The sequence below is a fragment of the Pseudomonas sp. genome, from assembly GCF_050739935.1.
Taxonomy (GTDB): Bacteria; Pseudomonadota; Gammaproteobacteria; order Pseudomonadales; family Pseudomonadaceae; genus Aquipseudomonas.
Window position 1 is genome coordinate 1 of record NZ_JBOICF010000036.1, and the last position, 57,671, is coordinate 57,671.

A 57,671-nucleotide genomic window follows, 5' to 3' on the forward strand; every position below is an offset into this window, starting at 1 on the left:
TTTGGCGTCAACTTCTTTCACAGTGCCTTTAACGATTGCGCCTTTGTCGTTCTCTTGAACGTACTCGGAGAACGGATCGCTTTCCAGTTGCTTGATACCCAGGGAGATGCGCTCGCGCTCTGGGTCAACCGACAGGATAACGGTGTCCAGCTCGTCGCCCTTCTTGAAACGACGAACAGCTTCTTCGCCAACTTCGTTCCAGGAGATGTCGGACAGGTGAACCAGACCGTCGATGCCGCCGTCCAGACCAATGAAGATACCGAAATCGGTGATCGACTTGATGGTGCCGGAGATTTTATCGCCCTTGTTGAACTGGCCAGAGAAATCTTCCCATGGGTTAGATTTGCACTGCTTGATGCCCAAGGAGATACGACGACGCTCTTCGTCGATGTCCAGAACCATAACTTCCACTTCGTCGCCGACTTGTACGACTTTCGAAGGGTGGATGTTCTTGTTGGTCCAGTCCATTTCGGAAACGTGTACCAGGCCTTCCACGCCTTCTTCCAGCTCTGCGAAGCAGCCGTAGTCGGTCAGGTTGGTAACGCGCGCGGTCACGCGAGTGCCTTCTGGGTAACGTGCCTTGATAGCAACCCATGGGTCTTCGCCCAGTTGCTTCAGGCCCAGGGATACACGATTGCGCTCGCGATCGTACTTCAGGACTTTTACATCGATCTCATCGCCAACGTTGACGATTTCCGAAGGATGCTTGATGCGCTTCCAGGCCATGTCGGTGATGTGCAGCAGGCCATCGACGCCACCCAGATCGACGAATGCGCCGTAATCGGTGAGGTTCTTGACGATACCTTTGACTTGCTGACCTTCCTGCAGGGATTCCAGCAGAGCTTCGCGCTCGGCGCTGTTCTCGGCTTCCAGGACGCTGCGACGGGAAACGACAACGTTGTTGCGCTTCTGGTCCAGCTTGATGACCTTGAATTCCAGCTCTTTGCCTTCCAGGTGCGTGGTGTCGCGCACTGGACGGACGTCAACCAGAGAACCTGGCAGGAACGCACGGATGCCGTTAACGTCGACAGTGAAGCCGCCTTTAACCTTACCGTTGATAACGCCCTTGACCACTTCTTCAGCTGCGAAAGCCGCTTCCAGAACGATCCAGCACTCAGCACGCTTGGCTTTTTCGCGGGACAGTTTGGTTTCGCCAAAGCCGTCTTCGACCGCGTCCAGCGCAACGTGAACTTCGTCGCCGATCTTGATGGTCAGCTCGCCAGCATCGTTGTGGAACTGTTCCAGCGGGATGAGGCCTTCAGACTTCAGACCAGCGTGTACGGTTACCCAACCAGCCTGATAATCGATATCGACGATGATAGCGGTGATGATCGAACCGGCCTGAAGGTTAAGGGTCTTTAGGCTTTCTTCGAAAAGTTCAGCAAAGCTTTCGCTCATTTTAATTCCTGTTGATAAGGGCGAAGAATACGCCCATCTGCCACGCTCCAGACAACGTGGGTTTCGTTCATATGAAAGAAAGCCTGCGGGACTATGACTGGTCTCCCACATGGCTTTCTGATCATCCGGCGAGATCGCGAAGTGCGACTTCACTCAGGATGCGTTCCAACACCTGCTCTATGGACAATTCGGTGGAATCCAGCTGGATGGCGTCATGCGCCGGTTTGAGCGGGGCTACCGCTCGCTGGGTGTCGCGCTCGTCGCGGACACGTATCTCATCTAGCAGACTCGACAGACTAACATCGTCCCCTTTCGCCTTCAACTGCAAATATCGGCGTCGGGCACGCTCCTCGGCACTGGCCGTCAGAAAAACCTTCAGCGGCGCGGCCGGAAACACTACGGTCCCCATGTCGCGGCCGTCTGCGACCAGCCCCGGAAACTCTTGAAACGCGCGTTGGCGCTGCAGCAATGCTTCACGCACCGCCGGCAAGGAAGCCACTTGCGAAGCACCACTGCCGATCTGCTCATTGCGAATCGCCAGCGTCACGTCTTCGCCTTCGAGAACGATGCGCTGACCGTGATCGCCGGTCGCAGCCTCGAATTGCACGTCCAGATGCGCAGCCAGAAGCTTGAGCGCTTCTTCATTGGTCAGGTCGACGCCATGATTGCGGGCAGCGAATGCCAGCAGACGATACAGCGCGCCAGAATCCAGCAGGCACCAACCCAGACGCTTGGCCAGCAAACCAGCTACTGTCCCTTTCCCGGAACCGCTTGGTCCGTCGATCGTAATGACCGGAGCTTGAGCTTTCACGATTGCCCCTCTTGCGCTACACGAATACCCACCTGGCTACACAGCGCCAGGAAATTTGGGAAAGAAGTCGCCACATTGGCGCAGTCCCGGATACGAATCGGGGCCGACGCACGCAACGACGCGATACTGAAAGCCATGGCAATGCGATGATCGCCATGGCCATCGACTTCGCCACCACCGATGCTGCCGCCCTCAATAATGAGACCATCGGCGGTCGGCTCAACCTTGATACCCAGGGCGGCCAGACCATCGGCCATGACCTGAATGCGATCGGATTCCTTTACACGTAATTCCTGTGCCCCGCGCAACACCGTACGCCCTTCGGCACACGCCGCTGCCACGAACAGTACCGGGAACTCGTCGATGGCCAACGGCACCAGCGCTTCGGGAATCTCGATACCCTTGAGTCTTGCATATCGAACGCGCAACTCGGCGACCGGTTCGCCACCTACTTCGCGCAGATTCTGCACGGAAATGTCTGCACCCATCAGTCGCAGGATGTCGATGACACCGGTGCGTGTCGGATTGACGCCGACATGTTCGAGCAGCAGTTCGGAACCGTCTGCGATCGACGCCGCCACTAGAAAGAAAGCCGCCGACGAGATGTCCGCCGGCACTTCGATGCGGCTGGCGGTGAGCTTCGCACCCGCTTCAACTGCAGCCGTCGCGTCGTTGCTCGATACCGGATAACCAAAGCCGCGCAACATGCGCTCGGTGTGATCGCGTGTCGGTGCAGGTTCGGTGACGGTCGTACGGCCTTCGGCATACAGGCCAGCCAGCAACAGACAGGATTTGACCTGGGCACTGGCCACCGGCATCACGTAGCGGATGCCACGAAGCGGGTTGCTACCGCGAATGGTCAGTGGTGGGCGACCTTCGGCCGCGGTCTCGATCACAGCGCCCATTTGTCGCAGAGGCTCGGCTACGCGCCCCATCGGGCGTTTGGACAAAGAAGCATCGCCCGTGAGCACACTGTCGAAAGTCTGCCCGGCCAGCAGACCGGAAAGCAGACGCATCGAGGTGCCTGAATTACCCAGGTAGATCGGACCCGGCGCGGGTTTGAGGCCGTGAAGGCCGACGCCGTGAATGGTCAGGCGACCATGATGCGGCCCTTCGATGACCACCCCCATGTCGCGGAATGCTTGCAGAGTCGCCAGCGCGTCCTCGCCTTCGAGGAAGCCTTCGACCTCCGTCGTGCCCTCGGCCAGCGAGCCGAGCATGATCGAGCGATGAGAAATGGATTTGTCACCCGGCACGCGAATCTGACCGCGCACGCTGCCACCTGGCTGAGCGACAAACGTCAGATCATCGGCAGCGACTTTATCAAAGTAGGCGCGCCGCGCGAGGATTTTGCCGAAATGCTCGCGGGCCACTCGGGCGCGGGTAAACACACCGAGGAGCTGATGGCCGTCGCCGGCATTTACCGCATCGCGCAACGCGTCGAGATCATGGCGGAAGGTATCCAGCGTACGCAGTACCGCTTCACGGTTGGCCAGAAAGATGTCATGCCACATCACCGGATCGCTGCCGGCAATGCGGGTGAAGTCGCGAAAGCCGCCCGCCGCGTAGCGGAAGATGTCCAGATTTTCGTTGCGCTTGGCCAGCGAATCCACCAAGCCGAAGGCCAGCAGGTGCGGCAAATGACTGGTCGCCGCCAGCACTTCGTCATGGCGCTCGACCTGCATGTGCTCGACGTCGGCACCAAGCTCGGACCACATCCGGTCAACCAGCGCCAGCGCCGTCGAATCGGTTTCGGGCAATGGCGTGAGAATAACTTTGTGACGGCGGAACAGCTGCGCGTTGGACGCCTCTACGCCACTCTGCTCGGAACCGGCGATCGGGTGGCCCGGCACGAAACGCGCCGGCATCGCACCAAATGCGTCACGTGCAGCGCGCACGACATTGCCCTTGGCGCTGCCCACATCGGTCAGCACGGCATCACCGAGGTCGAGCTTTGCCAGCACGCCCAGCAGTTTTTCCATGGCCAGGATCGGCACGGCCAATTGAATGACATCGGCACCGATGCAGGCGGTAGCGAGATTGTCTTCACAACGATCGACGACACCCAACTCGACGGCCAGCTTGCGCGACTGCGGGTCAAGATCAACGCCGACCACCTCACGACACAGGCCGCTTTCTTTCAGACCTTTGGCGAACGAGCCTCCGATCAACCCGAGACCGACCACCACCAGGCGGCCGATCATAGGCGCAGCGGATTGCACTGGCGTGACATCAGCGATGACATCAACCACGCGCCAGAACCCTGTTCAAGGCTTCAAGGAAGCGGCCGTTCTCAGCAGGCAGACCAATGCTCACGCGCAGGTGGTTGGGCATGCCGTAACCCGCGACCGGACGCACGATCACGCCCTCGCGCAGCAGACCTTCGTAAACCGATGCAGCTTCACGACCCACATCGACGGCGATGAAATTGGCCTTGGAAGGAATCCAGTCCAGCCCCAACTGACGCAACCCGTCTTCAAGCTGCTGCATACCCGCCTCGTTCAACTGCCGGCTTTGGGCGACGAACTCGGCATCGTTCAGCGCAGCACAGGCGGCGACCAGGGCCAGGCTGTTGACGTTGAACGGCTGACGTACGCGGTTCAGCACATCGGCCACGACCGGCGAAGACAGCGCATAGCCCACACGCAGCGACGCCAGACCATAAGCCTTGGAGAAGGTGCGCGAGACGAGCAGATTTGGATACTCCGCCAGGAAGTTCAGGCCGTCCGGCAGATCGGCGCCTTCGGCGTACTCGATGTAGGCCTCGTCGAGGACCACCAACACGTATTCCGGCACTTCGGCGAGGAACGCAGCCAATGCCTGCGGGCCGAACCAGGTGCCGGTCGGGTTGTTCGGGTTGGCGATGAAGACGACGCGGGTATCGCTGTCGATAGCGGCGAGCATTGCCGGCAGGTCATGTCCCCAATCTTTGGCTTTGGCCACGCGAGCATTGGCGCCCACGGCCTGAGTGACGATCGGATAAATCGCGAAAGCGTGCTCGCTAAATACCGCGTTCAGGCCAGGAGCCAGATAGGCGCGGGCGACGATTTCAAGAATGTCGTTGGAGCCGTTACCCAGCGTTACCTGATTCGATTTGACGCCACAACGCGTGGACAGCAGTTGCTTCAGATCGAAGCCGTTGCCATCGGGGTAGCGGGTCAGCTCGGCCAGCGCATCACGAATCGCCGCGAGCGCCTTTGGACTTCCGCCCATCGGGTTCTCGTTGCTGGCCAGCTTGATGATGCGAGCCGGATCGATATCCAGCTCACGCGCCAGCTCGTCCACCGGTTTGCCGGGAACGTAAGGCGATAGTTTTTGCACGCCGGCCTGTGCCAGCGCGAGGAAGTCGCCGCTCATGTACCGCTTTACCTCTTATAGAACAATCCTGGAGATTCCGGTCCTGTAGCAGTCCCGCTTGCCAGCGGTGGCGATTTCGAATGCCCCGACGCTGGCAAGCCATGCAGTCACAACTGCAATCAAGGCTGTTTAAAGAACCGCCTTCGGATAGGAGCCCAGGACCTTCAATGCCACGGCTTCCTGGCTGATTCGCTCCAGCACTGCCTTGATCAGCGGATCCCGGTGATGGCCGACGAAATCAATAAAGAACACGTAGGTCCACTTACCGCTGCGTGAAGGTCGGGTCTCGATGCGGGTCAAGTCGATTCCGTTCTCGTGGAAAGGCACCAGCAATTCGTGCAAGGCACCAGGCTTGTTGCTCATCGACACGATAATCGAGGTCTTGTCGTCCCCCGTCGGCGGCACTTCCTGATTACCGATCATCAGGAAGCGGGTCGAATTATCCGGACGGTCTTCAATCTTCTCGGCGATGCGCGACAGGCCATACAGGCCTGCAGCCATGTCACCCGCGATAGCGGCGGAGCTCCACTCGCCCTTGACCCGTTTGGCCGCTTCGGCATTGCTGGAAACCGCCACGCGCTCGACATTGGGGTAATGGGCGTCCAGCCATTTGCGGCACTGGGCCAGCGACTGGGCGTGAGAGTAAATGCGGCTGATGCTGTCGGTCTTGGTATTTTCTCCCACCAGCAAATGGTGGTGGATACGCAGCTCGACCTCGCCACAGATGACCATGTCGTGTTCGAGGAAGCTGTCCAGGGTATGGTTGACCGCGCCTTCGGTGGAGTTCTCCACCGGGACCACGCCGAAATTGACCGCTCCGGCGGCCACTTCGCGGAACACTTCATCGATGGCGGCCATAGGTTTGCTGATCACGGCGTGGCCGAAATGCTTCAGCGCCGCTGCCTGGGTGAAGGTGCCTTCAGGACCGAGATAGGCGACTTTGAGCGGCTGCTCCAGCGCCAGGCACGAAGACATGATTTCGCGGAACAGACGCGCCATCTCTTCGTTGCTCAGCGGGCCACGATTACGCTCCATGACGCGCTTGAGCACGGCAGCTTCGCGCTCGGGGCGGTAGAACACCGGTTCTTCGCCTTCCGCCAGACTGGCCATTTTCACGCGCGCCACTTCCTGCGCGCAGCGTGCACGTTCGCTGATCAGCTCCAGAACCTTCTCGTCCAGGCTGTCGATGCGCACGCGCAGCGCCTTGAGTTCCTGTTCAGACATTAGCCGTGTTCCTTCTCGAATTCGGCCATGTAGGCCACCAGCGCATCGACTGCGTCCAGGCCCAGGGCATTGTAGATCGAGGCGCGCATGCCCCCGACCGAACGGTGGCCTTTGAGGTTGAGCAAGGCGCGGGCGTCGGCACCGGCCAGGAAAGCCTTGTCCAGACGCTCGTCAGCCAGACGGAACGGCACGTTCATCCACGAGCGGGCATTGTGGCTGATCGGGTTGGTGTAGAACTCGCTGTTGTCGATGAAGTCGTAAAGCCGCTCCTTCTTGGCGCTGTTGCGTTGCTCCATGGCTGCGACGCCACCCTGCTCCTTGAGCCACTCGAAGACCAAGCCCGACAGGTACCACGAATACGTGGCCGGGGTGTTGTACATCGAGCCGTTGTCGGCAGAGATCTTGTAGTCGAGCATGGTCGGGCAACTGCTGCGCGCGCGACCTAGCAGGTCTTCGCGAACGATCACTACCACCAGACCGCTTGGGCCGATGTTCTTCTGCGCGCCGGCGTAAATCAGACCGAATTGCGAGACGTCGATCGGACGCGACAGGATGTCGGAGGACATGTCGACCACCAGTGGAACGTCACCAGTCTCAGGCACCCAGTCGAACTGTAAACCACCAATGGTTTCGTTGGAGGCGTAGTGCACATAGGCCGCGTTCCTGGTCAGGTTCCATTCGTTCTGGCCCGGGATCGCCAGATAATCGAAAGGCTTGGCGCTGGCAGCGACGTTGACGTTACCGAAGCGACGGGCCTCCTCGATGGCCTTTTTCGACCAGATACCGGTTTCGATGTAGTCAGCCGTGCCGTTTTCCGGCAGCAGGTTCAACGGGATCTCAGCGAATTGCTGACTGGCCCCGCCTTGCAGAAAGAGGATTCTGTAGTTGGAAGGAACGGATAGAAGCTCGCGCAGATCCTGCTCGGCCTTTTCGGCGATGGCCGTGTAGTCATCGCTGCGATGACTCATTTCCATCACTGACAAGCCCTTGCCGTGCCAGTCAAGCATTTCAGCCTGGGCGCGCAGCAGAACAGCTTCAGGAAGCGCAGCAGGACCCGCGCAGAAGTTAAAGGCTCGCTTGCTCATATCCACTCTCGTCATGTCACTTGTTTGATTTGGAACGGGTGAAGCGTTGGGAGCTGCCGAAGGTTGCAGTCGAGAGGTGTCATGGAGACCGATTCGCGACCTTGGACAGCGTCCGAAAGGGGGCATGGGTAGCCCCCTTATCACCCTCAGTCCTGCGCTTCTTCTTCGTCAGATGCCGCATCTGCCTGCAAATCGCTGGCCGATTCGCCGGAGTCAGAGAGGTTTGCAACCTCGCCGTCCAGTTCTTCGCCATCGAACGCTTCGCCTTCCAGCTCTTCACCTTCAACTTCGGAAGGCTCCTGGACACGTTCCAGACCGACCAGTTTCTCGTCCTTCGCCAGCTTGATCAGGGTCACGCCCTGAGTGTTGCGGCCCAGGCTGGAAACTTCGCCGACGCGGGTACGAACCAGGGTGCCCTGGTCGGAAATCAGCATGATTTCCTCGCCGTCCTGCACCTGAACCGCGCCGACCAACCGGCCGTTACGCTCGTTGCTGACCATGGCGATCACGCCCTGACCGCCACGTTTGTATTCAGGGAATTCGGTGATCGCGGTGCGCTTGCCATAGCCACGCTCCGAAGCGGTGAGAATCTGGCTGCCTTCTTCGGGAATAAGCATGGAAATCAGCTTCTGTCCTTCCGCCAGACGCATGCCACGCACACCACGCGCAGTACGGCCCATGGCACGGACATCGGATTCCTTGAAGCGGGTGACCTTGCCGCCGTCGGAGAACAGCATGATTTCCTGTTCGCCATCGGTGATGGCCGCGGAAATCAGGATGTCACCTTCGTCCAGCTCCAGAGCGATGAGGCCGACGCTGCGTTGACGGCTGAACGCCACCAGCGGGGTCTTCTTGACGGTACCGTTGGCGGTGGACATGAAGATGAACGGCGCCTTCTTCCTGTCTGCAGCCTTGATCCGCGCCTTGCGCTCTTCTTCGGTTTCGTTGCTGTTCTCAAGGTCCTCGACATCGGACTCCACGCCTTCGGCCTCTTCTTCGTCAGCCCGCTTGCGCATGGCTTCCAGATCGACAGGCAGCATGGTGGTGATGTATTCGCCTTCGCTCAGCGGCAACAGGTTGACCAACGGACGACCACGAGCGGCGCGGGACGCTTCCGGAATCTCGTAGGTCTTGAGCCAGTACACCTTGCCCTTGCTGGAGAACATCAGCAGCGTGGTATGGCTGTTGGCGACCAGCAGATGAGCGATGTAGTCCTCATCCTTGACGCCGGTAGCCGACTTGCCTTTACCACCGCGACGCTGCGCCTGATACACGGCCAGCGGTTGAGTCTTGGCATAACCACCGTGGGAGATGGTCACGACGCGCTCTTCTTCCGGGATCATGTCGCCCAGAGTCAGATCCAGGCGCGCATCGAGAATTTCGGTACGGCGCACATCGCCGTACTCGGCACGAATCAGTTCCAGCTCTTCGCGGATGACTTCCATCAGGCGCGTGGAGCTATTGAGGATGCGGATCAGCTCGCCGATCTGAGTCAGGATTTCCTGATACTCGGTCAGCAGTTTTTCGTGCTCCAGACCGGTCAGACGGTGCAGACGCAGCTCAAGAATCGCCTGAGCCTGTTCCGGCGACAGGAAGTACTTGCCGTCACGCAGACCGTATTGCGGATCGAGGTTCTCCGGGCGGGACGACTCGGCGCCTGCGCGCTCGACCATTTCCACCACCGCACTCGACTCCCACGGCGTATTGATCAGTCCTTCCTTCGCTTCCGCCGGAGTTGGCGAAGCCTTGATCAGTTCGATGACCGGGTCGATATTCGACAGGGCTACGGCCTGACCTTCGAGGATGTGACCACGCTCGCGCGCCTTGCGCAGTTCGAACACAGTACGGCGGGTAACGACTTCGCGACGGTGACGGATGAAGGCTTCCAGCAGGTCCTTGAGGTTGAGGATCCGTGGGCGGCCGTCGATCAGCGCAACGATGTTGATGCCAAAAACGCTCTGCAGCTGGGTCTGGGCGTAGAGGTTGTTGAGGATCACCTCAGGCACTTCGCCACGACGCAGCTCAATGACCACGCGCATACCGTCTTTGTCGGACTCGTCGCGCAGTTCGGTGATGCCTTCGAGCTTCTTCTCTTTTACCAGCTCGGCGATCTTTTCGATCAGACGCGCCTTGTTCAGCTGGTAAGGCAGCTCGGTGATGACGATCTGCTGGCGACCGCCGACCTTGTCGATATCTTCGACGATGGAGCGGGCACGCATGTAGATGCGACCACGACCGGTCTTGTAGGCCTCGACGATGCCGGCACGGCCATTGATGATGCCCGCTGTCGGGAAATCAGGGCCGGGAATGTATTGCATCAACTCGTCGACGGTCAGGTCGCCGTTGTCGATCAGCGCCAGGCAACCATCGATGACTTCACCAAGGTTATGCGGCGGAATGTTGGTCGCCATGCCCACGGCGATACCGCTGGAACCGTTGACCAGCAGGTTGGGAATACGGGTCGGCATGACTGCCGGAATCTGCTCGGTGCCGTCATAGTTGGGCACCCAGTCGACGGTTTCCTTGTGCAGGTCGGCCAGCAGCTCGTGCGCCAGCTTGGTCATGCGCACTTCGGTGTATCGCATGGCGGCGGCGTTGTCGCCGTCCACGGAACCGAAGTTACCCTGGCCGTCTACCAGCAGATAGCGCAGGGAAAAGGGTTGAGCCATACGCACGATGGTGTCGTAAACAGCTGTGTCGCCATGCGGGTGGTACTTACCGATGACGTCACCGACCACACGAGCGGATTTCTTGTACGGCTTGTTCCAGTCGTTACCCAGTTCGCTCATTGCGTACAGTACACGCCGGTGCACGGGCTTCAAGCCGTCGCGCGCATCGGGCAGAGCTCGTCCGACGATGACGCTCATCGCGTAGTCGAGGTAGGACTGCTTCAGCTCGTCTTCGATATTGACCGGGAGGATTTCTTTGGCCAGTTCGCCCATGAGAAGCCTGATTCCTTTTTCTGGTGAAACCTCGCACATCCATCCGGGATGAACGAAGCTCGCCGCCACCGGCGATTGCCTGGTGGCGACTTACGACAAATCAGCGATTTAAGCCATGGATTTGCGCAGTAAAGAGGGCCGCATTGCGCCCTCTTGGAAACCGCCGGATGTTAGCACAATAGCCGTCAGGCACGAAGCATTTGAGCGCGCTGAAAACGAGCCATTTCGCCATTAGCGGCCTGAGAAGCGCCTACAGGGCCCCGCAGCGCTCACCCCGCCGGATAGTAGCGCCTGCGGCGTACTGATCAATGCAGGCGTTTACGGCACATCAGTTGGGCCATTTTTGCAGTGTCGGGGCGTTCGACGATGCCTTTTTCGGTCACGATGGCATCGATCAGGTCGGCCGGTGTCACATCGAATACCGGATTGAAGGCATTGACGTCTACGCCAAGCCTGCGTCCCGCCACTTCCAGCAGTTCGTTGGCATCACGCTCTTCGATCGGGATGTCTTCACCGTTGGCCAGGTTCATGTCGATGGTCGAACTTGGCGCGACCACCATGAAACGTACGCCGTGATGCATGGCCGCAACAGCGAGTTGGTAGGTGCCGATCTTGTTCGCCACGTCACCGTTGGCGGTGATGCGGTCGGCGCCAACCACGACCCAGGTGATGCCTTTGGTTTTCATCAGGTATGCCGCTGCCGAGTCCGCGGTCACTGTCACCGGGATGCCCTCGTTGCTCAATTCCCAGGCCGTCAGCCGCGAACCCTGCAGCCAGGGGCGGGTTTCGTCAGCGTAAACGCGCTCGATCATGCCTTCTATATAGGCTGCGCGGATCACCCCAAGCGCCGTGCCGAATCCGCCCGTGGCGAGGGCGCCAGCATTGCAGTGGGTCAGCACGGTTTGCAAGTTGCCCTGATGCTTGCGGATTAGCTCCACGCCCAATTGCGCCATGGTCAGGTTGGCTTCGCGATCGCTGAGGTGGATCGCGGCCGCCTCGGCTTCCATGGCGGCGCGAGGGTCTTCGCTGTCCTTGAGCCGATATAGACGCTCGCGCATGCGGTTCAGCGCCCAGAACAGATTCACCGCCGTGGGCCGCGCATTGACCAGCAGGTCGAAATCCTCTTCAAGGGCCATTTGCCAATCGCCGCCCTCGGCGTAACGCTCGAAAACCGCGAGCACCAGACCGTACGCCGCAGCGATGCCAATGGCGGGCGCACCGCGCACGACCATCGTTCGAATGGCCTGGGCCACGCCCTCAGCGCTGCGATAGGGCCGCCAGGTTTCCTCGAACGGGAGCACCCGCTGATCCAGCAGATATAGCGTGCCGTCCCGCCAATCGATGGCCTTCACCTTCTCCGCAGCCAGTAATCGATCGCGCATCGCACACCCCACATGATGAAAATTTGAAGATCAGGGCGCTCAGTACGTTCGAATCATTGCAATGATCGAACCTTAGCCTTCGCGAGCAAGCTCGCTCCCACAATTTGTCTCGGATGCCAGAAATCAAATGGCCAGCAGCTGAAAAAGCCGCCGATTATAGCGAGCCGCCCGTCAAGGCGCTCGGGTATACTTCGCCCTCGCCGTTATACGTCAAATGGATGCCCGCCCATGCCCGATTCCGCCGCCCCGCTCGACCTCCTGCTCCTGCCTGAATGGCTGGTACCGGTCGAACCCGCCGGCGTCGTGCTGCAACAACACGGTATCGGGATTCGTGACGGGCTGATCGCCTATATCGGGCCCAGGGCAGAAGCCTTGCGGCAAAACGCCAGCGAAGTCCGCGAACTGCCCGGAATGCTGCTCAGCCCAGGCCTCATCAACGCCCATGGGCACGCGGCGATGACCTTGTTCCGGGGCTTGGCCGATGACCTGCCGTTGATGACGTGGCTGCAGGACCACATCTGGCCTGCCGAGAGTAAATGGGTCGATGAGGATTTCGTCCGCGACGGCACCGATATCGCCATCGCCGAGCAGCTCAAGGGTGGCATCACCTGCTTCTCTGACATGTATTTCTTCCCGAAAGTCGCCTGCGAGCGCGTCCACAACAGCGGCATTCGCGCACAGATCACCGTGCCCGTGCTCGACTTCCCGATACCCGGCGCATGCAACGCTGACGAATCCCTGCACATTGGCGTCGAGCTGTTCAATGATCTGGCCCATCACGACCGGATCAGAATCGCCATGGGCCCACACGCACCCTATACCGTCAGCGATGAAAACCTGGAAAAGATCCGGGTCATCGCCGATGAGCTGGATGCCGCAATTCACATGCACGTTCATGAAACCGCTTTTGAAGTGAATGAAGCGGTGCAGCAGCGTCAAGAACGTCCGCTCGCGCGGTTGCATCGGCTGGGACTGCTCGGCCCGCGCTTTCAGGCCGTGCACATGACCCAGATCAGCGATGACGATCTGGAGATGCTGGTGGAAACCAACTCCAGCGTGATTCACTGCCCCGAATCGAATCTGAAACTGGCCAGCGGTTTCTGTCCCGTCGAACGGCTGTGGCAGGCCGGGGTCAATGTCGCTATCGGCACCGACGGCGCCGCCAGCAACAACGATCTGGACCTGCTGAGCGAAACCCGCACCGCTGCGTTGCTGGCCAAGGCTGTCGCAGGCTCGGCCACCGCGCTGGACGCCCATCGTGCGCTGCGCATGGCGACGCTCAATGGCGCCCGCGCCCTGGGCATCGAGGATCTCACCGGCTCGCTGGAGATCGGCAAGGCGGCGGACATGGTCGCTTTCGACATGTCTGGGCTTGCGCAGCAGCCGATTTACGATCCGGTTTCGCAACTCATATATGCCAGCGGCCGTGACTGCGTACACCACGTCTGGGTCGCTGGAAAACAGTTGCTTCAGGACAAACGCCTGACGCGAATGGACGAACAGACGTTGATCAGGACTGCCAAAGCCTGGGGCAATCGCATCGCCGCCAAAGGCTGAGCGTTCAACGACAGGATTTTGCACGATCATGGCCCGATGCCGTGATCTGACACCGAATTTCAAGTTTTAGAGGGATCACAGATGAGCAACGTCGACCACGCCGAAATCGCCAAATTCGAGGCCCTGGCCCATCGCTGGTGGGATCGCAACAGCGAGTTCAAGCCGCTGCACGACATCAACCCGCTGCGGGTGAACTGGATCGACGAGCGAGTGGGTCTGGCTGGCAAGAAGGTGCTCGACGTCGGGTGTGGCGGCGGCATTCTCAGCGAAGCGATGGCTTTGCGCGGCGCCACCGTGACCGGAATCGACATGGGTGAAGCGCCGCTGGCCGTGGCTCAACTTCATCAGTTGGAGTCAGGCGTCAACGTTGAATATCGGCAGATCACCGCTGAAGCGCTGGCCGAAGAAATGCCCGAGCAGTTCGACGTGGTGACCTGCCTGGAAATGCTGGAGCACGTGCCCGACCCGTCGTCGGTGATCCGCGCCTGCTACAAGATGGTCAGGCCGGGGGGCCAGGTGTTTTTCTCCACCATCAACCGTAATCCAAAGGCTTATCTGTTCGCGATCATCGGCGCCGAATACATCATGAACCTGCTGCCGCGCGGGACCCATGACTTCAAGAAGTTCATCCGCCCTTCCGAGCTGGGCGCCTGGAGCCGCAGCGCGGGTCTTGAGGTCAAGGACATCATTGGCCTGACCTACAATCCGCTGACCAAGCATTACAAGCTGGCCTCCGACGTCGACGTCAACTACATGATCCAGACGCTGAAGGGGGCCTGATTCATGCGCCTGAGAGCGGTTCTATTCGACATGGACGGCACTCTGCTCGACACCGCGCCGGACTTTATCGCCATCTGTCAGGCCATGCTTGTCGAGCGTGGCTTTGCGCCAATCGACGACAAGCTGATTCGCGATGAAATCTCCGGCGGCGCCAAGGCCATGGTCTCAGCGGCATTTGCGATGTCCCCAAGCGAGCCGGAATTCGAGGCCTTGCGCCTGGAGTTTCTGGAGCGCTACCAGAAGGACTGCGCGGTTCACAGCAAGCTGTTCGAGGGCATGGAACAGTTGCTGGCCGACATTGAAAAGTCGAAGTTGATCTGGGGCGTAGTCACCAATAAGCCGGTGCGTTTCGCTCAGCCGATCATGGAGCAGCTGGGGCTGGCCGAGCGCTCCGCCGTGTTGATCTGCCCGGATCATGTGACCAAAAGCAAGCCCGATCCCGAGCCATTGCTGCTGGCCTGCAAGATGCTCGACCTGGACCCGGCCAGCGTGTTGTTCGTCGGCGACGATCTGCGGGATATCGAGTCCGGCCGCGATGCAGGCACCAGGACCGCCGCCGTGCGCTATGGCTATATCCATCCCCACGACAACCCCGATCATTGGGGCGCGGATGTGGTCGTGGATCAGCCGCTGGATTTGCGCAGGGTGCTCGATAACGCTCTTTGCGGCTGCTGACGGCCCTGAGGCTGGATACAACCTGTGGTAGCGAATTGATTCGCGATGCGCTGGGTCAGTCGGTGAATATGTACCGTCTGTACCGGCCCCTCGCGAATAAATTCGCTCCCACAGGATCTGATTTCAGCGCACGGTTCGTGCAGGCCCACGCCTGATAAACACAGGATTCACAAGGATTAGAGAGGCCTCCCATGTTCAACTACTCCGCCCGCCCCGAACTGCTTAAAGGGCGCGTCATTCTGGTCACCGGCGCAGGTCGCGGCATCGGTGCCGCCGCTGCCCGAACCTATGCTGCGCACGGCGCGACCGTGCTGCTCTTGGGCAAGACCGAGTCGAACCTGACCGCCATCTACGACGAAATCGAAGCCGCCGGTCATCCGCAGCCGGTGATAATCCCCTTCAATCTGGAAACCGCCCTGCCCCATCAATATGACGAGCTGGCGGCAATGATCGAGGGTGAATTCGGACATCTCGACGGTCTGCTGCACAACGCCTCGATCATAGGTCCGCGGACGCCGATCGAGCAGTTGTCCGGCGAGCATTTCATGCGAGTGATGCACATCAACGTCAACGCGACGTTCATGCTCACGGCCACGCTGCTGCCGCTGTTAAAGCTGTCCCAGGACGCCTCGGTGGTGTTCACCTCCAGTAGCGTCGGACGCAAGGGCCGCGCTTATTGGGGCGCTTATGGAGTTTCCAAATTCGCCACCGAGGGGCTGATGCAGACCCTGGCCGATGAACTGGAAAACGTCGCGTCAGTGCGCGCCAACAGCATCAACCCCGGCGGCACCCGAACCGACATGCGCGCCCAGGCTTACCCGGCGGAAAACCCACTGAACAACCCGACGCCTGAAGAAATCATGCCGGTCTACCTGTACCTCATGGGCCCGGACAGTGCGGGTATCAATGGGCAGGCGTTCGACGCGCAGACGAAGTCATCGATTAGTTGAATCGCTCAGGCTTGTGCCCGGAGGAGAAGGGAAATTCTTGCCTGCCATTGGTCGGGGGCGCCTCGATGCGGCTGCCGGGCGTATCACCCCGACAGCCTTGTGCATCACGCCGACTGCACCCGTATGCGATCAAACGCCTAGGCCGTAACCGCCTAGAAATGGCGGGCTGATCGACTCAGGCGCGAACCGCATACCGGCGTTCGCGCACGGGCGCTTTCGCTTCCTGCGTTCGCTCCAGGACCATGCACCGTTCCAAGAACAAGTACATGTATTCGTAGCTCTTGCAGATTGCCATCCTCAGGTCTGCCTGCAACTGCTCGCTGGGGTTGTTGCCCGCCAGCGTGCAGATAATCTCCAGGGCTTCCCAAGGGTGGGAGTCATCATATTGCGCATGCATCTTGAGCCATTTCATGGCGCGTTTGCGCGTCTCCGGCGGGAACAAATCTGCGTATGTCTCTTGCGAACATACGACAGCAGACCATTCGCCGGTCGCGCCTTCAATGGCGTAGTTAGTGGCTGCGATGGCGACAACCAGAGGCTCCGACGAACAGCTGTGCCAGCACCAGTGATTGAGTGCGTGCAACTCTGACGGAACCCGCTGCGCTTGCAGGTCTTCCAGCGTGACCCCATGGGCCGCGCTCCAGTTTACCCAGTAATCGGCATGATTGAGTTCAACCCGGATATTGCGCATCAACCAGCGACGCGCCATGTCTTCGCCCGGATGCCGGGCGAAACGGGTTTTGGTCAGGTTATGCGCCATATAGACTGCAAACTGTTCAACAACAGGCCATCCACCAATCAAATACTGGCGCATGGTCTTGGAACTGAGCTGACCATCTCGCATACGTTGATAAAGTTCATGCCCTACCACGCGTGCCTTGGCTTCACTGCAATCGTTGATCAATTGCTGTGCCCAAGCGGGGTAACTGCCGGCATCCATCAGCGGACCGGTTCTAATGAACATATCGATCACTGTGTAGCTCCTTATGTTGTATTGCATCGGGTCGTTCAGCGAAAAGTCCCGGGTGCGCTGAACAACATTGGGGTCTGCCTCGCGGGCCGTGCGTGCAGAGATTCACAGGTGAATAATTGCGGTCGCTCAATAACATACCCCTGAGCGTAGTCCACACCGATTTCCAATAACGCCTGCTCTATCTGGGGGCTTTCGACGAACTCAGCGATCGTCTGTTTGCCCATTACGTGCCCGATATGGTTGATCACTTCCACCATCGCCCGATTGATCGGGTCGTCGAGCATGTCTTTTACGAAACTGCCATCGATCTTCAAGAAATCCACAGGTAAATGTTTCAAGTAAGCGAATGACGACATGCCTGCACAGAAGTCATCCAAAGAAAAACGGCATCCTAGACTTTTGAGTTCATTAATGAACCGAATAGCACTACCCAAATTGGCGATCGCACTGGTTTCGGTGATTTCGAAACAGATAAGTTCAGGTGGAATTGCATAGATCTGGAACTGCTGTCGCAGATATTCGAGAAAGGCATCGTCGCCGATACTAGTGCCGGACAGGTTGATTGCACACACCGCCATCGGGCCTTTGCGGTGATTGTCGTTCAGACAATTGGCGATGACCTTGAAGACGCTCTGCACTACCCAGCGATCCAGCGTCGTCATCATCCCGTAGCGCTCGGCAGCGGGAATGAAGCTGTCCGGCAGAATCATGCGACCGGACTCATCGCGTAATCGCAGCAGAATCTCCACATGGCCGTTGCCCCCGGCCGCATCACGGCTGAGGGGTGCGATTTCCTGTGAGTAGAGGCAAAAACGATCGTCTTCCAGCGCCATGTGCAGGCGTTGAATCCAGGCCATTTCACCGAAGCGGGTGGACAGTTCCGAGTCATCGTCGTGATAGACCTGTACCCGGTTGCGGCCCTTTTCCTTGGCCATGTAGCAGGCCATGTCCGCAGAGCGCAGCGAGGCTTCGAGCGTCGTCGGCGTGTCGGAAACGTGCACCAGGCCGATGCTGACGGTGGTCACGAATGGCCTGCCCTTCCACACGAAGTGCAGACTTTCCACGGTCTGACGCAGCCCTTCGGCAATCCTTTCCGCTGATTCCGGCGAGCAATGTTCCAACAAAATACCGAACTCGTCACCGCCCAGCCGCGCCAGCGTATTACCCTCGCGAATGCCCTGTTGCAGTAAGGCGCAAATGTGCCTGAGCAGCTCGTCGCCGGCCGCGTGACCGCTGGTGTCGTTGACCAGCTTGAACTGGTCCAGATCCAGGAACATGACCGAGTGCTGACCTGCCTGATGCGCCAGCCCGCTCAAGGCCAACTCCAATCGATATTCGAACTCGCGACGGTTGGCCAGTCCCGTCAAGGCATCGTGGGTCGCCTGCCATGACAGGTTGGCGATGTACTGGCGTTCCTGAGTCATGTCATGCAGCACCAATACCGCGCCGCTGATCTTGCCCTCAGTACGGATCGGCGAGCCCACCAACGCCACCGATACGGTGCTGCCGTCCAGGCGTTGAATCAGCTTGGAGTTCTCGCTGCCGCCACCCAGCTTGCCGCTGAGAATGTGCTCGATCAGGGTCGAGCTGTCCTTCTGATCGTTCTCATCGAGCAGGTTGAACAGCGCCGCCAGCGGCAAACCGGCCGCCTGCCCGGTCTTCCAGTGAGTCATTTGTTCGGCCGCGGGGTTCATGTACGCGATCAAGCCGTCAACATCGGTGGTGATCACCCCGTCACCAATGGATTCCAGAGTAATCTGCGCCCGCTCCTTCTCCGTTTGCAGGGCGAGAGCGAAAGCGTGGCGTTGCTCCAACAATTTGTGTGTGCGCAACAGCGCAAGAAGAATGAGACATATCGCGGTGGCCAAATTGACCACCACCAGAATCCGCAGGATCACCCGCGAGCCTTCTCCCAGCGCATCGCTGAACGCCTTGGCGGCGGGCGTGACGCCTTCGTTGATGGCGTTGATTCGCTGTCGCCAGGTCAGCACATCAGCGTTGGTGGCGCTGCCATCGACTATGCGCCCGTGCATTTCCCGGGCAACTTCGTCCAGTTGCACCAAGTAGTCGTCACCGATCTTCCACAGATCGATGGCCCTCTCCAGGTAGCTGAAATGGCGAAAATTCAGATAAAGCCAGATGATGGCCTGGGCATCGTCGGGATGGTTACCACCCTGCAGAATGCCTGCATTGGCGCGCGCGATATCCGGTTCGGGTTGATCCATCGCCAGCCGCAGATCATGTCCGCCCTGAGGAATCGCGATGGCCTGCTGGTACTTCAGGTAGTTGATCTCGTCGCGGCTGTTGGCGTAGAGATTCAAATAGTAAATGGCGTCTTTCTGCCCCTTGGACCAGAGGCTTTCCCCGCCCACATAGCTGCGCACCGCCGACATCATGGAAAGACTGACGCAGCCGAGCAATGCCTGTAACAGCACTACAGCGATAAATGGCCAAACGATGCCCAGAAGTCGGGGCTTCTCGAGGATCCGCTTTTGCTTCATGGTGTCCCTTTCATCAGCACTGCCAGATACTCACTTCCCCGATTCAGGCGACCTTCCTGAAAACGTGGGACTCGGCTAATTTCCACGACGCAACGGAACGCTTGCTCACGGCCTTCGTATGCAGCTCAAGATTTATCGCGTGAAAGCAGAGACGTAAATATGACGCTTTTCACACTTTCATTGAACACGACGCTCAAGCATAGCCTAAGAATTGACGTGTTCCACTGGCGATACGCCATTTGGGACGGTATATGCAAAAAACCGACAAGCTGTATCAGAACTGTTGCAGGTGACCATACAGGCGCGCGTAAAGGCCGCCATCGGCGATGAGCTGATGATGATCGCCATCTTCGGCAATGCTGCCGCCGTCGAAGACCAGCACGCGGTCGGCCTGTTTCACCGCTGACAGGCGGTGGGCGATGATCAGAGTGGTTCGGCCGCTGAGAAAGCGATTCAGAGCTTGATGCAGGTTGTACTCGGTGGCAGCGTCCAGTGCCGAAGTGGCCTCATCCAGAATTACCACCTTGGGCTCGGCCAGGACCATTCGCGCGATCGCCAGCCGCTGACGTTGACCGCCTGACAAACGCACACCGGAGCGTCCGACGACGCTGTCCAGCCCTTGTGGCAAGGCGCGAATCGTAGCGTCCAGTTGAGCGATCTGCAGCGCCTGCCAGCAGGCTTCGTCGGTTCGCTCGCGGCCCATGGAAAGGTTGGCGCGGACGCTGTCATTGAACAATGCGGGATGTTGCAAAACCACAGCAACGTTTTCGCGCACAGTCTCAAGACCGATCTCTTCAAGGCTCGCGCCGCCGAAGCGAATGTTTCCGGCCCTCGCGCTGTAAAGGCCCAGCAGCAGTTGAACCAGCGTGCTTTTGCCACCACCGCTGGCGCCGACGATCGCTACTTTTTCGCCCGGTTGAATGGACAGATCAAGGTGATCGAGGACCGGTTCTTCGTTGTAGCCGAAGCACAGCCCGCGCACATCAATGCCTACGGTTTTGCGGCCGATGAACGGGTTGACGCCTCCTGCGTATTGCGGCTCGTCGGCACGGGCCAGCAACTCATTGATCCGGGTCAACGCCCCGCCTGCGGCGTAAAAGGCATATTGCAGGTTCAGCAGTTGCTCCACCGGACCGATCATGAACCACAGATAGCTGAACACCGCGAGCATGTGGCCGATGGACAGGTCGGAAAACAACACCGTGAGCATCGCTGCCGCGCGGAAGATGTCGATACCGAACTGGAACAGCAACCCGCTGGCACGGCTCGAAGCGTCGCTTTTCCATTGCGACGATACGGCATAGTCACGCACTTCCCTGGCCCGCCCGCCGAGCAGACCGAGGAAGTAGCCTTGGCGATTACCGGCGCGAATCTCCTGAATCGCATCCAGGGTTTCGGTCAGCGCCTGGGTAAATCGCGAGGTGCTGTCGTTTTCCAGCTTCTTGAGATGTTTGACGCGTTTGCCCAGCTTGACCGTGGCGTAGATCACCAGGGGGTTGAACATCAGGATCAGCAGCGCCAGTTGCCAATGCATCCACACCAGGATTGCCGCCGTGCCGGTCAGCGTCAGCATCGCGACCAGAAACTTGCTCAGGGTTTCGCCGACGAACTTGTCCAGCGTGTCCAGATCGGTCACCAGATGCGCCGTGACGGTGCCGCTGCCCAGGCTTTCATATTCCCCAAGGGAGATTCGCTTGAGACGCTCGATCAGGCGAATGCGGATGCGATAGACGATGTCCTTCGCCAGCCCGGCGAACAGCCGCGCCTGGATCACGTTGAACAGCAAGCCCCCCAGACGCAGGCACAACGTGGCAACCACCATCAGCCCGATATAACCCACCGGCTTTTGCAGGTTTTCAGACAGAAAGTTATTCATGAACAGCAGCGCCGCATTGCCCTTGCCCAGCAACACTTCATCAACCAGCAACGGCAGCAGCAAAGGAATCGGAACCGAGCACAGCACCGCCAGCACCGCTACGGCATTGGCGATCCACAGGGATTTCTTGTGATGCAGCGCGAGCTTGCGAATCTGCGCCCAGTCGAGACGATCGACTTGCGCGAGCAGGTCATCGGCAGGGGCTCCGCCCGAAGCTTGTCTATTGACGGACTCACGCACTGGCGGCGCGCTCCAGCCAACGGCTGAGCAACGGTGCCAGTTCATCCAGCGGTTGATAGCCATTGGTCAGCAAGGCCAACTGGCCATTACGCTCGGCCAGCAGCGTGGGAAAGCCGGCAATGCCAAGATCCTGCACCCAGGAAAAATCCGACGCCGTGGCGGCGTGCTGCTCGGCGCTGTCGAACGCTTCGGCGAACTCGATGCGTGGCAGCCCGGCGGTTTCAGCCAACTCCGTCAGCACCGACGCGTTGGTGGTGTCGCGACCGTGCAGGTAGAACGCCTCCTGGATTCCCTTCACCAGTTTCCAGGCGATGTCCGGGGCCAGACTGCGCGCAGCGACGATGGCGCGGCACGCAGGCTCGGTGTCGTAGACAAAACCGTCAGGCAGGGCGTCTTCGAACTTGAATGACTGACCGGTGGTGTCCTGCACCGCGTGCCAGTGTTCGAGGATATAGCGTTTGGTGGTCGGCTCAAGCGCCGCGCCGCTGCCGGTACGCAAGCCGCCCACCACCAGATGCAGTGGCAGACCCGCCGCCCTTGCCTGCTCGACCAGCGCCTCGGCCACGGGCGCAAAGCCCCAGCACCATGAACACATCGGGTCCATCACATAGAGCAGGCGTGCGTTCATGGTTCAAGCCTCAAAGGTCTGGGGTTATTCAGCCTGGTTCGCGTCGGATTGGCCATCGAGCAAACGATAGTTGCGACCAATCGGATGGGGTTGATTACGCGCCTTGGCCAGTTCGATCTGCTTCTGCCGGTCGATGGCGCTGCGGCGGGTCTTCTCGCTCAGCGAATCCCAGCAGTGCGGGCAGCTGACGCCCGGCGAATAATGCTCGCTGGCACGATCTTCAACGCTGATCGGGGTGCGGCACGCATGACATTGATCGTAGTCGCCTTCGCTCAGGTCATGGCGCACGGTCACGCGATTGTCGAACACGAAGCAGTCGCCGCGCCACTGACTTTCGTCCTGAGGCACTTCTTCCAGGTATTTGAGGATGCCGCCCTTGAGGTGATAGACCTCTTCGAAGCCTTCGCCAAGCATGTAGCTCGAGGCTTTTTCGCAGCGAATGCCGCCGGTACAGAACATCGCGACCTTCTTGTGTTTCGCCGGATCGAAGTTGGCCTTGATGTACTCGGGAAACTCGCGAAAGCTCGTGGTCTTGGGATCGATGGCGCCTTCGAAAGTGCCGATGGAGACTTCGTAATCGTTACGGGTATCGATCAGCAGCACTTCGGGATCGGTGATCAGAGCGTTCCAGTCCTGTGGCTCGACATAGGTGCCGACGGCCTTGTTCGGGTCCACGCCTTCGACGCCAAGGGTCACAATCTCTTTCTTGAGCTTGACCTTGGTGCGGTAGAACGGCTGTTCGTCGCAGTACGACTCCTTGTGATCGATGTCGTCCATGCGCGGATCGTTCTTGAGCCAGGCCATCAGCCCGTCGATGCCTTCGCGGCTGCCGGAAACCGTACCGTTGATGCCCTCTTCGGCGATCAGCAGCGTGCCCTTGATGCCGTTGTCGACCATCGCCTTGAGCAATGGCTCGCGCATCTGGACGTAGTCAGAAAGGGTGACGAATTTGTACAGCGCCGCGACGACGATAGGTGCGGTTTGGCTCATGTTGCGTCTCCAGGTGGTGACCCTCGCAAAGGGCCTACCGGATGAATGATTCAGGTGAACGCGTGCCGACCCGGCAACGCGGCGCGGATTCTAGCAAAAATCGGCGACTGGCAGACAGGGTGGTTGATGAGTGGGGGATTGATGCAGGTCAATAGAGGTGCGTCAGGCGTGGATCAGACCTGAGGAAGCGAATTCATTCGCGAAAAATAGATCGGGCGACAGAAATGCAGCGGCTGGCACACCGTTTCGCGAATGAATTCGCTCCCAGAAGGGACCGCATTCATTCGCAGAAACGGGGCAGATCCAGATCAGCAATCTGAATCAATCATGCCCCCCGGCGCAGGTCGGCGAAGCAGGCGCAGCGCCCAGTTTCGACCATTCTTCCGGGGTGTAAGTGTGCAGTGCCAGGGCATGAAACTCACCCATCAGACCACCGAGCAGGCTATAGACCTTCTGATGGCGCTTGACGGCGTTGAGGCCAGCGAACTGTTCGCTGACCACCACGGCCTTATAGTGGGTATCGGTGCCGCGACTGTGCATGTGGCTTTCGTTGAGCACCTGCAGGTGCTCGGGCTGAAAGACCGCCAACGCGGATTCGATTCGCTGTTGCATGCTCATGTCAGGCTTCGCTCATGGCTTCTGGGACTTACGGTTTCTTGGCGGGCGCAGCCGGGGCACCTTTGGCGCCAGCCGGAACGAGCTCGTTGGTCATGGACTCAAGCAGCTTGGTGACTACAGGCACTGCTGGTTGCAGCTTCTCCTGAGTCATCTGGAACGATTGCTGACTGATCTGCGGCATCTTCGCCTGGACCTTCTTGCCCAGCGGAGATTGATAGAACGCCACCAGATCCTTTAGCTCCTGTTCGCTGAAGTTATCGGTGTACAGCTTGACCATGTCAGGCTGCAGCTTGTCCCAGCCAATGGCTTTGTCCAGCGTGGCGTTGGCCTGAGCCTGGTATTTTTCCAGCACCGCTTTTTTGGAATCAGGCGCTTTGGTTTCAGCAAAACGCTGGGCGAACATTTGCTGCGCTTGCACGTAAATCGGCGCGCCCAACTGATCGGCGTGAGCCAGTTTGAGGAACGCTACAGCACTGGCTTCATGGCTGGCGGTGGCGGCGAGAGCCTGGCCGCTGGCGCATACCAGAGCGACCGCAGCACAGATGGCACGAAGACGGGTCATCGAGTTTCCTTATCTAGCAGGCGAGGCTGAACCCCAAGGCCGGCCATTCTGCGCCCCTTTTTGCCCTGCGCTCAACCCCCGGTGCTACGAGCGGTTCAATCGCCACCGCAAGACAATGAGATGCCATGAAGGTTTCACTTCATTCGTATTTTTGTCGCACACTGATGACGCATCTTCTTGCCGCGCAGCCATTACCGGGAACCGAACTCGCTTGCCGGGTACTAAACTGCGCTATTCGACCCTAAGGAGTGAGTCCAGTGAGCCGTACAGAAACCGATAGCATAGGTCCGATCGAAGTCCCCGAAGACGCTTACTGGGGGGCGCAGACCCAGCGTTCGCTGATCAACTTCGCCATTGGTCAGGAGCGCATGCCTTTGCCTGTGCTGCATGCGCTGGCCCTGATCAAGAAGGCCGCCGCGAGAGTCAATGACCGTAACGGGGACCTGCCTGCCGACATTGCCCGGCTCATCGAACAGTCCGCCGACGAAGTGTTGAGCGGCAAGCTGGACGACCAGTTCCCGCTGGTGGTCTGGCAAACGGGCAGCGGCACGCAGAGCAACATGAACGTCAACGAAGTGATCGCCGGGCGCGGTAACGAACTGGCGGGCAAGGGACGTGGCGGTAAATCTCCGGTGCATCCCAACGATCACGTCAATCGCTCGCAAAGCTCCAACGACTGCTTCCCCACCGCGATGCACATCGCAGCCGCGCAGGCGGTCAAGGAACAGCTGCTGCCTGCGATTGCCGAGCTGTCGGCGGGCATTGCCGAGCAGTCGTCGCGCCACATGAAGCTGGTGAAGACCGGTCGTACGCACATGATGGACGCCACGCCGATCACTTTCGGTCAGGAGCTGTCGGCATTCGTCGCGCAACTGGATTACGCCGAAAAAAGCATTCGCGCAGCGCTCCCTGCCGTCTGCGAACTGGCCCAGGGCGGCACGGCGGTCGGCACCGGTCTGAACTCACCCCATGGTTTCGCCGAAGCGGTGGCCGCCGAACTGGCTGCCCTGTCCGGTCTGCCATTCGTGACCGCACCTAACAAGTTCGCCGCGCTGGCTGGGCATGAGCCGCTGACGGCGTTGTCGGGTGCGTTGAAAACCCTGGCGGTGACGCTGATGAAGATTGCCAACGACCTGCGCCTGCTGGGCTCCGGGCCACGGGCAGGGCTTGCCGAAGTCAAGCTGCCAGCCAATGAGCCAGGCAGCTCGATCATGCCCGGCAAGGTCAATCCGACTCAATGCGAGGCGTTGTCGATGCTGGCCTGTCAGGTCATGGGCAACGACACCACCATTACCTTCGCCGCGAGTCAGGGCCATCTGCAGCTGAACGTGTTCAAACCGGTGATCATTCACAACCTGCTGCAGTCGATTCGTCTGCTGGGCGATGGTTGCCGCAACTTCAACGAGCACTGCATCGCGGGCATGGAACCGGACGCCGGGAAAATGGCCGAGCACCTGGAGCGCGGACTGATGCTGGTCACCGCTCTGAACCCGCACATCGGCTATGACAAGTCGGCGCAGATCGCCAAAAAGGCCTACAGCGAAGGCCTGACCCTGCGCGAAGCGGCCTTGCAACTCGGGTTTTTGACCGATGCCGAGTTCGACGCCTGGGTACGTCCCGAGAAGATGCTAGAGGCTGGCAGTAATGGCTGAGCCGATCAGCGGCGCCACCCCACTGGAAGGGTATGGCAAACGTATCCTGATGGTCATCGGTTCGCCGAAGACCATCAGCCTCTGCCACGCGCTGGGCGAAGCCTATGCCCAGGGCGCACGCAGTCAGGGTCATGTGGTGCGGGTGCTGAAACTGGAGGAACTGGAATTCGACCCGGTGCTGCGCGGCGGTTATGAATCGAGCCAGACGCTGGAGCATGACCTGCTGGAAGCTCAGCGGGAAATTCATTGGGCTCAGCATCTGGTGTTTGTGTATCCGGTCTGGTGGGGTGGCTTGCCGAGCCTGCTGAGCGGTTTCTTCGACCGGGTGTTCATGCCCGGTTTCGCGTTCAAGGCCCACGGTCGGCATCACCCTTCCAACGAACTGCTCAAGGGCAGGACAGCGGAATTGCTGGTGACGCTGGACACCCCTTCGCGCTATTTCCGTTGGGTGTTCAAGGCGCCGGCCCATCGACAGATGAAGAGGACGATTCTGGAGTTTTGCGGCATCAAGACTACGCGCCTGACCGAGTTTTCCCCGGTCCGCACCTCGACTGAGGAACAACGTCAGCAGTGGATTCATCAGGCCGAAGCGTTGGGAAAGAAGTGATTGGGTAGCTGCTTTCTGGCTGCTGGAGTGTGGTCTGTGACAGCCCGGGTGCAGGCGCAAACGCAGCGTCACCCAGCGCATTGGGCACAAACACCCCGCTACCTTGTAGAAGCCGGCTTGCTGGCAAACCGGGTGTGTTAGCCGGCACTTGTGTTGCAGATGCATCCCGTTCGCCAGCAAGCCGACTCCTACAGGTGCGTCAGCTCGATTACCGGTCGCTCGCCGGTTGGAGTAAAGTATCGAACGTCCAGTCGACTTTTCCGTCTCACGCTGTGGAAGTCACCTGGCTGTCGTTTCAGGTTTAGCCGTCCTGACACATTTCCCCGACACTCCCGAAACCGGAGAAGCCCATGTTAGGCAAGCGTGAGCAAGACCCCCAGCACTCCGTACACTTTCGCAGCGGCCGCGTCTCCCGCGTCAATGGTCTGTATTTTTTCAGCACACGTGAAAACACCCTCGAAGGCCCCTTTTTCTCCAAGGAAGACGCCGAGCGGGAAACCAACGCCTATATTCGCCGCATGCAGGCGAGCAAGGCTTCATCGGATGAGCCACCGGCGTCGCTGAACGGCTGACCCTCAGGCCTGAACCGCATGTCAGGCCTGAACCCCATCAGTGGTTGCGGCGAAACGTTTCATCACCCATCGCAGCAATCTGGCCCTCGATCAACGCATCAAAAGGACGCAGCAAAGCCTCGAACGTGCGATCCGGCTCAAGGGTGTGCAAGGCATGGGCGATGGCTTCCAGTGTGGACAACGCCTCAGGCCCTGGGGCCTTGCGCAGTCGATATCGGGAAACTGGCGCGTTTTCCAGTGTGACCCTGGGCAATGCCGCCAGCAGCGGATTGAGATGCAGCAATTTGCGCGCCTTGCGCCAGGTGCCGTCCGGAACGACCAACAGCGTCGGCCCCGAATCAGCCCGTTGCTCGGTGAGCGCGGTCGCCCCCTCCCCCGGAAACAATAGGCTGGCCCGGTAACCCGGCACCGTGAGCAATTGCGCCAGATCCTCGAACACCTCGCCGACCACCAACTGCGCATTGCTCAGGCCCAACGCGGCCAGGCGAGCGGTATTCAACGCGTGATTGACCTCGCTGGGGTGCTGCAGAATGAGCACCCTGGTACGGCTGTCGAGCTTGGGAATCAGCGCACACAAGCAGTGATCCTGCGGGCGATGGCAGCGCTCGCAACGGGCACGTGTCATGGTCGTGACCTCCTAGAGCGGGTTGAGCTGGGCTTTGAGTAGATCGCGGAAGGTCTGGATCAAAGGTTCGCGACTGCGCCCGCGACGCAGGATCATCGAAAATGGCGCCTGGTAACCGAACGTGGCCGGCAACAGCACTCGCAGGTGCCCCGAATCGACCCACGACTGCGCATAGTGCTCGGGCAGATAACCGATGTAGGCACCTGACAGCACCAGAATCAACTGCGCCTCCATGCTTTCCACGGTCGCCGCACTGTGCTTGAAACCATGCCGCGCCAGCTCCGCCTGACTCCAGTAGCCACGACCGACCATGCGTTGCTGGGTGATCACCGGCTCAGGAATGCGCCGTTCGGCGAACAATGGATGGCGATTACTGCAATACAGCCAGTGTTGCTCGCGATAAAGCGGCTGATACAGCAGCCCGTTCATGCGTGTGGAAAACGAGCCGATTGCCAGGTCCAGGCGGTTGTCCAGCACCCCGAGTTGCAGCTCGTACGGACTCATCACCGAAAGATGCAAATGCACCGCCGGATGTTCTTCGCTGTAGGCGCCGATCACTTCGGCGAACGGCAGCGCACGGTCGCTCACAGTCGAGTCCAGCACGCCGAGGTTCAACGTGCCACGCAATTCGCCCTTGAGCGCAGCGGCGTACAGTTCAAAGCCTTCCAGTTCACCGAGCAGGCGCAGGGTTTCCTGATGAAAGAGCTCGCCTTTGCTGGTCAGACTGAAGCCGCCACGGCCGCGATGGCACAACACGATGCCCAGCGCCGACTCCAGCTGACTCATGTAAGTGCTGATTGCTGAGGTCGACAGGTTCAGCTCTTGCTGCGCGCTGGCAAAGCCCTGGTGGCGGACCACGCAGACGAAGATGCGCAGCAGTTTCAGATCGGGTAATGCGTTGGCCATGAAGATACCGGAAGAATCAATGTGCGCGAATCAAACGACTGCCTCTGCAGCAGCATGGCTCGCTGGCGGAGGCAATCTCTCGAATGCCACCGCGGGCAAGCCGTGCTGCTACAGAGATGAACGACGCTGCAGAGGTGCAATCGGCGGCAGCTTACCTTGATTTGTCTGATAGTTCAGAAATCTCTGAACTAAGTATTTTGCCTCAGCGATTGTTCGCAGCCCGCGCGGTTCGCAGAATCCGCCCAACAACTACTGATAACTCACCGATGAGGCAATCCCGTGGACAAGATTTTCCACCAACCACTGGGCGGCAACGAAATGCCGCGCTTCGCCGGCATCGCTACCATGATGCGTCTGCCACACCTGCAATCGGCCGCTGGCCTGGATGCTGCCTTCATTGGCGTGCCTCTGGATATCGGCACTTCGCTGCGGGCCGGCACCCGTTTCGGACCTCGTGAAATCCGCGCCGAATCGGTGATGATTCGTCCCTACAACATGGCCACCGGCGCTGCGCCGTTCGACTCGCTGTCGGTTGCCGATATCGGCGATGTTGCTATCAACACCTTCAACCTGCTGGACGCGGTGCGCATCATCGAAGAGGCCTACGACGGCTTTCTGGAGCACGGCATCATCCCGCTGACCCTGGGTGGCGACCACACCATCACCCTGCCGATCCTGCGGGCTATCCACAAGAAGCACGGCAAGGTCGGTCTGGTTCACATCGACGCCCACGCTGACGTCAACGATCACATGTTCGGCGAAAAGATTGCCCACGGCACCACGTTCCGCCGCGCGGTGGAAGAAGGGCTGCTGGATTGCGATCGCGTCGTGCAGATTGGGTTGCGGGCTCAGGGTTACACCGCCGAGGACTTCAATTGGAGCCGTAAGCAGGGCTTTCGCGTGGTGCAGGCCGAAGAGTGCTGGCACAAGTCGCTGGCGCCATTGATGGTTGAAGTGCGGGAGAAAGTCGGGGGCGGCCCGGTTTACCTGAGCTTCGACATCGACGGCATCGACCCGGCCTGGGCGCCTGGGACCGGCACCCCTGAAATCGGCGGTCTGACCACCATTCAAGCCATCGAGATCATTCGCGGCTGCCAGGGCCTGGACCTGATCGGCTGCGATTTGGTAGAGGTTTCGCCGCCGTACGACACCACCGGCAATACCTCGCTGCTGGGCGCCAACTTGCTGTACGAAATGCTCTGTGTGCTGCCGGGTGTGACTCACCGCTAGGGAGGTTGAGGTTCGCCGCAGGCACTTCGGGCGATCTGAATGCTTGCGACGAACTCAACTCTGTGGGAGCGAATTCATTCGCGAGGCGACCAGGCGACGAGGATGCATCGTCTGTAATGCCCCATCGCTAATGAATTCGCTCCCACAGATCCAGTGCTTACCCCGATCCGCATTTTCAACTGAATAAAAAATTCACCCGCTGACTGCCTGCGTCGTTTCAGCCGGATGATTCGCAACTCACTATAAAAACAATGACTGGAGACACTCCATGGCTTTAGATATTTTCGTCGTGCTGATCTACGCGGCCGGCATGCTGGTGTTGGGCTGGTATGGCATGCGCAAGGCCAAGACCCACGAGGATTACCTCGTTGCCGGACGCAATCTCGGCCCGAGCCTGTACATGGGCACCATGGCCGCCACTGTCCTGGGCGGGGCCTCTACCGTCGGCACCGTGCGCCTGGGTTATGTCCACGGCATTTCCGGCTTCTGGCTTTGCGCCGCGCTGGGCGCCGGGATCATCGCTCTGAACCTGTTCCTCGCCAAGCCACTGCTCAAGCTGCGCATCTTCACCGTCACCCAGATCCTCGAAAAACGCTACAACCCGATGGCCCGCCAAGCCAGTGCGGTGATCATGCTCGCCTACGCGCTGATGATCGGCGTGACCTCGATTCTGGCCATCGGCACCGTCATGCAGGTGCTGTTCGATCTGCCATTCTGGGTCTCGGTACTCCTGGGCGGCGGCGTGGTCGTGGTGTATTCGACCATCGGCGGCATGTGGTCGCTGACCCTGACCGACATTGTTCAGTTCGTGATCAAGACCGTCGGCCTGATGTTCATCCTGCTGCCGATCTGCCTGTACCGCGTCGGCGGCTGGGACCAACTGGTGGCGAAGCTGCCAGCATCGAGCTTCAGCTGGACCACCATCGGCTGGGACACCATCATCACCTACTTCCTGATCTACTTCTTCGGCATCCTCATCGGCCAGGACATCTGGCAGCGCGTGTTCACCGCACGCACAGCCAAAGTCGCGCAGTACGCAGGCTCCATCGCTGGCGTCTACTGCATCATCTATGGTCTGGCCTGCGCCTTGATCGGCATGGCGGCCCACGTGTTGCTGCCGGACCTGGCCAACGTCAACACCGCTTTCGCCGCCATTGTCAAAGCCTCCTTGCCTGACGGGATTCGCGGCCTGGTGATCGCCGCTGCCCTGGCCGCCATGATGTCGACCGCCAGCGCCGGGCTGCTCGCCGCGTCCACTACCCTCACCGAAGACCTGCTGCCAACACTGCGCGGTGGCAAGCAATCTAGCCTGGGTATCAACCGCCTGTTCACTGCCCTGACCGGCATTGTCGTACTGGCCATTGCGCTGGTGGTGAACGACGTGATCAGCGCCCTGACCCTGGCCTACAACCTGCTGGTGGGCGGGATGCTGATTCCGCTGATCGGCGCGATCTACTGGAAACGCGCCACCACCGCCGGCGCCATTACCAGCATGAGCCTGGGTTTCGTCACCGCGCTGGTGTTCATGTTCAAGGATGGCCTGGACGCCAACACACCGATCTACTACAGCCTGGCGATCGGTCTGGTGAGTTTCGTAGTGGTCAGCTTGGTTTCGCCACGTCCCGCTGCAGTGGCTAGTGTGGCCTGATTTAACCTTGCCCCAACCGTAGAAACGCAGAAACACATCACAGGGCGCCTCCGGGCGTCCTGTTTATGCGCGGTTACAAAATTTCATCTGTGACGGAGCAGTTCATAGCTCAAAACATGAACTAGCCTTGATCGGGACAGCACCGTAGCGAAGTGCCTAAATGGGTGATTTCAGGGAGTGAAGCAGTCTCAGGCTGTCAGGTGGCAACCCTCTGTGAGAAGTCGGGGTGAGCTTCGAACACATCAAACCAGAGGCTTTCCATGGACCGCCGTGAAATTCAGCAGCACATTTTCGACACGCTTGGGAAAATCCTCGTCGACAAATCGGTCATTCAAGAACAAGACGACGTGAAAGTGAGCGAACTGTTTATGGACGAAGAGGATTTCGCTGACTTTTTTGCCGATTTGCAAAGCGGCTTTAACATTGCGCTACCGAATGACGTTAAATCCGACCTGTCTCATTTGCCCGAAAAACCCTACTACAACCAATTGACCTTGCAGGGACTCGTCGACCTGATCCTGGTGCAGATGAAGAACAGGAAATCCCCCTGAACGCAGATGCGTTAGATTTCCATAGAGAAGACGTCTGCGAGGAAGTCGCACCCGTTTGACTGTGGCGAAAGCCACGACGTCGGGTGCGTTTTCAGTCGGGCGGGCTATCGGGCGATAGCACCGTTGTTCTAACGATTTGAATACGAACTCGGCTCAGCGCCGTGGGCGGCGACGTTCGTCATCGTCGGTGCGGACGGGAATGGGCTGCAGTTTTGGCCGCTCGATCAAACCTAGCGCAACACCCACGTCGTGAAGCCACTCTTGCAATTTGCTGTTCATATAACGCCCCCTTCAGGGAAATGCCGGCAGCCAACTTCTGGTCTGCTTAACGCAAATAATAGTGCTAAGTCGCACTTTACGCCTGCTACGAAGTGTCGCGGCAGGAATTTTCCCATTCTTTACGTTCAGACATTCCAAAGCGCTAAATGCCAGATTTCATGCGACCAACGGCACTACGTTATTTATCCCGTTACCCCGCCACCGCTGGCGCGAGTGCTGCTCGCTCATGCGCCTGACTGCGACGAGCGAATATGAAGAACAACGCGCCACCCAGGAAACAACCGGTGAACCATGCAAAATTGGCCATGGGCTGCAATGCCGGCACGAAGGTGATCGCGACGCCCACCAGGGTCGCCAGAATCAACGCCTTGACCGCCGTGTAATTGACCCCGCCGGTGTACCAATAGCGACCGCTCGGGCCATCGTTGAACAGAGAATCGACGTCTATCTGCTGCTTCTTGATCAGGTAGTAATCCACCAGCAGGATGCCGAACAGCGGGCCGATGAACGCCGCCAGCACATCGAGGGTGTAATGGATCACGGCCGGATTATTGAACAGGTTCCACGGCGTGATGAAGATCGAGGCCACTGCTGCGATCATCCCGCCCACACGCCAGCTGATCTTGCTTGGCGCGACGTTGGCGAAGTCGAAAGCCGGGGATACGAAGTTGGCGACGATATTGATGCCAATGGTCGCGGTCACGAAAGCGAATGCCCCCAGTAGCACAGCGACGCTGTTGTCGATGCGGGCAACGGTGGCGATTGGGTCATGCAGCATTTCGCCGAACACCGGCAACGTGCCGGAAACGATGACCACGGTGACCAGTGAGAACGCGAGGAAGTTGACCGGCAGCCCCCAGAAATTGCCGCGGCGGACTTCGGACATGCTCCGGCAATAGCGACTGAAGTCGCCGAAATTGAGCGTAGGCCCGGAGAAATACGAAACCACCAGCGCCGTCGCCATGATCACCTGCGAGAACGCTTCCCAACCCGTTAGGGATTTCTCGGACAAGGTGAAGCTGATGTTGGCCCAACCGGCCTTCCAGACGATCCATCCCGCGAGCAGGAACATCACTGCGTAGACCACCGGCCCTGCCCAATCGATGAAACGGCGAATTGACTCCATACCCGCCCAGAACACGGCGGCCTGTACCAGCCAAAGGGCGAGGAATCCGAACCAGCCGAGGTAGGACAACCCTGCGAAATGAGGCTCGGCATACACCGACATCTGTGGGAAGAATCGCAGCACCACAATGATCAAGGCGCTTGAAGCCAGATAAGTCTGAACGCCATACCAGGCGACCGCGATCAGGCCGCGTATCACGGCCGGGATGTTCGCGCCAAAGACACCAAACGCCAGGCGGCAGATCACCGGATACGGAACGGCCGCCTGCTGGCTCGGCTTGGCCAGCAAATTCGCAATCACTTGAATGATACAAATGCCCACCAGCAGCGCGATCAGCACTTGCCAACTCGCCAGTCCCAGCGCAAACAGGCTCGCGGCAAAGACATAACCGCCGACGCTATGCACATCGCTCATCCAGAACGCGAAAATGTTGTACCAGCTCCACTTTTGCGGCACAGGCCCCAGATCCTGATTATACAAACGAGGGCTGTAACCTTTGGGCATCGGCTCTGTCATCGCATTTCTCCCTGAGAGGACGAACTGGCTCCCGGAAACGTCAGATCTGACCACTGCGTACGGGAGCAAGCTTAGGTTGTATACGAATCGATAGGCAGAATGCGTGCCAGCAGGATTTTGCGGGATGACGAAAGACGTTAAATAGCGGTTTTAAAAGGAGGCTTAGGGCGAGAGATAACATTGCGCTATCAGCCTGAGTAATCCGATGTGCGCCCAGTCACAGTGCAGCGGTGCCTGATGGCGGTGCATTTTTCGACGAACAGAATTCGGGCTGGAAAACTGTATACAAGAATCAGACCTGTGATTTTGGCTTTTAGCAGTCCGGCTCGCCAGCGGCAGCGACTTTGTTGACGCCACGACGGCAAGCGGACTGCTACAGGCGGTTAACCGCGGACTGGTTTTTCTACTACTTTATTCCGGCAACTGCACCAATCCATCTTCATCGGTCATCGCCCGCTCCAGCAGATCGGTCGGCAGACTTTTGCTCGCCCGCGCGCCCAACAGCTTGAGTTGTTCGCTGCGGCTGACCAGGTTTCCGCGTCCCTCGACCAGCTTGTTACGCGCAGCGCCGTAGGCTTTGTCCAGTTGCTGCAAGCGGCTGCCAACCTCGTCCAGATCCTGGATGAACAGCACGAACTTGTCGTAAAGCCAGCCTGCCCGCTCGGCGATTTCCCGCGCGTTCTGGCTCTGACGTTCCTGCTTCCAGAGGCTGTCGATGACTCGCAGGGTGGCGAGCAGCGTCGTAGGACTGACGATCACGATGTTGCGATCGAAGGCTTCCTGGAACATGGTCGGTTCTGCCTGCAATGCGGCCGAAAACGCCGCCTCGATCGGTACGAACAGCAACACGAAATCCAGACTGTGCAGGCCTTCCAGGCGCTTGTAATCCTTGCCGGACAAGCCCTTTACGTGATTGCGCAGCGACAGCACGTGTTGCTTGAGTGCCACTTGCGCAATGACCTCGTCATCTGCCGACACATATTGCTGGTAAGCCGTAAGACTGACCTTGGCGTCCACCACCACCTGCTTGTCGCCTGGCAGCATGATCAGCACGTCGGGTTGGAACCGCTCGCCATCCGGGCCTTTGAGGCTGACCTGAGTCTGATACTCGCGCCCTTTCTCAAGCCCGGCATGTTCCAGCACCCGCTCCAGAATCAATTCGCCCCAGTTGCCTTGGGTTTTCTGCCCTTTTAGCGCGCGAGTGAGGTTGGTGGCCTCGTCGCTCAGGCGCTGGTTGAGCAACTGCAGGCGCTCCAGCTCCTTACCCAGCGAGAAGCGCTCGCGGGCTTCCTGCTGATAGCTTTCTTCAACGCGCTTTTCAAACGACTGGATGCGTTCTTTCAGCGGATTGAGCAACTGCCCCAACTGCTGCTGACTGGTTTCGGCGAAACGCTGCTCGCGTTCGTCGAAGATTTTCCCGGCCAGCTCGGCGAACTGCGCCCTCAGTTCATCGCGCGAACCCTGCAGGTCGTTCAGGCGCTGCTGATGGCTCTCCTGCTGTTCACGCAACTCGGCGTTCAGCGAGGCACATTGCGCATCGAGGCGTCGCAACTCAGCCTCTTTGACGGCGCGCTCCTGCCCCCAATGGTCCTGCGCCTGGCGGGCGGCATCATGTTGCTGACGCAGGAGTTCGACTTCCCGACGCAGTGCCGCAAGATCCGCCTGCTTGACCGCATTGGCCTGGCTCAGATCGCTGATCTCGTCACGACAGGCATCCAGCTGTGCATTAAGGCCGTCCTGGGCCATTTGCGCGTTGCTCAAGCGCTCATCGAGCAGCGCTGCGTCCGCCTCACGTCGGGCCAGCCGACGCTGCAGTTGCCACGCCAGCGCCAGCAACGGCAACGCCGCCGCCCCCAATCCCAGCAACAGGCTGGTGAGGTCCAATGCCATAAAAAATCCCCAACTCACAATCGATACTGGCGGCATTATGCGCAGAACCTGCGCTGACGTCAGATTCGGTTGGAGCACTGGCGCAAGAAGCGAGAAAGCGTAGCGCACAGGCGCAAAGGTGCGTAATAGACGAAGCGCTTGGGACAATCCACAGAACCTGTGGATAACTCAGTGGACAACGTCCCTTGAACCTTCGCAAACGCAGGTAGAATGGGGCCTGCGTTCAAACTGACGATTTTTTCACCAATGAAAAAAAGCGATGCTTTTCATTGACTTAATAAATCGTTACGTGAAATCAAGCTGTTAGCACTGAATGTGACAGTGACATGGCAGCTAACCGCTTTAATGTGCACAAGTCGATTTCCAATTGGAATATGTGGCCTTCAAAAGCTGCGACCAGGCGCTATATGCTCGGCGTACACTCCAGATTGCAAAAGCCGCTTGCGTCGCTTTGCGAGATCAGTTAGCATCGCCGCCGTTAGTACCAAGCTGAAAGTCAATTCTGATCGAACAAATCCCTCAATCCCTGTATGCCTTCCAGCACACGGACTGAAAAAAGGGATCGATCACCTCGATGGTTTCCAGACATGAACTCGCACGACCTGCCGAAAAATCGGAGGGGTGGAGAAGCAATCATGGCCTGCTCAAACCAGCCTGCAAATTGATCAGGATCTTCACCCCGAGCATCGAACCTTTGCTCCTGTTGTGTCGCCTGCCCTCCGAAGTACCTACCAGTCAGCCCAGCGCCACACGATAACGCGCTTCAACTGGCTGCTTTTGTTCCAGACAGGTTCTGCGCCCTGCCCTGACTCGCATTCGAGCATCGGCCCGCGTTTACTGGAACGTTTTTATTTTGCACGCCTCTATTGCGTGTCGATTCAGGAAACACCATTACCATGACTACTCATATCCAGACTCAGGCTGCAATCCGCACCCTCACCAACGCCTTCGCTCCAATGGACTGCCTGATCATGGCCGCCCGCAAAGGTTGCTTCAGCTTCACCATCGTCAACGAACATGGCATCGCCCGTCACAGCGAACGCCTGTACCCCGATCAATACTCCAGCGCCGAGCCGCTGCAAGCCGTGATCGACCGTACACGTCAGGCGTTGACGGCCTGAGACCGTTCGTCGGCTAAAAGAAAGCGATCACAAGCCCCAACCTCAAAAGTTGGGGCTTTTTTGTGCCTGTTTTTAATATGAAAAAACCGTGGGAATCATTGCCCGGCGGAATATGGACAATCGTGCAAATGGGGAAATATTTTAAAAACAGCCCGTTACACCGCAAATATGAGACTACGCTTCAACTCAAGCGGCCTGAGCCGCTTCCGGGGGACCCAAATCCGATTTTCGCTGCCAAGCGTCAGGGTCCGCCGGCTCATATGACCTTGCGAGGGTGTTATGGGAATCGCTGCCAGTGAATTGCGCCGTTATGTGATCCGCCCCACGCTGATCTATCTCGGCCGCCACCATCCAGGAGCAGAATCTTTCCTGCTCGCCGTAGCCGCTAGCCAGTCAGCGCTGGGCGCCGAGCTCGACAGCCAACGCGGGCACGGCCTCTACGGCATTTCCGATTCACTGCACTATCAGCTCTGGGACGGCTATCTGGCCAAGGATCCCGATCTCGCCAGTCTGGTCAGAGGGCTCGCCAGTCAACATGCCTTCCTCACCGGCCCGGATCTGGAGCTGACAGTGAACCTGCGTTATTCAACTGCAATTGCCTGGATGATGGTCGAAGCCAGCCGCCTGACCTTGCCCGCCGAAGATGACTTGCTGGGAATGGCGCGGATTTGGCGCAGGATATTTCAGCCCCACGGCCGACTGCAGGATTTCACTACCGCCTGGCAGACCTCGGTACGCCCCTTGTTTCAGGCCGAACCAGCCATTTTGTGACCCAGCAGTTTCGCTGGAGATCGCCGCACGTTCACCCGGATTGTCCTACAAAAACTGCTCTAACTCGGGTGATCCAGCCTATAGCGCGTTAAGAAAAATGTTGGTAATTTCCGCGCGGTGATCAACAAGGAGTTCTAACAATGAAAAAAACAATGATCAAATCCAGCCTCAGTCTCGCCATCACTCTTGCCTCCACCCAAATCTTCGCATCGGGTTTTGCCCTCAACGAGCAAAGCATCAGCGGCATGGGAACCGGTTTTGCCGGGCGTACCTCATCCGTCGATGACGCCAGCATCGTTTATGGCAACCCGGCCGGCATGTCGCGCCTCAAGCGCCAACAAGTCACCGTTGGTGCTGCTGCAATCGATGCCTCGACCGACATCAAGGATGTCAGCGGCCGAAGCACCGGCAGCAACAAAGGCGACATGGTTCCGTTCACGGCCGTGCCGATGGGTTTCTACGTCAATCCGATCGACGATCAGTGGGCTTTCGGCCTGGGCGTCTATGCGCCGTTCGGCCTGGTCACCGACTACGAAAACAGCTTCCAGGGCCGCAATTTCGGCAGCAAGAGCATGGTGAAAGTCATCACCTTCCAGCCGACTGTCAGCTATGCCTTCAACGATAAGGTCTCGATCGGTTTCGGTCCGACCATCAACCGTATTTCCGGCGTCCTGGAATCGGCACTCAATGTCAGCGGCCTGACCCTGCCAGTCACTGGTCGTCCATCGGGTGATGGTCGCGTTCAGGTCAAGGGCGATGACGTCGGCTATGGCTTCAACGCCGGTATCCTGGTTCAGCCTACCGACACCACCAGCCTGGGTCTGACCTACCACTCCAAAGTGACCTACAAGCTTGACGGTCATACGGAAGTCACGCCGGGCGCCGGTGTTCCTGCTCCGATCCTCGGCGCCGCTCGCTATGACGGCAAGCTGAGCCTGGATACTCCTGAGTCGGTGGATTTCTCGATCACTCAGAAAATGACTGACGATTGGAAGCTCTATGCAGGGGCCACATGGACTCGCTGGAGCCGCCTGAAAGACATCACGGTGAAGAACTCCGGCGTAACCAGCGCGGGTGGTCTCGCAGCCCCGGCACTGGTCACCAACATTACCGAAGAACAGAACTGGCATGACGTCTGGGCTTACGCCATTGGTACTTCCTACCAGTTGAACAAACAATGGGTCTTGCGTACCGGCCTTTCGTTCGACCAGTCGCCAACCAACAACGATAACCGTTCGCCACGCATCCCGACCGGCGACCGGACGATCTTCAGCGTGGGCGCCGGTTATAGCCCGACTGATGACATCACCATCGACGTGGCTTACTCGTATCTGAAGGAAGAAGACATCAAGGTCCGCGACGCTAACGCGCTGGGCCAGTCCTACAACGCCAAGTACGAAAACAGCGCCAACGGTTTCGGCCTGGGCCTGACTTACCGCTTCTGATGCAGTCGGCGGGACAGGCAGATCACCTGTCCGCCGTACAGAGAACCCCGCAGCCAGCGATGGATGCGGGGTTTTTCGTTATTTGATCAGCACATCGAATGCGGGCTAAAGCCAACGCTCTGCGCATTGCTGACATCGAACGCCACTTTTATCTACCCGATCTCCTGTAGGAGCCGGCTTGCTGGCGAATGCGGAGTGTCAGACAACTCATCCATCACTGACCCACCGCGTTCGCCAGCAAGCCAGCTCCTACAATGGATCAGGGTGTAGCGAAGAAATGTGCTTGGCATCAAAGGCGAAGAGCTTTAGCTCCAGCCCGAGTTGCACTTCACACGCGATAGATTAGACGTCCGAAGGCGAAATGATCTGCGCTCGTCGAAGGCAGAAGCACAGAAGCACAGAAGATAGAGCCGCCGGATGTCCATAACGGCATCCATCCCAGACAGAAAGTCAGGGTCAGATACACACGCTACCCTCTATTACCGCAGACGCCTGGCGCCCTAACAGGTCATGCCCAACTGCAGGACGCCGAGCCCGACGCGGTGCCAGCCCCACCAGCCCAGGGCCAGCAGCACCGCCACCAGGGCAACGCCGACGAACCAGGGGATCACGCGGGTCACAGTGCCACCTGCTGCATTTGCAGACGCGCCACGGGCTGTTCACGCACAGGCCAGTTCAGCGCTGCGGCCATCAGGCTCAGGGCAATGGAGAGGTACCAGATCAAGTCGTAGTTCCCCGTCTGGTCATACACCACGCCGCCTAGCCAGCCGCCGAGAAACGCGCCCAGTTGGTGGAACAGGAAAACGATACCGCCCAGCATCGACAGGTTGCGCACCCCAAACAGCGTCGCCACGGTACCGTTTGTCAGCGGCACGGTGGACAGCCATAGCAGGCCCATGGCAATCCCGAACAAATAAGCCGAGGTTTGCGTCAGTGGCGCCCAGATAAACAGCACGATCACTACCGCCCGCAACAGGTATAGGCCGGTAAGCAGACGCGGCTTGGACATCCGACCTCCCAGCCAGCCTGCTATATAAGTGCCGAATACGTTGAATAACCCGATCAATGCCAGCACGGTGGTGCCGACCATCGCGGGCAGATGCTGATCCACCAGATACGCCGGCAGGTGCACGCCGATGAAAACCACCTGAAAGCCGCACACGAAGAAACCGAAGGCCAGCAGCCAGAAGCCCGAATGCGTGCAGGCCTCGTGGAGGGCTTCGCGCAGTGTCTGTTCGCCCGCAGTGATGGGGACGGGTTTGTCCTTGAGCATGGCCACCAGCGGCAGAATGAGTGCTACCAGCAAGCCCAGTGCAACCAGCGCCATGGACCAACCGAGCCAGCCGATCAACCCCAGAGTGCCCGGCAGCATCGCGAACTGACCGAACGAGCCCGCCGCGCTGGCCAGCCCCATGCCCATGCTGCGTTTCTCCGGTGGCAAGGCGCGGCCCACCACGCCGAGGATGATCGAGAACGTGGTGCCGGAAAGGCCGAAGCCAATCAGCAGCCCCGCACTCAGGGACAGGGTTACAGGCGAATCCGCCATGCTCATCAACCCCAGACCAAGCGCATACAGCACGCCGCCGACAAGCACCACTTTGGCTGCTCCGAAGCGATCGGCCAAAGCACCGGTAAATGGTTGGGCCAGGCCCCAGATCAGATTCTGCAAGGCGATGGCGAACGCGAACACTTCCCTGCCCCAGCCGAATTGCGCGCTCATCGGCGGCAAGAACAGGCCGAAGCCATGCCGGGTACCCAGCGACAGCGCCAGAATCAGCGCACTGCCCAATAAAACCCAACCGCTGGTACGCCAGACCGATGTCATTTTTATTCTCCCGAAATCACGCACACAGAATTAGGCGCATATGCCAGCAAATCAGAATAAGCGAAGCTACGCGCCGGAATAAGGGGTGTCAATCGAGGGCGCGCGCAGGATAGGTGGGAGTGAGCTTGCTCACGAAGACTGAAGTCAGGCCACGGAGAAGCTGTGAATTAAAACGCGCTTTGGTGAGCAGGCTCACTCCACAGATTTGGGCCCTACCGTGCAAATGTGTCAAACCAGCGCCAAGGTCACCAACACCGTCATTTCCAGCAACTCCAGCATCGCTCCTGCGGTATCGCCCGTACTACCGCCCAAACGTTGCAGCATCAATCGGCGCAACCAGAAAAACCCAGCCCCGGCGACCAGCAACGACCACGCGCCGGCCCAGCCCGAAATCAGGACGCAACCAAGTGCCGTCGTGCCCAGTACCTGCACGCCCAGCGTACGTGGCAGATGATCGGCCAGCGCTTGTCCCAAACCACCGGCGCGCACGTATGGCGTGTCGAGGAACAACCCCAGCATCGCAGCGCGGCCAATCACCGGCGCCAGCAACAGAACGACGCTGTGATGCGCATCGATCAGCGCAACAATCGCGGTGAATTTCAACAGCAGCACGATCACCAGTGTCACCACGGCAATCGGACCGCTACGCGGATCTTTCATAATCATCAGGGTGCGTTCGCGGTCGCCGAAACCGCCAAGCCAGCCATCGGCGCTATCGGCCAGGCCATCCAGATGCAACCCGCCACTGAGCAGCACCCAGGTCGCCAGCAATAGGGCCGCATGAAGCAACTGCGGTGCGCCCTGAAGGAGAAGGTTCAGCGCCATCAGAATCGAACCGAACAGCGCGCCCACCAGCGGATAAAACAGCAGCGAACGCCCCAACGCCTGAGGCGCGGGCATACCCGGCAGTCGAACCGGCAGGCTGCTGAGAAACTGCAAGGCGATCCAGAATGACAGCATCTACACCTCCGTCAGCGCGCAATTCGCATCGACATCGAGCCCGAACAAGCCGCCATGGCCGACGACCACTTGCAGCAGCTGTTCACGGGGCAACCCGCGGGCTTGGGCCAGCAGCAGGCGCATGACCCCACCATGACTGATCAGCAGAATCCGCTCGCCGTCGTGGGCCTGGTACAGACGCCGGACAGCGCCGCGCACACGCTCGGAAAACGCCGACACCTGCTCACCATTGGGCGGCGTGAATGTGTAGGGGTTTTCCCAGAAAAGTCCTAATCCCTCGGCATCGGTTTCCATCAATTGCGCGGTAGCGATTCCCTCCCAATCGCCGAAATGCAGTTCCTGCAGATCAGGTTCCAACTGCATCGGCAGCGACAACTGCAACGACAACTCCTCGGCAAACCGCGCGCAACGTCGCAATGGCGAACTGACGATGCGATTCCATCCAGACGGCCTCGCTACCGCCTCGCGCATCTGCTGCCAACCGAGTGGGGTCAGAGCGTCATCCAGACTGCCACGCAAGCCGCCACCGCGCTCGGTTTCGCCATGACGCAACAGGTCCAGATGCAAGGTCATGCCGGGCGATCCGCCACAGCCGCTTCGGCGAAAGTCGCCATGCCGCTGTGCAGCTCGCAGGCCAGACGCAACAGTGGCACGGCCAACGCGGCGCCACTGCCCTCCCCGAGACGCAGACCCAGCTCCAGCAGAGGTTCGGCGCGCAGGGTTTCCAGCACATGGCGATGACCCGGCTCCGCACCACGATGGCCGAACAACAGCCATTGACGGCAAGACGGGTTGAGTCGCACCGCAACCAGCGCTGCCACGGTGCAAATGAACCCGTCAACCAGCGCCGCGATGCCTTCCTGCGCGCAGGCCAGATAAGCGCCTACCAACGCCGCCACTTCAAACCCGCCCAATGCACGCAGGCTGCCCAGCGCATCGCCGGATTGGGCCGCGTGCAGTTGCAACGCCTGCTCGATGACCTGCGCCTTGTGATGGATGCCCTGAGCGTCCAGACCTGTCCCAGGCCCGACCAGCAACGGCGCCGGGCATTGCAGCAGCGAACAGGCGACAGCGCTGGCCACCGTGGTGTTGCCGATGCCCATTTCGCCACCGATGAACAGCTCGGTCCCCGCCGCCCTGGCCCGCAGCACGCTGTCGCGACCGCCTGCCAGAGCGCTTTCCAGCTGCGCCTGAGTCATCGCCGGGCCTTTGGCAAAGTTGGCCGTTCCCATCCCGAGATTCAGATGGCGCACACCCGGCAGGTTCAGCGGCGACACGGTGCCCAGATCGACCACATCCAACTGCGCCGAGAGTTGCTTGGCCAACACGCTGATCGCCGCGCCGCCCATGATGAAGTTGTGCAGCATCTGCCCGGTGACTTCCTGCGGATAGGCCGAAATCCCTTCGGCAACTATTCCGTGATCACCCGCAAAAATCGCGATCCATACCTTATCGACCTTGGGTCTGACCTGGCCTTGCAGACCAGCCATTTGCACCGCGACCGCTTCCAGCTGGCCCAATGAGCCTGCCGGTTTGGTCAATTGCTGCTGCCGGGCCAGCGCCTGCTCGCGACTGTTCTGATCGATTTCACAGGCAGGGTTGAGCCACCAGGCATTACTCATAGTGCGGATCCTTTGAGGGTCATGGGCAGTCCGGCGACGGTGAACACCACGCGCTGGCAACGTTCGGCCAGGGCCTGATGCAGCCAGCCGGCTTCATCGACATAACGACGGGTCAGCTCGCCGAGGGGCACCACGCCCAGCCCGGTTTCGTTGCTGACGAAAATGATGTGGCCGGGCAATTCAGCCAGGCAATCGAGTAACGCATCGCGCTCCTGCGTCAAGCGCTGCGGATCGTCCAGCATCAGCAAATTGGTCAGCCACAGGGTCAGGCAGTCCACCAACAGGCAGCGATCGGGCTCTGCGTTTTCTTTCAATACACGGGCCAGTTCGAGCGGCTCTTCGACCAGCCCCCAACTCTCCGGGCGACGCTGACGATGCAGCATCACGCGCTGATTCATCTCCCCATCCAGCGGCTGACTGGTGGCGATATAAAGGACATCGAGACCGCTTTCGTTCGCCAGTTTTTCAGCCAGCCGACTCTTGCCGGAACGCGCACCGCCGAGGATCAGTTGCCGCATCAGCTTGACTCCAGGCCGCAGAGTTCACGCAGTAGGCTGCCGTCCAAATGCTGCTCAACCAGATCGGCCAGCCGTTCGATATCTCGTTCGCGCAGGGCGTGGTAGTCAATCTGCTGCACATTGTGCAATCCAGCCCAACGCAGCAGGGCACTGCTGGAAGCCGGGTTTTCGAACAATCCGTGCAGATAGGTGCCGAGCACTTGCCCGTCGGCACTTTGCGCGCCGTCGCAACGACCATCGCTAAGTTGCACCAAAGGGTTTTCCAATGCCGGCCCCGTGGTCACGCCCGCATGAATCTCATAGCCGGTGACCTCGGCATCTTCCAGGCTCAACCGGCCGCGCACATTACGCAGCTGTTTTTGTTCCTCAAGCACCGTGCTGATTGCCAGCAGACCCAGCCCCGGACTTGAGCCGGCTGCACCTTCAAGGCCCAATGGATCATGCAACTGTTCACCCAGCATCTGCAGCCCGCCGCAGATGCCCAGCACCTTGCCGCCGTAACGCAGATGGCGACGGATGGCAGTGTCCCAGCCGTTGCTGCGCAGATACGTCAGGTCGCTGCGCACGCTTTTCGAACCCGGCAGGATGATCAGATCGGCAGGCGGAATCGGCTGATCCGGCCCGATGAATTGCAGATTGACCTGAGGGTGCAGCCGCAGCGGGTCGAAGTCGGTGTGGTTGCTGATGCGCGGCAGCACCGGCACCACCACATTCAGGACTTGCTCGGCCTTGTCGCTCTGACGTTGATCCAGACCATCCTCGGCCTCCAGATGCAAGTCCATCACGTAGGGCAACACGCCGACCACCGGTTTGTCGGTGCGCTGCTCCAACCAGTCCAGACCCGGCTGCAGCAAGGCGATGTCGCCGCGGAAACGATTGATGATGAAGCCTTTCACCCGCGCCTGTTCGCTCGGCGAAAGCAGCTCCAGAGTGCCGACCAGATGGGCGAAGACGCCGCCGCGATTGATGTCAGCCACCAGTAACACCGGGCAGTCCACCGCTTCGGCGAAACCCATGTTGGCGATGTCGCCCGCTCGTAGGTTGATTTCGGCAGGCGACCCGGCGCCCTCGACCATCACCACTGACCAACCCGCGCTGAGGCGTCGATGGGAGGCGAGCACCGCCTGCATGGCGATGGCCTTGTAGTCGTGATAGGCGACGGCGTTCATGGTGGTCACCGCGCGACCGTGAATGATCACCTGCGCGCCGGTATCGCTGTTGGGTTTGAGCAATACCGGGTTCATGTCGGTGTGCGGTTCCAGGCCACACGCCTGGGCCTGCACCGCTTGGGCGCGGCCGATCTCACCACCGTCGGCGGTCACCGCGCTGTTGAGCGCCATGTTCTGTGGTTTGAATGGCACCGTGCGCACGCCCTGGCGAGTCAGCCAGCGGCACAGCGCGGTCACCAGGGTGCTCTTGCCGGCGTCCGAGGTGGTGCCCTGCACCATCAGGGTTTTACCGATGCGTGGAGTGTTCATGCACGCTCCTGAGAAAACTCACTCAGCGCCTGTTCCAGACGCTGCCAGTGCGCTTCATCGCGCGGCAGACCAAAGCGTAGGCTGCCGTTGTGCGGCGCATTGTTGAGAAAGATGCGCAGCAGAATCCCGCGTCGGGCGCAGTATTCATGCAGCTCGGCGGCGCGAGGCATGATCAGCCATTGGAACAGTGCGCAGCCGCCTTGGGGAGCGAAGCCGTAACGGGTCAGCAATGCAACCAGACGCTGGCTGGCCGCTTCCGTGCGCGCACGCTGCCGTTGATGGCCCTCAACATCGTCGAGACAGGCCTGACCGAGAATCCGTGTAGGACCACTGACCGCCCAAGGGCCAATCTGTCTGGCCAGCACCTTGAGAAACCGCGACTCGGCCAGCACGAAGCCCAGCCGCACGCCCGCCAGACCAAAAAACTTGCCGAACGAGCGCAACACGATCAGGCCGGGGCGTTGGGTTTGGGCGGCAAGGCTCAAGTGCGGTGTGTTGTCCATGAATGCCTCGTCCACCACCAGCCAGCCGCCACGCTGCGCCAGTCTTGCGTGCCATTCCAGAAGGCGCTCGGGAGATAGACTCAGACCCGTGGGGTTATTGGGGTTGACCACCACCAGCACGTCGAGGGCATCGATGAAGCGCTCGACTTCATGCTCCAGCACCTCGCGCACCAGAAAGCCGCTGCTGCGCCAGGCTTCAGCGTGTTCGGCGTAACAGGGCGACAGCACGCCGACCTTGCCCGCCTGGCGCAAACGCGGCAACGCTTGTATCGCCGCCTGGGAACCGGCCACCGGCAGCAGATCCGGAGCCCCGTAATACCGCCGAGCCGCGCTCTCCAGACCGTCATCGGTTTCCGGCAGACGCGCCCAGGCAGCCTCCGGAATCGGCGGAATCGGCCACGACCAAGGCGAGATGCCGCTGGATAGATCGAGCCAGTCAGCCTCATCGATGCCGTATTTGGCCACCGCCCCGCGCAAACGACCGCCGTGCTCAAGCATAGAATTCAGTCCCCAGACACAGGATCAGCAGCCACAGCCATACGCCGCGCTGCACCAGTTGCCAGCCACGATCGATGGAGTTCGCGTCAGCAGGAGCGCCTTCGCCCAGTTGCGGACGTTGATGCAGCTCGCCGTGATAGATCGCCGCGCCACCCAGTTCGACACCCAGGGCGCCGGCACCCGCGGCCATTACCGGACCTGCGTTCGGGCTGTCCCAATTCGGCGCCTGTGTGTGCCAGCAGCGCAACGCCAGTCGGGTTTTACCCAGCAGCGCGTAAGTCAACGCTACAAGGCGCGCGGGAATGTAGTTAAGCAGGTCGTCGATTTTCGCCGCCGCCCAGCCGAAACGCTCGAATCGCTCGTTGCGATAGCCCCACATGGCGTCCAGCGTGTTGCTCAGACGATAGAGCACCACGCCCGGCGCACCCAGCACGACGAACCAGAAAATCGCGGCGAACACCGCGTCGCTGCCGTTTTCCAGCACAGACTCAGTGGCGGCGCGGGCGACTTCGGTGGCGTCCAGCTCCGACGTCTGGCGGCTGACCAGATAACCTACGCGACGGCGGGCTTCTTCAATATCGTCGCCGCGCAAGGCTTGCGCCACCGGCCCGACATGTTCTCCCAGGCTGCGCAGGCCCAGGGCGCAATACAGCGCGGCCACTTCCACTAGCCAGCCGACGTAAGGCAGCCAGCTGAAGAAGGTCACCAGCAGGGTCAGCGGAACGACCGCGATAAACCAGGCCGTGACGCCGTGACTGCGCCAGCCGCGACCACCTGCATTCAAACGTTGCTCGATGCGCTCGGCGTATCGGCCGAACGCTACCAGCGGGTGGTTTCGTTTTGGCTCGCCGAGCAGCGCATCCAGCGCGACCCCGGCGACGCTCAACAACGCCACACTCATGAATTCACTCCCCATCTGTTATCAAAGACCAGCTCGTGCAACGGACGCGCCTGCGCCCAGCCTTCCAGTTCCAGCATCGGCGCCGGGTAAAACTCCTTGACCGGCCCCAGGCACAGAATCGCCAACGGTTTTGAACCGCGTGGCATTTGCAAAAGGTCGGCCAGCGCCTGAGGTTCGAACAACGACACCCAGCCCATTCCCAACCCCTCGGCGCGGGCCGCCAGCCAGAGGTTCTGGATGGCGCAGGACAACGAAGCCATGTCCATTTCCGGCAAGGTGCGGCGTCCAAAGATGTGTTTCTCGCGGTCGTCCATCAGCGCGGCGACCAGCACCTCGGCGCAATCGTTGATGCCTTCGACCTTGAGCTTCATGAAGTCCTCGGAACGCTCGCCCAGGGCCTCGGCAGTGCGAACCCGTTCCTCTTCCACCTGCGCCTGAATCTGCCTGCGCAATTGACGATCGCTGATACGAATGAAGCGCCACGGCTGCATCAGACCGACACTGGGCGCGTGATGCGCGGCTTCCAGCAATCGCGCCAACAGCTCGGGAGCAACCGAGCCGCCGCAGAAGTGCCGCATGTCCCGGCGCTCGGCAATGGCCCGATAGACCGCAGCGCGCTCGGCGTCGCTGAAGGTGTGGTCAGTCATGGCGCAGCGCTCTATTCCAGCTAGCAGAGTGACCCACTGCGGGAGCGAACTTATTCGCGAGAGGCCGGTACATCCGATACAGATTTATGGCCTGTAACAACGCATCGCGAATAAATTCGCTCCCACAGGGTTCTGTGTTCCGGCAGCAGCACAGTGTCGGCCAAAAATTGGACAGCAGGGAACGCTCGCTCATGGCAAAAACAGCGCCGCCGTCGCGCGTGGATTGGAAGGAAAATAGAAGTGCACGTAGGATGCGGTCATTCGCCCATCCCGATACACCGCCTCGGCGCCGCGCCCGCCGTTGGGGCTGACGCCACGGGTGATTGGCGTCAGTTCGGTGCTGGTCAGCGAATGATGATAGGTGTGGCCGCGCAAAGTCCCCTCCGGCAGTTCCACCGTTTGCAAGGCCAAGGCCGCCAGGCGCTTCTGCATCACTGCTTCGCCGTCCAACAAGCCCGCCAGTTCGGCGCGCTGGCCATCGACATCAGTCAGAGCGCTCAGCAAATAGAGCATTCCACCACACTCAGCCAGCAGCGGTTTGCCTGCCGCGTGATGGGCGCGAATGGCCTGCAGCATCGAGTGGTTCTGACTCAACGCAACATGATGCAACTCGGGGTATCCACCGGGCAGGTACAGGCTGTGCGCGTCGGGCAATTGCCGATCGTGGATCGGCGAGAAGAACAACAACTCTGCGCCCATTCCCCGCAGCAGATCCAGGCTGGCGCCGTAGGTGAAAGCGAATGCTTCATCACGGGCGACGGCAATTCGCACGCCGGCCAACAAAGGCTCGACAGGCACGATATCCGGCGCGTCGAAGGTCACGGCGGGCGGCATGGTGGCATCGCAGGTACTGGCCAATGCCGCTGCGGCGGCATCGAGCCGAACGTCCAGATCATTTAGCTCACTGGCCTGCACCAGCCCCAGATGGCGGCTCGGCAGTTCGATTCCGGTTTCCCGCGACAGCGCGCCATACCAGCGCAAGCCTTCGGTCAGACTGCCTTCGAGCAACTGCGCATGACGCACGGTGCCGACGCGATTGGCAAGCACGCCGGCAAACGGCAGGTCAGGCTGATAGCGCGCCAGACCCAAGGCCAGCGCGCCAAAGGTCTGCGCCATCGCCGTGCCGTCGATCACGCCCAGCACCGGTACGCCAAAACGCCGCGCCAGGTCGGCACTCGAAGGCGTACCGTCGAACAGGCCCATGACGCCCTCGATCAGGATCAGATCGGCATCAGCGGCGGCTTCCCACAGCAAACGTCGACTTTCGTCTTCGCCGACCATCCACATGTCCAACTGGTAGACGGGGTTGCCGCTGGCGCGCTCGAGAATCATTGGGTCGAGAAAATCAGGCCCGCACTTGAACACGCGAACCTTGCGTCCCTGATTACGATGCAGACGCGCCAAGGCGGCGGTGACGGTGGTCTTGCCCTGACCGGAGGCGGGCGCGGCGATCAATACCGCCGGGCAATGCCGGGGCTGACTCATGAACGCTTGCTCACAGTTCGATGCCCTTCTGCGCCTTGATCCCGGCCTGAAACGCGTGCTTGACCACGCCGATCTCGGAAACGGTATCGGACAGATCGATCAGTTCCTGTTTGGCGCCGCGCCCGGTGATAACCACATGCTGCATTGGCGGGCGGGCCTGCAGGTCGCTGAGCACCTGCTCAAGATCCAGGTAGCCGTGCTTGAGGGCGATGTTCAGTTCGTCGAGGATCACCAGACCAATCTCGGGATTGCGCAATAGCGCCTGAGTCACGACCCAAGCGGCTTCGGCGGCGGCGATGTCGCGCTGACGGTCTTGGGTTTCCCAGGTGAACCCCTCGCCCATGACGTGATAGCGCACCTGCTCTGGGAAGCGGCGGAAGAACAGCTCTTCGCCGGTGGCATTGCGGCCCTTGATGAATTGCACCACGCCGCACTGCATACCGTGGCCCATGGCACGCGCGAGCATGCCGAAGGCGGAGCTGCTCTTGCCCTTGCCGTTACCGGTCAGGACCAGCAGCAGACCGCATTCATTAGGGGCGCTGGCGATGCGCTCGTCCATCACCGCCTTCTTGCGCAGCATGCGCGCCAGGTGGCGTTCGTCACGTTCGGGGGATTCGCTCATCTGGGCTCTCCGCTTGAGGGCAGGTGTGGCAAACGGAGGGCAAAGACTGACGGCAGGCGTCGGGAGCTGAATGGCCCGAGCCTGCGCAGAGCATCGCCCTCCGTGATGCTGTTGAATGGATCAGGCCGGTCTCCGGACTCATGAGCTGGTATACAAGCCACGCGCCTTCCCATGCTCGAGGAACACAGTGGCATCGTGCGTGGCCTTGACTCATTTACCGTTGCGGAGGCAGCGCCGGGATTGATCGCAAAAGCGTTCGCACCGGCTTCCCTGTTTCACCCTTTTCATCGGCCTTGGCCGCGGGCACCTGAAACAATCGGCGAAGGTTAGTGGGTTGCCCCCACAGCGTCAATCGGAGCGGCCATTGTTCTGCGGTTGAACCGACTCTTGCGAGCGGCCTCTACTCATAGACATGTGAGTGCATGACTGCCAGGAAGGGAGACCGATCATGTTCAAGCTAAAATCTCAGGTTGCGGTGCTGCTGTTGGTCGCCGGTGGACTCGCGGCGTGCGGCGAATCTTCAAGACTGCAGGTCTCGGACGGCATGGGCCCTTCGCCGCAACTACCGGAACCGAACAAAACCCTGATCCCCACCGTCAACATCGCGCCGACAGCCGGTTGGCCCGCGGGCACCAAACCCACGGCCGCACCGGGCACACAGGTCGCCGCGTTCGCTGAAAACCTCGACCACCCGCGCTGGCTCTACGTGCTGCCCAACGGCGATGTGCTGGTGGCGGAAACCAACGCGCCGCCCAAACCCGATGACAGCAAGGGCATCAAAGGCTGGGTCATGAAAAAGGTCATGAGCCGCGCTGGCGCAGCCGTACCGAGCGCGAACCGCATCACTCTGTTGCGCGATCAGGACCACGATGGCGTCGCGGAAACCCGCACGGTATTCATCGATCACTTGAATTCGCCGTTCGGCATGACGCTGGCGGGCAATGACTTCTATGTCGCCGACACCGATCGTCTGCTGCGCTTCAACTACACCTCGGGTGAAACCTCGATCAAGGGTGAGCCGCTGAAAGTCACCGATCTTCCAGGCGGCACGCTCAATCATCACTGGACCAAAAACGTCATTGCCAGCAAGGACGGTAGCAAGCTGTACGTGACGGTAGGCTCCAACAGTAACGCGGGTGAAAACGGGCTGGACGCGGAAAAAGGCCGCGCGGCGATTTGGGAAGTGGACGCTGCCACCGGCAATCACCGGATATTCGCCTCCGGCCTACGCAATCCCAACGGCATGGACTGGGACCCGAGCACCGGCAAGCTGTGGACGGCGGTCAACGAGCGCGACGAGATCGGCAGCGATCTGGTGCCTGACTACGTCACATCGGTTCAGGACGGTGCGTTTTATGGCTGGCCGTTCAGTTATTACGGTCAGCATGTGGACATCCGGGTGTCGCCACAGAATCCGCAGCTGGTGCAGAAGGCCATTGCGCCAGACTTCGCCGTGGGCCCGCATACCGCCTCGCTGGGCCTGGCGTTCGCCGACGGCAAGTCCTTGCCGGCGCCTTTCAATGAAGGGTTGTTCGTCGGTCAGCACGGTTCCTGGAACCGCAAACCGCACAGCGGTTACAAGGTATTGTTCGTGCCGTTCAAGGATGGCAAGCCAAGCGGCACGCCGGTGGACCTGCTGAGCGGATTTCTCAATGCCGATGAAAAAGCGCAAGGCCGCCCGGTTGGGGTGGTCAACGACAACAGAGGTGGGGTGTTGGTGGCCGATGATGTCGGCAACAAGATCTGGCGGGTGACCGCCGCGCGGACGGTGCAGGCTTCCAGTACTAGCCCCTGACCAGACGCGCCTGTTTCTGCCCGGAGGGCGTGGGAGCCCGGCTTGCCGGCGATCTGCCAGGCACTGGCAGGGTCATCAGCCGCGAATGCATCGCCTGACATCCCGCCTTCCCTGTAGGAGCCGGCTTGCTGGCGAACGCGGTTGATCAACCGCCAACGCATCACCTGACATTCCGCCTTCCCTGTAGGAGCCGGCTTGCTGGCGAACGCGGTTGATCAGCCGCCAACGCATCGCGTGACATTCCGCTTCCCTGTAGGAGCCGGCTTGCTGGCGAACGCGGTTGATCAGCCGCGAATGCATGCATGACACGGCGAAGTCGCCAGCAAGCCGGCTTCTACCGTAGAGGGAGCCAGGTGTTCACCGGCAAACAATGATCACAAAATCTGCGTCAGAAACAGGCTCTCTATTGCTTCGCCAGATTCGAAGGCTGAATCACACGTTTGGCATTCAGCCACGCCTTCTGCCAGTACGGCTTGTCGAGGCTGTCGAGTTTAACGGTGCCGCCAGTTGCCGGGGCATGCACGAAGCGCCCTTCGCCGACATAGATCCCGGCATGACTCACGTTCGAGCCGCCACCGGTCGCGAAGAACACCAGGTCACCGGTTTGCAGCTGGCTGCGATCGATGTCCGGGCCGCGCAGGTTGATCATGTCGCGCGTCGAACGTGGCAGAACAATCCCTGCGGCGCCCTGGTACACGTAACCGATCAGGCCACTGCAATCGAAGCCCGAATCCGGCGTGTTTCCGCCCCAGCGATAAGGCGTGCCCACCAACCCGATGGCACGTAGCAGCACGTCATCAGCGACGGGAGAAGAAAATTGAGAGGGAGCAGAGACCACAGGCCTGGAAACGACCTTGGGACGGGATGGCGGTGGATTGCTGGAGCAAGCGGCCAGCAATACAGCCAGTGATGTAACAGCCAGGCGAACCGTAAACGACATAAACACAACAACCCTTGAGGATGCGGCTTACTTTGCCGGGGGCCGGGATCGCACGCAATCAGGGTTTCCCCTGTTGCGTTAACGGTGTTGGCGCTTGATTGTAGTCGAAGTCATCGCGGTCGTCGTTTCTGGAACCTTGGCAGGAGCCATGGCCAACGCGCGTTTGGCTTCGATGAACGTGCGTGCCCAGTAAGCATCGTCGAGGCTGTCGACGCGCACACCACCACTGCGACGGCTGCTGGAGTGGATGAACTGGTCATCGCCCAGATAGATGCCGGCATGGCTCACACGACCGCGTCCTGCGGTGCTGAAGAACAGCAGATCGCCTGGCTTGAGGTCATTGCGCTTGATCAGAGGGGCATCGATATTGACCATTTCGCGGGAAGAACGCGGCAGGCTCATGCCGGCCTCTTCACGGAACAGGTAGCCGATGAAACCGCTGCAATCGAAACCGGACGTAGTCGAGGTGCCGCCGAAACGGTAACGGGTACCGATCAACGATTTGCCACGCTCCAGAATGCTGTCGGCCAGAACCGGAAGCTGATACGGTTTCGCGTCGGCAAATTGGGCCAGTTCATCTTCGGTCGCGATTTCATCATCCAGAACGGAAGACGAAAAATCGGCACGCTTGGCGGTTTGAGCGGTGGCAGAATCCTTGAACTGGACATTCTGCAACTGCTGTTGTGACGCTGGCATTTGGGCCGCGCAGCCGAACAGCAGCGTTACGAGTGCGAGAGGCACGAGGGGTGCGAAGCGATTTAGCATGGGCACGACCGTGGCTAATGTGTAAAGAAGCCGAGACTATGCCTTCTATCGTCATCATTTGCAAATTCAATCGAATCAAATGTGACTTAACAGGTCCTCCATCACATCTAAGGCTCTACACCTCAGAAAAACATCCATGTGAATGGAGTGATCGGTCGACGAGGGATTTATCTCGGCGGTAAAGCCTCCCGCTACCCGTGTGCGCAACATCGGCTCATGGATATAAGGGAAGCTGGCCGTGGTTCCGACGCTGAGAACAGCATCAAAGCCTTTTGCCATCTCCTCATCCAGCACATTCAATGCCAGCTCTGGCAGTAATTCCTCGAACAAGACGACCGGCGGTCTCAACACCCCATGACAATGCGCGCATAGCGGCGGCAATGGGCGCTGCAAGTGTTCGCTCAGCCGTGAATCTTCGGCGCCGCAGGACTGGCAGTAGAGCGGCGCCAACTGACCATGAATCTCGATCAGACGCTCGGGCGGACTGCCCGCCGCGCGATGATAACCGTCGACATTCTGCGTCAATACCCAGCATTCCGGCTTGCGCCGTTGCAGCGCAGCGATGGCGTAGTGCGCCGCATTGGGCTGTCCACCCAGGCAAGCGCTGCCTAATTGGGCAATGTACTTCCAGCACAACGCGGGATCTCGCCGCAACATCGGGCCGGACAAGGCCATCTCGATCGGCAGCCCGGCGTCGGTCCGACCGTTGTAAAGGCCGCCGACGCCACGGTAGGTCGGCAGTCCCGAATCAGCCGAAAGTCCGGCGCCAGTGATGATCAGAATGCGGGAGGCATGGCGCAAGGCCGCGGCGGTTTGCAGCACCAGCGCTGGATCGACCACGTTGCCGATCACCAGCCCAGCGTCTCTTTAAGGAAAGGAATGGTCAGCTTGCGCTGCGCTTGCAGCGAGGCCTGGTCAAGCTCTTCGAGCAGATCGAACAATGCGCTCATGCTGCGTTTGCCGCGCGTGAGGATGAAATGGCCGACCTCGTCAGTCAGATGCAGGCCACGACGCGAGGCGCGCAATTGCAGGGCACGAAGTTTTTCTTCATCGGAAAGCAGGCGCATCTGGAACACCAGGGCCATGGTCAGTCGCGATTTGAGGTCTGCCAGCTTGACGGGCAGTTCTCGTGGAGAACAGGACGCCGCAATCAATAGACGGCGGCCGCTGTCGCGCAAGCGGTTGAACAGGTGAAACAACGCTTCTTCCCATTCAGGCTTGCCGACCACGGCTTGCAGGTCGTCGAGACACACCAGCTCGTACTGCTCCAGATGATCGAACAGCTCGACACCTTCATTGATGACTTCCGCCATCGGCAGGTAAACGGCAGGCTCGCCCATTTGCTCGAAACGCAGGCAGGCCGCTTGCAGAAGGTGCGTGCGCCCTACCCCGTTTTTGCCCCACAGATAAATGAGGCTTTCGGTCCAGCCAGCCTCGGCTTCGCACAGGCGTTCGACGTAGCCGAGTGCAGCGGCATTGGCGCCTGGATAGTAATTGACGAAGGTGGCGTCATCACGCAGACGCACACTCAGGGGCAGCTGAATAGGTTTCATGCTGGCTGAACGGTTCGGTGACGAACCGCCAAGGGCCTCTGTGTAAAGTGTGCAAAGTTTATACCCGCAAGCCGGGCGGCACAATGCGGCAGACAGCCTGCAAAATCAAAGGCTTGCGTCTATCGCGGGCCGGAGGTTTGGATTACCGGTAAGGGCTGGGTGCAAAAACGCCGTGCGGCCAACCATTTTGGGATGGCGATCGCAAAACACTGTGGGAGCGAATTTATTCGCGATGGGGCCGAGCAGGCGACACATTTGGGTCGCCGGTGACACCATTCGAGGTTGAATTCGCTCCCATAGGTCCCTCAGCGTTCTCCTGAACTTCTTAAAGATCCGGATCTTCCATCCCGCCGTAGATATCCGACTCCTTGTACAGATCGTTCACGTGCCGCACCAGCACCATGATCACCGCCGCCACCGGCAGCGCCAGCAGGATGCCGGTGAAGCCGAACAGCTCACCGCCCGCGAGGATTGCGAAGATCACCGCCACCGGATGCAGGCCGATGCGATCACCCACCAGCAAAGGCGTCAGCACCATCCCTTCCAGTGCCTGCCCGACCATGAACACCGCGACGATGCCGAGCATCGGATACAGGTCGCCGCCGAACTGAAACAGACCCGCCAGAATCGCCGAGCCAATACCGATCACGAACCCCATATAAGGCACGATGGCCGCCAGCCCCGCGATCACGCCGATCAACAGCCCAAGCTCAAGACCAACCAGCATCAGTCCCGCGGCGTAGATCACGCCAAGGGCTACCATCACCAGCAACTGGCCACGAATGAACGCGCCCAGCACTTCATGACATTCATCGGCCAGCGCAACGATCTTCTTCTCGCGGTGACGCGGCAACAGGCTGCGCACCTTGGCCATCATCACGTCCCAGTCCCGCAGCAGGTAGAAGCAGACCACCGGGATCAGCACCAGATTGGTCAGCCAGCCGATCAAGGCCAGTGTCGACGTAGTCGCCTGTGCCAGCACGATCCCGACGATGTCGCTTGTCTGGCCCATGTGCTCGGATATCGCCGCCTTGACCTTGTCGAACTTCCAGAAACCCTCCGCCAGCCCAAGCTTGGCCTGGGTCCACGGCAGCGCAGTGTGCTGCAACCAGTCAAGCATCTGCGGCGTCAGTTCGTACAAGCGATACAGCTGCTTGGCGAGCATCGGTACCAGCACCAGCATCAGTCCCATGAAAATCAGGGTAAAAAACACGAACACCGTCACCACGCTCAAGGTGCGGGACATTTTCAGTTTTTCCAGCCGATCAGCGAGTGGATCGCCCATATACGCCAACAGCAACGCCACCAGAAAGGGCGTGAGGATAGCGTGCAACAGCCAGACAAACAGACACAGCAGGACAATCCCGCCGAGCCAGAACCAACGACGCGTATCAGTCATTACCGCCCCTTGAACCCGAAATAAAATGCTTCATGTCACGCCGTTATGAACCCGCTCACCAGCGGAAGTGCAGTGTTTGTGCAGTCGCGGGCGCGGGTGCTGGCGCTTGAGTAGACCCAGGTACAGCTCCGGGCGCAGGTGCCTGACCGGCATCGACCGGCGCACTGGCGGCTTCACTCGCTGGCACCTCCTGCAGTCTGGCCAGCGACAATTGCGAGCGCAGTTGATCAGCGCTGCCACTGACATCGAAGACCACACGATCGGCATCCACCGATTTCAGACGACCGCCGAAGGGTTCCAGCAGACGCCCCAGTTGGGCGTAACGTTCCAGGTTCATGCCCTGGACTTCCAGCGCCATGCTCGACGACGTCCCGGGCTTGACCACGAAGCGCGGGGCCAGACGTTGACTTACCGACAACAAAACGGCATCGGCCAACTCGGCGGAACTCGCCCCGGTCGCGCTGCCTTGCTCCATCTTGTCGCCCAGCCACAGGTGCCATTTACCCTGCCACTGACCTCCGTTTTCCTGCGCATGGACGGCGAGAATGGCGTCCGAACCATAACGTTCGGAGGCCTGCTTCAGCGGAGCCACGTCGTTGCCGTCCAGTGTCTTGGCATCGCCGATCCCTTGCTCACCCAGATCCGCCAGGGGCAGACGCAGCGGCAAGCCAC

51 protein-coding genes and 1 riboswitch (1 of these 52 running past the window's edge) are annotated in these 57,671 nt (G+C 59.8%); of the genes, 14 read left to right on the forward strand and 37 right to left on the reverse strand.

The window, feature by feature from the left end:
* The 8 genes from rpsA to mtnA all read right to left on the reverse strand — a co-directional run.
* On the reverse strand, positions 1–1,398 hold a 1,398-nt coding region (rpsA, locus tag ACRER8_RS05810; protein ID WP_431745395.1), incomplete at its 3' end, for a 30S ribosomal protein S1.
* A gap of 121 nt (positions 1,399–1,519) precedes the next feature.
* The gene (cmk, locus tag ACRER8_RS05815) at positions 1,520–2,209 is read right to left on the reverse strand and encodes a (d)CMP kinase (protein WP_431745396.1); all 690 of its coding nucleotides are present in this window, start codon (positions 2,207–2,209) and stop codon (positions 1,520–1,522) included.
* Complete coding sequence (locus ACRER8_RS05820) at positions 2,206–4,413, reverse strand: bifunctional prephenate dehydrogenase/3-phosphoshikimate 1-carboxyvinyltransferase (RefSeq protein WP_431745445.1); 2,208 nt, start codon at positions 4,411–4,413, stop codon at positions 2,206–2,208. Before ACRER8_RS05820 ends, cmk begins: the two co-directional genes overlap by 4 nt.
* A 40-nt stretch (positions 4,414–4,453) precedes the next feature.
* A complete protein-coding gene (gene hisC, locus ACRER8_RS05825) occupies positions 4,454–5,566 on the reverse strand; it encodes a histidinol-phosphate transaminase (protein WP_431745397.1) in 1,113 nt (370 codons plus the stop codon).
* Between the two features lie 129 nt (positions 5,567–5,695).
* Positions 5,696–6,790, reverse strand: a complete 1,095-nt coding sequence (gene pheA, locus ACRER8_RS05830) for a prephenate dehydratase (RefSeq protein ID WP_431745398.1) — start codon at positions 6,788–6,790, stop codon at positions 5,696–5,698.
* Positions 6,790–7,875 (reverse strand): 3-phosphoserine/phosphohydroxythreonine transaminase, encoded by a 1,086-nt coding sequence (gene serC / locus ACRER8_RS05835; RefSeq protein ID WP_431745399.1) that lies wholly within the window; start codon positions 7,873–7,875, stop codon positions 6,790–6,792. The genes pheA and serC overlap by 1 nt, the downstream gene beginning before the upstream one ends.
* 146 nt (positions 7,876–8,021) lie before the next feature.
* Positions 8,022–10,817, reverse strand: coding sequence for a DNA gyrase subunit A (gyrA, locus tag ACRER8_RS05840; RefSeq protein ID WP_431745400.1), 2,796 nt, complete (start codon positions 10,815–10,817; stop codon positions 8,022–8,024).
* Between the two features lie 305 nt (positions 10,818–11,122).
* Entirely contained in the window at positions 11,123–12,199 is a 1,077-nt protein-coding gene (gene mtnA / locus ACRER8_RS05845) for an S-methyl-5-thioribose-1-phosphate isomerase (protein ID WP_431745401.1), read from the reverse strand.
* 228 nt (positions 12,200–12,427) lie between these two features.
* On the opposite strand from mtnA, the gene ACRER8_RS05850 reads away from it, so the two are divergent.
* The 4 genes from ACRER8_RS05850 (at position 12,428) to ACRER8_RS05865 (ending at position 16,161) form a co-directional block, all read left to right on the forward strand.
* On the forward strand, positions 12,428–13,756 hold the full coding sequence (locus tag ACRER8_RS05850; protein ID WP_431745402.1) for a TRZ/ATZ family hydrolase: 1,329 nt from the start codon (positions 12,428–12,430) through the stop codon (positions 13,754–13,756).
* Positions 13,757–13,837: 81 nt separating this feature from the next.
* On the forward strand, positions 13,838–14,536 hold the full coding sequence (gene ubiG / locus ACRER8_RS05855) for a bifunctional 2-polyprenyl-6-hydroxyphenol methylase/3-demethylubiquinol 3-O-methyltransferase UbiG (RefSeq protein WP_431745403.1): 699 nt from the start codon (positions 13,838–13,840) through the stop codon (positions 14,534–14,536).
* Positions 14,537–14,539: 3 nt separating this feature from the next.
* Positions 14,540–15,211 (forward strand): N-acetylmuramic acid 6-phosphate phosphatase MupP, encoded by a 672-nt coding sequence (gene mupP, locus ACRER8_RS05860; protein ID WP_431745404.1) that lies wholly within the window; start codon positions 14,540–14,542, stop codon positions 15,209–15,211.
* A 191-nt stretch (positions 15,212–15,402) separates the two neighbouring features.
* Entirely contained in the window at positions 15,403–16,161 is a 759-nt protein-coding gene (locus ACRER8_RS05865) for a YciK family oxidoreductase (RefSeq protein WP_431745405.1), read from the forward strand.
* 175 nt (positions 16,162–16,336) lie between these two features.
* Here the strand turns inward: ACRER8_RS05865 and ACRER8_RS05870 are convergent, their stop codons facing one another.
* From ACRER8_RS05870 to ACRER8_RS05900, 7 genes are all read right to left on the reverse strand, one after another.
* The gene (locus tag ACRER8_RS05870; RefSeq protein WP_431745406.1) at positions 16,337–17,134 is read right to left on the reverse strand and encodes a TenA family transcriptional regulator; all 798 of its coding nucleotides are present in this window, start codon (positions 17,132–17,134) and stop codon (positions 16,337–16,339) included.
* Positions 17,135–17,169: 35 nt separating this feature from the next.
* Positions 17,170–19,635, reverse strand: a complete 2,466-nt coding sequence (locus ACRER8_RS05875; RefSeq protein ID WP_431745407.1) for an EAL domain-containing protein — start codon at positions 19,633–19,635, stop codon at positions 17,170–17,172.
* Between the two features lie 274 nt (positions 19,636–19,909).
* Entirely contained in the window at positions 19,910–21,814 is a 1,905-nt protein-coding gene (locus tag ACRER8_RS05880; protein WP_431745408.1) for an ABC transporter ATP-binding protein, read from the reverse strand.
* On the reverse strand, positions 21,744–22,346 hold the full coding sequence (locus ACRER8_RS05885) for a DsbA family protein (protein ID WP_431745446.1): 603 nt from the start codon (positions 22,344–22,346) through the stop codon (positions 21,744–21,746). Before ACRER8_RS05885 ends, ACRER8_RS05880 begins: the two co-directional genes overlap by 71 nt.
* Positions 22,347–22,403: 57 nt before the next feature.
* Positions 22,404–23,369 (reverse strand): rhodanese-related sulfurtransferase, encoded by a 966-nt coding sequence (locus ACRER8_RS05890; protein WP_431745409.1) that lies wholly within the window; start codon positions 23,367–23,369, stop codon positions 22,404–22,406.
* A gap of 321 nt (positions 23,370–23,690) precedes the next feature.
* Positions 23,691–23,987: a BolA family protein gene (locus ACRER8_RS05895; RefSeq protein WP_431745410.1), complete on the reverse strand. Its 297-nt coding sequence runs from the start codon at positions 23,985–23,987 to the stop codon at positions 23,691–23,693.
* 28 nt (positions 23,988–24,015) lie between these two features.
* Positions 24,016–24,549, reverse strand: a complete 534-nt coding sequence (locus ACRER8_RS05900; RefSeq protein WP_431745411.1) for a DUF2059 domain-containing protein — start codon at positions 24,547–24,549, stop codon at positions 24,016–24,018.
* Between the two features lie 257 nt (positions 24,550–24,806).
* Between ACRER8_RS05900 and ACRER8_RS05905 the strand changes: the two genes are divergently transcribed.
* The 3 genes from ACRER8_RS05905 (at position 24,807) to ACRER8_RS05915 (ending at position 27,380) form a co-directional block, all read left to right on the forward strand.
* A complete protein-coding gene (locus tag ACRER8_RS05905) occupies positions 24,807–26,201 on the forward strand; it encodes a class II fumarate hydratase (RefSeq protein WP_431745412.1) in 1,395 nt (464 codons plus the stop codon).
* On the forward strand, positions 26,194–26,808 hold the full coding sequence (locus ACRER8_RS05910) for an NAD(P)H-dependent oxidoreductase (RefSeq protein WP_431745413.1): 615 nt from the start codon (positions 26,194–26,196) through the stop codon (positions 26,806–26,808). The genes ACRER8_RS05905 and ACRER8_RS05910 overlap by 8 nt, the downstream gene beginning before the upstream one ends.
* Before the next feature lie 350 nt (positions 26,809–27,158).
* Complete coding sequence (locus ACRER8_RS05915; RefSeq protein WP_431745414.1) at positions 27,159–27,380, forward strand: DUF6316 family protein; 222 nt, start codon at positions 27,159–27,161, stop codon at positions 27,378–27,380.
* Between the two features lie 37 nt (positions 27,381–27,417).
* Here ACRER8_RS05915 and ACRER8_RS05920 read toward each other — a convergent pair whose 3' ends face one another.
* Together ACRER8_RS05920 and ACRER8_RS05925 are read right to left on the reverse strand one after the other, a co-directional pair.
* On the reverse strand, positions 27,418–28,005 hold the full coding sequence (locus ACRER8_RS05920) for a tRNA-uridine aminocarboxypropyltransferase (RefSeq protein WP_431745415.1): 588 nt from the start codon (positions 28,003–28,005) through the stop codon (positions 27,418–27,420).
* Between the two features lie 12 nt (positions 28,006–28,017).
* Entirely contained in the window at positions 28,018–28,911 is an 894-nt protein-coding gene (locus ACRER8_RS05925; protein WP_110949036.1) for a LysR family transcriptional regulator, read from the reverse strand.
* Positions 28,912–29,190: 279 nt separating this feature from the next.
* Here ACRER8_RS05925 and speB point away from each other — a divergent pair, with 279 nt between their 5' ends.
* From speB to ACRER8_RS05940, 3 genes are all read left to right on the forward strand, one after another.
* Positions 29,191–30,141 (forward strand): agmatinase, encoded by a 951-nt coding sequence (gene speB, locus ACRER8_RS05930; protein WP_431745416.1) that lies wholly within the window; start codon positions 29,191–29,193, stop codon positions 30,139–30,141.
* A gap of 268 nt (positions 30,142–30,409) precedes the next feature.
* Complete coding sequence (locus tag ACRER8_RS05935; RefSeq protein ID WP_431745417.1) at positions 30,410–31,789, forward strand: sodium:solute symporter; 1,380 nt, start codon at positions 30,410–30,412, stop codon at positions 31,787–31,789.
* A gap of 260 nt (positions 31,790–32,049) precedes the next feature.
* Positions 32,050–32,340: a hypothetical protein gene (locus ACRER8_RS05940; RefSeq protein ID WP_431745418.1), complete on the forward strand. Its 291-nt coding sequence runs from the start codon at positions 32,050–32,052 to the stop codon at positions 32,338–32,340.
* A gap of 153 nt (positions 32,341–32,493) precedes the next feature.
* On the opposite strand, the gene ACRER8_RS05945 is transcribed toward ACRER8_RS05940, so the two are convergent.
* The 3 genes from ACRER8_RS05945 to rmuC form a co-directional block, all read right to left on the reverse strand.
* Positions 32,494–32,619, reverse strand: coding sequence for a PA1414 family protein (locus tag ACRER8_RS05945; RefSeq protein WP_256601618.1), 126 nt, complete (start codon positions 32,617–32,619; stop codon positions 32,494–32,496).
* Between the two features lie 190 nt (positions 32,620–32,809).
* Positions 32,810–34,261, reverse strand: a complete 1,452-nt coding sequence (locus ACRER8_RS05950; RefSeq protein WP_431745419.1) for an NCS1 family nucleobase:cation symporter-1 — start codon at positions 34,259–34,261, stop codon at positions 32,810–32,812.
* 411 nt (positions 34,262–34,672) lie between these two features.
* The gene (gene rmuC / locus ACRER8_RS05955) at positions 34,673–36,037 is read right to left on the reverse strand and encodes a DNA recombination protein RmuC (RefSeq protein WP_431745447.1); all 1,365 of its coding nucleotides are present in this window, start codon (positions 36,035–36,037) and stop codon (positions 34,673–34,675) included.
* A gap of 1,010 nt (positions 36,038–37,047) precedes the next feature.
* Here rmuC and ACRER8_RS05960 point away from each other — a divergent pair.
* The 3 genes from ACRER8_RS05960 (at position 37,048) to ACRER8_RS05970 (ending at position 39,488) form a co-directional block, all read left to right on the forward strand.
* The gene (locus tag ACRER8_RS05960) at positions 37,048–37,272 is read left to right on the forward strand and encodes a hypothetical protein (protein WP_431745420.1); all 225 of its coding nucleotides are present in this window, start codon (positions 37,048–37,050) and stop codon (positions 37,270–37,272) included.
* A 279-nt stretch (positions 37,273–37,551) separates the two neighbouring features.
* On the forward strand, positions 37,552–38,043 hold the full coding sequence (locus ACRER8_RS05965) for a hypothetical protein (protein WP_431745421.1): 492 nt from the start codon (positions 37,552–37,554) through the stop codon (positions 38,041–38,043).
* Positions 38,044–38,183: 140 nt separating this feature from the next.
* Entirely contained in the window at positions 38,184–39,488 is a 1,305-nt protein-coding gene (locus ACRER8_RS05970) for an OmpP1/FadL family transporter (protein ID WP_431745422.1), read from the forward strand.
* A 616-nt stretch (positions 39,489–40,104) separates the two neighbouring features.
* On the opposite strand, the gene ACRER8_RS05975 is transcribed toward ACRER8_RS05970, so the two are convergent.
* The 11 genes from ACRER8_RS05975 to cobO all read right to left on the reverse strand — a co-directional run bounded on the left by ACRER8_RS05975 (position 40,105) and on the right by cobO (position 50,547).
* A complete protein-coding gene (locus ACRER8_RS05975) occupies positions 40,105–41,313 on the reverse strand; it encodes an MFS transporter (RefSeq protein WP_431745423.1) in 1,209 nt (402 codons plus the stop codon).
* 228 nt (positions 41,314–41,541) lie between these two features.
* Positions 41,542–42,273 (reverse strand): adenosylcobinamide-GDP ribazoletransferase, encoded by a 732-nt coding sequence (locus tag ACRER8_RS05980; RefSeq protein WP_431745424.1) that lies wholly within the window; start codon positions 42,271–42,273, stop codon positions 41,542–41,544.
* Complete coding sequence (gene cobC / locus ACRER8_RS05985) at positions 42,274–42,846, reverse strand: alpha-ribazole phosphatase family protein (RefSeq protein WP_431745425.1); 573 nt, start codon at positions 42,844–42,846, stop codon at positions 42,274–42,276.
* Positions 42,843–43,895, reverse strand: a complete 1,053-nt coding sequence (gene cobT / locus ACRER8_RS05990; RefSeq protein ID WP_431745426.1) for a nicotinate-nucleotide--dimethylbenzimidazole phosphoribosyltransferase — start codon at positions 43,893–43,895, stop codon at positions 42,843–42,845. Before cobT ends, cobC begins: the two co-directional genes overlap by 4 nt.
* Positions 43,892–44,413, reverse strand: coding sequence for a bifunctional adenosylcobinamide kinase/adenosylcobinamide-phosphate guanylyltransferase (cobU, locus tag ACRER8_RS05995; protein WP_431745427.1), 522 nt, complete (start codon positions 44,411–44,413; stop codon positions 43,892–43,894). Before cobU ends, cobT begins: the two co-directional genes overlap by 4 nt.
* Positions 44,413–45,891: a cobyric acid synthase gene (locus ACRER8_RS06000; protein ID WP_431745428.1), complete on the reverse strand. Its 1,479-nt coding sequence runs from the start codon at positions 45,889–45,891 to the stop codon at positions 44,413–44,415. The genes cobU and ACRER8_RS06000 overlap by 1 nt, the downstream gene beginning before the upstream one ends.
* The gene (gene cobD / locus ACRER8_RS06005; RefSeq protein ID WP_431745429.1) at positions 45,888–46,892 is read right to left on the reverse strand and encodes a threonine-phosphate decarboxylase CobD; all 1,005 of its coding nucleotides are present in this window, start codon (positions 46,890–46,892) and stop codon (positions 45,888–45,890) included. The genes ACRER8_RS06000 and cobD overlap by 4 nt, the downstream gene beginning before the upstream one ends.
* Positions 46,885–47,793 carry an adenosylcobinamide-phosphate synthase CbiB gene (gene cbiB, locus ACRER8_RS06010; RefSeq protein WP_431745430.1) on the reverse strand — a complete coding sequence of 303 codons (909 nt, stop codon included), beginning with the start codon at positions 47,791–47,793 and terminating at the stop codon, positions 46,885–46,887. Before cbiB ends, cobD begins: the two co-directional genes overlap by 8 nt.
* Complete coding sequence (gene bluB / locus ACRER8_RS06015) at positions 47,790–48,440, reverse strand: 5,6-dimethylbenzimidazole synthase (RefSeq protein WP_431745431.1); 651 nt, start codon at positions 48,438–48,440, stop codon at positions 47,790–47,792. The genes cbiB and bluB overlap by 4 nt, the downstream gene beginning before the upstream one ends.
* A 189-nt stretch (positions 48,441–48,629) precedes the next feature.
* Entirely contained in the window at positions 48,630–49,925 is a 1,296-nt protein-coding gene (locus ACRER8_RS06020) for a cobyrinate a,c-diamide synthase (protein ID WP_431745432.1), read from the reverse strand.
* A gap of 10 nt (positions 49,926–49,935) precedes the next feature.
* Complete coding sequence (gene cobO / locus ACRER8_RS06025) at positions 49,936–50,547, reverse strand: cob(I)yrinic acid a,c-diamide adenosyltransferase (RefSeq protein WP_431745433.1); 612 nt, start codon at positions 50,545–50,547, stop codon at positions 49,936–49,938.
* A 106-nt stretch (positions 50,548–50,653) separates the two neighbouring features.
* Positions 50,654–50,873: riboswitch (cobalamin riboswitch) on the reverse strand.
* Between the two features lie 122 nt (positions 50,874–50,995).
* Between cobO and ACRER8_RS06030 the strand changes: the two genes are divergently transcribed.
* Positions 50,996–52,342 (forward strand): PQQ-dependent sugar dehydrogenase, encoded by a 1,347-nt coding sequence (locus ACRER8_RS06030; RefSeq protein WP_431745434.1) that lies wholly within the window; start codon positions 50,996–50,998, stop codon positions 52,340–52,342.
* Positions 52,343–52,745: 403 nt separating this feature from the next.
* Here ACRER8_RS06030 and ACRER8_RS06035 read toward each other — a convergent pair whose 3' ends face one another.
* The 6 genes from ACRER8_RS06035 to ACRER8_RS06060 form a co-directional block, all read right to left on the reverse strand.
* Positions 52,746–53,282 carry a C40 family peptidase gene (locus tag ACRER8_RS06035; RefSeq protein ID WP_431745435.1) on the reverse strand — a complete coding sequence of 179 codons (537 nt, stop codon included), beginning with the start codon at positions 53,280–53,282 and terminating at the stop codon, positions 52,746–52,748.
* Between the two features lie 78 nt (positions 53,283–53,360).
* Positions 53,361–54,047 carry a C40 family peptidase gene (locus tag ACRER8_RS06040; RefSeq protein ID WP_431745436.1) on the reverse strand — a complete coding sequence of 229 codons (687 nt, stop codon included), beginning with the start codon at positions 54,045–54,047 and terminating at the stop codon, positions 53,361–53,363.
* A 75-nt stretch (positions 54,048–54,122) separates the two neighbouring features.
* Entirely contained in the window at positions 54,123–54,887 is a 765-nt protein-coding gene (locus ACRER8_RS06045; RefSeq protein WP_431745448.1) for an NAD-dependent deacylase, read from the reverse strand.
* Between the two features lie 8 nt (positions 54,888–54,895).
* On the reverse strand, positions 54,896–55,600 hold the full coding sequence (hda, locus tag ACRER8_RS06050; RefSeq protein WP_431745437.1) for a DnaA regulatory inactivator Hda: 705 nt from the start codon (positions 55,598–55,600) through the stop codon (positions 54,896–54,898).
* A 325-nt stretch (positions 55,601–55,925) separates the two neighbouring features.
* Positions 55,926–56,999, reverse strand: a complete 1,074-nt coding sequence (locus ACRER8_RS06055) for an AI-2E family transporter (RefSeq protein ID WP_431745438.1) — start codon at positions 56,997–56,999, stop codon at positions 55,926–55,928.
* Positions 57,000–57,054: 55 nt separating this feature from the next.
* Positions 57,055–57,671, reverse strand: the 3' portion of a protein-coding gene (locus ACRER8_RS06060) for a DUF2066 domain-containing protein (RefSeq protein ID WP_431745439.1). 457 nt of this gene lie beyond the right edge of the window; the window shows 617 of its 1,074 coding nt (coding positions 458–1,074); its start codon lies beyond the right edge, outside the window; its stop codon occupies positions 57,055–57,057.

Bases quoted from the DNA above. Each gene is read 5' to 3' on its own strand.
- ACRER8_RS06020 (WP_431745432.1), bottom strand. From the start codon at position 49,925: ATGAGTCAGCCCCGGCATTGCCCGGCGGTATTGATCGCCGCGCCCGCC.
- ACRER8_RS06030 (WP_431745434.1), top strand. From the start codon at position 50,996: ATGTTCAAGCTAAAATCTCAGGTTGCGGTGCTGCTGTTGGTCGCCGGT.
- ACRER8_RS06000 (WP_431745428.1), bottom strand. From the start codon at position 45,891: ATGAACACTCCACGCATCGGTAAAACCCTGATGGTGCAGGGCACCACC.
- cobO (WP_431745433.1), bottom strand. From the start codon at position 50,547: ATGAGCGAATCCCCCGAACGTGACGAACGCCACCTGGCGCGCATGCTG.
- pheA (WP_431745398.1), bottom strand. From the start codon at position 6,790: ATGTCTGAACAGGAACTCAAGGCGCTGCGCGTGCGCATCGACAGCCTG.
- ACRER8_RS06055 (WP_431745438.1), bottom strand. From the start codon at position 56,999: ATGACTGATACGCGTCGTTGGTTCTGGCTCGGCGGGATTGTCCTGCTG.
- ACRER8_RS05915 (WP_431745414.1), top strand. From the start codon at position 27,159: ATGTTAGGCAAGCGTGAGCAAGACCCCCAGCACTCCGTACACTTTCGC.
- cobD (WP_431745429.1), bottom strand. From the start codon at position 46,892: ATGCTTGAGCACGGCGGTCGTTTGCGCGGGGCGGTGGCCAAATACGGC.
- mtnA (WP_431745401.1), bottom strand. From the start codon at position 12,199: ATGCGCGATCGATTACTGGCTGCGGAGAAGGTGAAGGCCATCGATTGG.
- cobU (WP_431745427.1), bottom strand. From the start codon at position 44,413: ATGCGGCAACTGATCCTCGGCGGTGCGCGTTCCGGCAAGAGTCGGCTG.
- serC (WP_431745399.1), bottom strand. From the start codon at position 7,875: ATGAGCAAGCGAGCCTTTAACTTCTGCGCGGGTCCTGCTGCGCTTCCT.
- mupP (WP_431745404.1), top strand. From the start codon at position 14,540: ATGCGCCTGAGAGCGGTTCTATTCGACATGGACGGCACTCTGCTCGAC.
- ACRER8_RS05910 (WP_431745413.1), top strand. From the start codon at position 26,194: ATGGCTGAGCCGATCAGCGGCGCCACCCCACTGGAAGGGTATGGCAAA.
- cobC (WP_431745425.1), bottom strand. From the start codon at position 42,846: ATGACCTTGCATCTGGACCTGTTGCGTCATGGCGAAACCGAGCGCGGT.
- ACRER8_RS05850 (WP_431745402.1), top strand. From the start codon at position 12,428: ATGCCCGATTCCGCCGCCCCGCTCGACCTCCTGCTCCTGCCTGAATGG.
- ACRER8_RS05975 (WP_431745423.1), bottom strand. From the start codon at position 41,313: ATGACATCGGTCTGGCGTACCAGCGGTTGGGTTTTATTGGGCAGTGCG.
- gyrA (WP_431745400.1), bottom strand. From the start codon at position 10,817: ATGGGCGAACTGGCCAAAGAAATCCTCCCGGTCAATATCGAAGACGAG.
- ACRER8_RS05945 (WP_256601618.1), bottom strand. From the start codon at position 32,619: ATGAACAGCAAATTGCAAGAGTGGCTTCACGACGTGGGTGTTGCGCTA.
- ubiG (WP_431745403.1), top strand. From the start codon at position 13,838: ATGAGCAACGTCGACCACGCCGAAATCGCCAAATTCGAGGCCCTGGCC.
- ACRER8_RS05865 (WP_431745405.1), top strand. From the start codon at position 15,403: ATGTTCAACTACTCCGCCCGCCCCGAACTGCTTAAAGGGCGCGTCATT.
- ACRER8_RS05920 (WP_431745415.1), bottom strand. From the start codon at position 28,005: ATGACACGTGCCCGTTGCGAGCGCTGCCATCGCCCGCAGGATCACTGC.
- ACRER8_RS05875 (WP_431745407.1), bottom strand. From the start codon at position 19,635: ATGAAGCAAAAGCGGATCCTCGAGAAGCCCCGACTTCTGGGCATCGTT.
- hisC (WP_431745397.1), bottom strand. From the start codon at position 5,566: ATGAGCGGCGACTTCCTCGCGCTGGCACAGGCCGGCGTGCAAAAACTA.
- hda (WP_431745437.1), bottom strand. From the start codon at position 55,600: ATGAAACCTATTCAGCTGCCCCTGAGTGTGCGTCTGCGTGATGACGCC.
- cobT (WP_431745426.1), bottom strand. From the start codon at position 43,895: ATGAGTAATGCCTGGTGGCTCAACCCTGCCTGTGAAATCGATCAGAAC.
- ACRER8_RS06040 (WP_431745436.1), bottom strand. From the start codon at position 54,047: ATGCTAAATCGCTTCGCACCCCTCGTGCCTCTCGCACTCGTAACGCTG.
- ACRER8_RS05900 (WP_431745411.1), bottom strand. From the start codon at position 24,549: ATGACCCGTCTTCGTGCCATCTGTGCTGCGGTCGCTCTGGTATGCGCC.
- ACRER8_RS05950 (WP_431745419.1), bottom strand. From the start codon at position 34,261: ATGACAGAGCCGATGCCCAAAGGTTACAGCCCTCGTTTGTATAATCAG.
- ACRER8_RS05940 (WP_431745418.1), top strand. From the start codon at position 32,050: ATGGACCGCCGTGAAATTCAGCAGCACATTTTCGACACGCTTGGGAAA.
- ACRER8_RS05980 (WP_431745424.1), bottom strand. From the start codon at position 42,273: ATGCTGTCATTCTGGATCGCCTTGCAGTTTCTCAGCAGCCTGCCGGTT.
- ACRER8_RS05965 (WP_431745421.1), top strand. From the start codon at position 37,552: ATGGGAATCGCTGCCAGTGAATTGCGCCGTTATGTGATCCGCCCCACG.
- ACRER8_RS05895 (WP_431745410.1), bottom strand. From the start codon at position 23,987: ATGAGCATGCAACAGCGAATCGAATCCGCGTTGGCGGTCTTTCAGCCC.
- cbiB (WP_431745430.1), bottom strand. From the start codon at position 47,793: ATGAGTGTGGCGTTGTTGAGCGTCGCCGGGGTCGCGCTGGATGCGCTG.
- ACRER8_RS06035 (WP_431745435.1), bottom strand. From the start codon at position 53,282: ATGTCGTTTACGGTTCGCCTGGCTGTTACATCACTGGCTGTATTGCTG.
- bluB (WP_431745431.1), bottom strand. From the start codon at position 48,440: ATGACTGACCACACCTTCAGCGACGCCGAGCGCGCTGCGGTCTATCGG.
- ACRER8_RS05880 (WP_431745408.1), bottom strand. From the start codon at position 21,814: ATGGCTATCAACCGCTGGATGAACTGGCACCGTTGCTCAGCCGTTGGC.
- ACRER8_RS05820 (WP_431745445.1), bottom strand. From the start codon at position 4,413: ATGATCGGCCGCCTGGTGGTGGTCGGTCTCGGGTTGATCGGAGGCTCG.
- ACRER8_RS05935 (WP_431745417.1), top strand. From the start codon at position 30,410: ATGGCTTTAGATATTTTCGTCGTGCTGATCTACGCGGCCGGCATGCTG.
- ACRER8_RS05925 (WP_110949036.1), bottom strand. From the start codon at position 28,911: ATGGCCAACGCATTACCCGATCTGAAACTGCTGCGCATCTTCGTCTGC.
- ACRER8_RS05970 (WP_431745422.1), top strand. From the start codon at position 38,184: ATGAAAAAAACAATGATCAAATCCAGCCTCAGTCTCGCCATCACTCTT.
- ACRER8_RS05890 (WP_431745409.1), bottom strand. From the start codon at position 23,369: ATGAGCCAAACCGCACCTATCGTCGTCGCGGCGCTGTACAAATTCGTC.
- ACRER8_RS05885 (WP_431745446.1), bottom strand. From the start codon at position 22,346: ATGTGTTCATGGTGCTGGGGCTTTGCGCCCGTGGCCGAGGCGCTGGTC.
- ACRER8_RS05960 (WP_431745420.1), top strand. From the start codon at position 37,048: ATGACTACTCATATCCAGACTCAGGCTGCAATCCGCACCCTCACCAAC.